Raw genomic sequence first — 56,758 nt, forward strand, 5'->3', positions numbered from 1 at the left:
CACTGTCGTCGACAGCAACCCCGATCTGGTCCGCCGCGCCACAGACACGCTGGACGTGCAGGGCATTGCGGGCTTTGCCTCTTACCCGGACGTGCTGGACCGCGCAGGCGCGCGCGATGCCGACATGATCATCGCTGCGACCTTCTCGGACGAGGTGAACATGGTCACCTGCCAGGTGGCGCATTCGATCTTTTCCGTGCCGCGCAAGATCGCGCGGCTGCGCTCGCGCAGCTATCTGGACGCGATCTATTCCGACCTCTACCGCCGCGATCATCTGCCCATCGACGTGGTGATCAGCCCCGAGCTGGAGGTGGCCGAGGCCGCGCTGCAGCGCCTGTCGGCCCCCGCCGCCTTCGACGTGGAACAGTTCCTGGACGGCAAGGCGCAGCTGCTGGGCATCCAGATCGACGAGGACTGCCCCGTCATCAACACGCCCCTGCGCCAGCTGACGGACCTGTTTTCCACCCTGCGCGCCATCGTGGTGGGCATCCGCCGCGACGGGCGCCTGTTTGCCCCGGAACCGGGCGACCAGATCTTTCCCAAGGATGACTGCTACATCTGCGTGCATGTGGACGACGTGCCCCGCACGATGGAGATCTTCGGCAAGTCGAACCGCCAGCAGGAACGCGTGGTGCTGGTGGGCGGCGGCAACGTCGGCCTGACTGTCGCCCGCGCGCTGGAGGAAAAGGGCCGCCGGGTCCGCGCCAAGGTGATCGAGAAGAACCGCGCCGTGGCCGAACGTGCCGCCGACGGGCTGGAACGGACCATCGTGCTGCATGGCGACGGCCTGGATTCCGCGCTGCTGGCCGAAGCAGGCATCAGCCGCGCCGATGCGATCCTGTGCGTCACCGATGACGACAAGACCAACATGCTGACCGCCGTGCGCGCCAAGAACCTGGGCTGCCCGATGGCGATCGCGCTGATCAACGACCCCACGCTGACCTCGCTGATGGCGCCCTTGGGGATCGATGCCTACATCAACCCGCGCGCCACCACCGTCAGCTCGATCCTGCGGCACATCCGCCATGGCAGGGTGCGCGGCGTCTATTCCATCGGCGATGCCGAGGCCGAGGTGATCGAGGCCGAGGTCCTGTCGACCTCGCCCATGTCGGGCCGTCCGATCCGCGACATCGACTTTCCCGAAGGCGTGCTGGTCGGCGCCGTGATGAAGAACGGCGAGGTCACCAAGCCCACCGCCGACATGATCGTCGACGAGGGCGACACCGTCGTCATCTTCGCCCTGACCCCCGACGTCCACGAAGTGGAGCGCCTGCTGCAGGTCTCCATCGACTACTTCTAGGGCCGGACCCGGACCATGGGCCATCATTCCCAGACCCGCCCCAAGACGATGCGCGACCGCATCGAAAGCCAGCCCCTGTTCCTGGGCGTCACGCTGTCGCTGTGCCTGTCGATGCTGGTGCCGGCCATGGTCGCGCTGGTGCAGGACAACTACCTGGTCGCGCGCAACTTCTTCTATGTTGCCTTCCTGGGATCGACGGCGTCGTTCCTGATCGCGCTGGCGCGCGGCACGCGGCCCTTGATCAACACCGGCCGGGGCGACCTGCACGCCCTCTTGTCGCTGTTCGCGGCCTTCCTGCTGCTGCCGCTGCTGCTGGCGCTGCCGTTTTCCGAAAGCCTGCCCGACACCCGCTTCGTCAATGCCTATGCCGAGATGGTCTCCAGCTTCACCACCACCGGCATGACCTTCTTCGACGACCCCAGGCGGCTGTCGGAACCGCTGCACCTGTGGCGCGCGCAGGTCGCCTGGATGGGTGGTTTCCTGATCTGGATTTCGGCGGCGGCGGTGATGGCGCCGCTGTCGCTGGGCGGTTTCGAGGTCACCACCGCCGGCCGCGACCAGACCGAGATGCGCCTTGACCGGTTCCAGCGTGCCACGGTGATCCGCCGGATGATCCGCGGCGCCCTGCAGCTGCTGCCGATCTACATGGGCCTGACCGGTATCCTGTGGGTGCTGCTGCTGATCGCCGGAGACGACCCGATGGTCGGGCTGATCCATGCGATGTCGACGCTCTCGACCTCGGGGATTTCCTCGATCGGGGGGGTGCAGAATGCCCATTCCGGCTTTGCCGGGGAATTCGTCATCGCGGTCTTCATGCTGTTCGCGCTGTCGCGCATCACATTCACCTCGGACACGGTGACCTCGCGCATCGGGCTGCACCGCGACCCGGAAATGCGGGTGGGGCTGGCGCTGGTGGTGATCGTGCCGCTGCTGCTGTTCCTGCGCCACTGGCTGGGTGCCATCGACGTCAAGGCGAACCAGGACGTCCTGAGTGCTGTCCGCGCCTTCTGGGGGTCGCTGTTCACGGTGCTGTCGTTCCTGACCACCACGGGCTGGGAAAGCGCCGACTGGGACACGGCGCAGAACTGGTCGGGCCTGTCGACGCCGGGCATGATCCTGATGGGGCTGGCGATGATCGGCGGCGGCGTCGCCACCACGGCGGGCGGCGTCAAGCTGCTGCGGGTCTACGCGCTTTACCTCAATGGCCGGCGGGAACTGGACCGGCTGGTGCACCCCTCCTCGATCTCGGGGCATGGGGTGGCGGGACGACGCATCCGCCGCCAGGGCGCCTTCCACGCCTGGGTCTTCTTCATGCTCTTCGCGATCTGCCTCGCCGCCTCGATGGCGCTGCTGTCGCTCTTCGGCATCGGCTTCGAGAACGCCACGGCGCTGTCGGTTGCCGCCCTGTCCAATACCGGCCCGCTGACGGTCTATGGCGGCGCCGAACCGGTGCAGCTGAACCTGCTGTCCCCGGGGGCCAAGGTGGTGCTGTGCGGGATCATGGTGCTGGGCCGGCTGGAGCTGCTGGCGATCATCGCGCTGTTCAACCCGGACTTGTGGCGCGATTAAGGCGCAAAGGCCGCCCACCGGCGCAAAAACCCAACGTCGGGGCTGGAAGTTTCCGAAACCGCCCCTCATAGTTCCGCCAGAATTCGAAAAGCCGCACCAGGCAATAAGAAACAAAAAGGCACAACGAGAATGGCTTCCGACCGACAAAACCTCCAGGACGCATTCCTGAACCACGTCCGCAAGACCAAGGTCCCGGTCACGATCTTCCTCATCAACGGGGTCAAGCTGCAGGGCGTGATCACCTGGTTCGACAACTTCTGCGTCCTGCTGCGCCGCGACGGCCAGGCCCAGCTGGTCTACAAGCACGCGATTTCGACGATCATGCCGTCGCAACCGATCACCCTTTATGAAGGCGACGAGACCAATTGATCGGCCATGAGGCAGCGGACACGCGCGCCTTCGTGATCCACCCTGACATGCGGCGCGACGAAACGCGCCACGCGCCCCGTTTCGCGCTGGCCGAGGCTGTAAGCCTCGCCCATGCGCTGCCGGGGCTCGATGTCGTGGGATCGCAGGTGGTGCGCGTGGCGACCCCGCAACCAAAGACCCTGTTCGGCTCCGGCAAGGTGCAGGAGCTGAAGGAGATGTTCCGCGAGGCCGAGACCGAGCTGGTGCTGATCGACGGCCGCGTCACCCCGGTGCAGCAGCGCAACCTGGAAAAGGAATGGAAGGTCAAGATCCTCGACCGGACCGGCCTGATCCTGGAGATCTTCTCGGACCGCGCCCGCACCCGCGAAGGCGTGCTGCAGGTCGAGATGGCGGCCCTGGCCTACCAGCGCACCCGCCTGGTCCGCGCCTGGACCCACCTGGAACGCCAGCGTGGCGGCCTGGGCTTCGTGGGCGGTCCCGGGGAAACCCAGATCGAGGCCGACCGCCGGGCGATCGACGAACAGCTTGTCCGGCTGCGCCGGCAGCTGGAACAGGTGGTCCGCACCCGCGAGCTGCACCGCGCCGCCCGCGCCAAGACCCCCTTCCCGATCGTCGCGCTGGTGGGCTACACCAACGCCGGGAAATCGACGCTCTTCAACCACCTGACCGGCGCCGACGTGCTGGCCAAGGACATGCTCTTCGCCACCCTCGACCCGACGATGCGCCGCATCGAGCTGGAAAGCGGGACCGAGATCATCATGTCCGACACGGTGGGCTTCATCTCGAACCTGCCAACCCAGCTGGTCGCCGCCTTCCGCGCGACGCTGGAAGAGGTGCTGGAAGCGGACCTGGTCCTGCATGTCCGCGACATCTCGCACCCCGAGAGCGAAGAACAGAAACACGACGTCGAGGACATCCTGACGGATCTGGGCCTGCCCGAGGACGTGCCGCGCCTCGAAGTCTGGAACAAGATCGACCTGCTCCCGGAAGAAGAAGCACCGATCCTGATCCAGCGTGCGCTGCGCGAGGAAAACGTGCTGCCGATCTCGGCAGTCACGGGTCAGGGCCTACCCGAGCTTCTGGCCGAGATCACCCGTGCCCTCGACCCGGCCCGCCACGCGGAAACGGTCACGCTGTCCTGGTCCGACGGCAAGCGCCGCGCCTGGGCCTTCAAGGAAGGCATCGTCCAGGCCGAGCGCCAGACCGAGACGGGTTTCGAGCTCGACGTCCTCTGGACTGCACGCCAGGCCGCGAAGTTCCGCGACCTCTGACCCATTTTCTTGTCCCAAATACCTCCGCCGGAGGCCTGGCGCGGCACCGCCGCGCCAGATCCTGGGGGCGGCCTTAAAAATAGCGCTGCGCGCTATCGCTTCGCGGAAGGTATTTAAGAACAAGAAAATGGAACAAGTGGTCTATTGCCCACCACTCTGCGCCTTCTTTTCCCAGCGGCCGGCTTCCTCGGACCAGTAGATGGCGGCGCAGCCGGCGCCGGTCAGGGCCTTCCATTGCGTGCGGGCATGGGCAGTTGCCGCCTCGTCGCGGCCATCGAAAAGGATGCAGGCACGTTTCAGGGCCGCGATTTCAGGTGCGGTCAGATCGGCGCCGTCGATGGCCATCAGGCAGTCGGGCGAATTGGCAGGCACCCCTTGGGTCAGCAGGATCGGTTGCAGCTCGGCATGGGGACTGCTGTCAAGGCCGTGCGGCAGAAAGGTCTCGTCCGGGCCCAGCCAGAGCTTCTGGTCGAGCCAGTCCAGACGTTCGGCCTCGCGGCCCCGGACCGCCACACGCCAGCCGGCCTGCAACGCGCGGGGGAGCAACGCCTGCAAGGCGCCGTCGACCGAAGAGCGCGTCAGGTGGTAGAAATAGACCTCTCCCATCAGGCTTCGAACCCGTCCTGCACCAGGCGGTTCAGCGCCAGGACGCCCCAGCCTGTTGCACCTGCCGGGGCAAGGCCGGTCTCGGACTTGACCGAGGCGACGCCCGCGATGTCGAGGTGGATCCAGGGGGTTTCGGGGCGCACGAAGCGTTGCAGGTACTGTGCCGCGACACTGGCGCCCGCGGGGCGGCCGCCGACGTTCTTCATGTCGGCCACCCGGCTTTTCAGCGTATCGTCATAGGCCTGGCAAAGCGGCAGGCGCCAGGCGCCCTCGGATTCCGTTGCCGCCGCCTTGAGGAAGGCGTTGCAGAAGCTGTCGGCATTCGAGAAGACGCCGGCGTTTTCATGGCCAAGCGCCACGATGCAGGCGCCGGTCAGCGTTGCCAGATCGATCATGCCTTTCGGGCGGAAGCGTTCCTGCGTGTACCACATCACGTCGCACAGCACGAGGCGGCCTTCGGCATCGGTGTTGATCACCTCGACCGTGTCGCCCTTCATCGTCGTCACCACGTCGCCGGGGCGCACCGCAGTACCCGAGGGCATGTTCTCGACCAGGCCCACCAGGCCCACGACATTGGCGGGCGCCCGACGCAGCGCCAGCGCCTTGAGCGTGCCCGCCACGGTCGCGGCGCCGCCCATGTCCATCGTCATCTCTTCCATTCCCGCTGCGGGCTTGAGGGAAATGCCGCCGGTGTCGAACACCACGCCCTTGCCGACCAGCGCCAGCGGCGCCTCGCCTGCGGGGCCGCCCTTCCACTGCAGCACCACGACCTTGGACGGGCTGGCCGAGCCCTGCCCGACGCACAGCAGCGCCCCCATGCCCAGTTCGGCCAGGCGGGCCTCGTCCAGCACCTCGACCTCAAGGCCAAGGTCCTGCAGCGCCAGAAGCTCTTCGGCGAAGCGGGTGGTGGTCAGCACGTTGGCGGGCGCATTCACCAGGTCGCGGGTCAGGAAGATGCCCTGGGCCAGGGCGAGGATCGTCGCCGGATCGGCCCCCGCATCGCTGGTCATCACCGAAACCACGCCTCGCGGCCGGGCCTTTTCCGTCTTCTGCGCGTCGTAATCATAGGCCCGCAGCAGCAGGCCAAGCGCCAGTTCGGTCACGCCCTGCAGGTTGCCCGCCAGCACCAGCATCCCCGGCGTCCCCAGCAGTTTCGCCAGTGCCCCGCCGGTGCGGCGCAGCAGCGCCGTGTCGGGGCGGCGCGGCAGGATCACGACATCAAGCGCCTCGGCCGCGAGACCGGGGGGGAAGGCCAGGGTGACGATCTCTCCGGGTTTGCGGGCGGCAAAGCCCTCGCTGTCGATCAGGCGTTGCAGGCTCCCCCGCGTCAGCTTGTTGACCCGGCGGGCAACCGCCGACAGGCCGCGTTCGGGATCCAGCACCAGCGCGACGCGGCCCGGGGCATCGGCAATCGCATCGGGATCGGTTTCAGTGAAGGCTAGCTGGATCGGCTGGGTCAAAACGGGGGGGTCCTTGGATGGTCGGCCCGGGCGCGATGCCGGGCAGTGTCGCGACGGAGGCTAGCGCGCCACCGCCACTTTGGCCAGAATGCAGTTTTACCCGCCCGTCAAACCCGCTATCGTGCCCTGACCTGCCCGAGTGCAGGCGGACGGATGCATTCGGGGGCGAAGATTGGCGCGTTTCGACAGATACCTGCTGTCGCAGCTGATGATGCTGTTTGGTTTCTTCACGCTTGTCCTGGTGGCCATCTACTGGATCAACGCCGCGGTGCAGCTGTTCGACCGGCTGCTGGGCGATGGCCAGACGGCCATGGTCTTTCTGGAATATTCCGCGCTGACGCTGCCTGCGGTGATCCGTACGGTGCTGCCGATTTCGGTTTTCGCGGCGGCGGTCTATGTCACCAACCGGCTGTCGTCAGACAGCGAGCTGGTGGTGATGCGCGCCACCGGTTTCTCGCCCTGGCGGCTGGCGCGTCCGGCGCTGGTCTTCGGGCTGATCGCGGCGGCGATGATGTCGCTGCTGACCCATGTTCTGGTGCCGCTCAGCCAGCAGGAAATGCAACGCCGCGACAGCGAGATCGCCCGCAACATCACAGCGCGGATGCTGACCGAGGGGTCCTTCCTGCATCCGACGACCGGCGTCACCTTCTACATCCGCGACATTGCCGATGACGGCACGCTGCACGATGTCTTCCTGTCGGATCGCCGCAACCCCGAGCAGCCGCAGACCTTTACCGCCTCGCGCGCCTATATCGTCAACACCGCCAAGGGCGATGCCACGCCGGCGCCCAAGCTGGTGATGATCGACGGGCTGACGCAATCGCTGGAAAAGGAAACGGGTCGGCTGTTCACCACGCATTTCCAGGACCTGACCTATGACATCGGCAGCTTTATCGGCGATGGCAGCGCGGCCAAGCCGACGATGCGCGGCCTGTCGACCCTGTCGATGCTGAAGGACCCGGACGCCGCCGCGACGCTCAGCGGCAACACCCGCGCCCGCATCCTGCAAGAGGCCCATGGCCGCATCACCCAGGCCCTGCTGTGCATCGGCGCGGCCCTGATCGGCTTTGCGGCGCTGCAGATCGGCGGCTTCAGCCGCTTCGGCGTCTGGAAGCAGATCGGCTTTGCGGTGCTGCTGCTGGTCGTCGTCAAGGGGATCGAGGGCGGCGTCACCGGCCCCGTGCGCAAGGACGGCGACCTGTGGCCGCTTTTGTACCTGCCGTCGCTGCTGTCCTACGTGATCGGCGCGGTGCTGCTGTGGTGGGCCGGACGGCCCGCGCGCATCCGCAACCGCGGCACCGGAGTGCCCGCATGATCCTGCACATCTACTTTGCCCGCCGCTTCCTGCGTTCGTTCCTGCTGATCTTCGGCGTCTTCTTCCTGCTGACCGCCTTCATCGACCTGGTGGAAGAGCTGCGCAAGTTCTCGGATGCGGGCGTCAGCTTTCAGCGCATCCTGGGGCTGACGCTGCTGGCCACGCCGGGGGCGCTTTATGAAATCCTGCCGCTGGTGATGATCCTGTCGACGGTGACGCTGTTTCTGTCACTGGCGCGCTCGTCCGAATTGGTGGTGGTGCGCGCGGCCGGGCGTTCGGCGCTGCGCACGCTGGTTTCGCCGCTGATCGTGGCCTTCCTGCTGGGGGTGGTGATCGTGGGGGTGCTGAACCCGCTGGTGGCCTCGACCTCGCGCGCCTATTCCGAGATCTCGGAGCGTTACCGCGCCGGCGGCAGCGACGTGATGTCGGTATCCTCGGACGGGCTGTGGCTGCGCCAGGGCGATGCCGCCGGACAGACGGTGATCCGCGCCAGCCGCGCCAATGCCCAGGCGACCGAGCTTTACGACGTCACCTTCCTGACCTTCGCGGGCGGCGCCGACGGCCAGGCCCCCAGCCGCCGCATCGAGGCCGAGACCGCCAGCCTGACGAATGGCGCCTGGCAGCTGCGTGGCGTCAAGATCTGGCCGCTGGATGCCGGGTCGAACCCCGAGGCGGGCGCCATGACGCTGCCGCAGTACACGCTGGCCTCGCCGCTGACGGAACAGCGCATCCGCGACAGCTTTGCCGCGCCCTCCTCGATCTCGATCTGGCAGCTGCCCGCCTATATCAAAGAGCTGCATTCGGCCGGCTTCGCGGCGCGGCGCCACCTGGTCTGGTTCCAGATGGAGCTTGCCCGGCCGCTGTTCCTGGTGGCGCTGGTGATGGTCTCCTCTGCCTTCACGATGCGCCCGGCGCGCTTCGGGCGCACCGGGATCGCGGTGCTGGCGACGATCATGCTGGGCTTCTCGCTTTACTACGTTCGGAATTTCGCGCAGGTGCTGGGGGAATCCGGTCAGATCCCGGTGCTTCTGGCCGCCTGGGCGCCCCCGTTCGCCTCATTGCTGCTGGCGACGGGTCTCTTGTTGCAGATGGAGGACGGCTGATGCCGCCAGTACGGGCCGCCGCACGCCGTGGCGCCATTCGCCCCCCCCGCAAGTTCCGCAAGCCGCTGGCCCTGGGCCTGGGGCTGGCCATGGCGCTGGTGTCGGGCGCCCATGCCCAGGACACCGACGGCCCCGCCATGCTGGTGGCCGACAAGATCTACCTGACCGGCAAGAACACCCTGGTCGCCGAAGGCCATGTCGAGGCGCTGAAGGGCGACACCCGCCTGCGCGCCAGCAAGGTGACCTTCGACAAGACCACCGGCAAGCTGACGCTGGTGGGCCCGCTGACGCTGACCCAGGCCGACGGCCAGACCGTCATCGTGGCCGATGGCGGCGCGCTGGACCGCGACATGCAGAACGGGCTGATGAACGGCGCCAAGGTCATGCTGAACCAGCAGGTCGAGCTGGCCGCCGCCCAGGTCGCCCGCGTCGAGGGGCGCTATACCCAGCTTTACCGCACCACCGTGACCTCGTGCCAGGTCTGCGGATCGACCAAGCCGCCGCTGTGGCAGATCCGGGCGGAAAGCGTGGTGCATGACGAAGAGGCGGGGCTGCTGTATTTCGACCACGCCCGGTTCGAGCTGATGGGCGTGCCGCTGCTGTACCTGCCGAAGCTGCGGATGCCCGATCCGACGCAGAAACGCGCCAGCGGCTTCCTGATCCCCGAATTCCGCCGCTCTTCGACGCTGGGGACCGGGTTCTCGTTGCCGTATTTCTACAAGATCAGCGACCAGAGCGACCTGACGCTGACGCCGCTGCTGACCACCAAGACCCGCACGATGCAGTTCAATTACCGCAAGGCCTACCGCACGGGGGCGCTGTCGGTGATCGGGGCGGCCTCGGAGGACGATCTGGGGCGGACCAATTCCGGGCGCGGCTATATCGAGGCGCAGGGCCTGTTCTACATGCCGCGCGACTTCACCCTGTCCTTCGACATCAAGTCGGTGTCGGATTCCTCTTACCTGTCGGACTACGGCTATTCCGACGAGGATCGCCTGCGCAGCGAGATCGCGCTGGACCGCGCCCGGCGTGACGAATGGATCGGCTTTTCGATCGTGCAGTACCGCTCGCTGCGCGAGGACGAGGATTTCAGCACCATCCCGACGCTGATCGGCGATGCGAGCTATGAAAAACGCTATTTCCCGGCCTCGGGGCTGGGCGGAGAGCTGCGCTATGGCGCGGAACTGCACGGGCATTACCGGATCTCCTCCAGCAGCACCCCCGATGCCGAGGGCATCGTCGAGGGCCGTGACGTGATGCGCCTGTCGGTCTATTCCGACTGGCGGCGCAGCTATACCCTGGCCCATGGCCTGCGGATGGAGACGCTGGGCGGCATGGTCGCCGACAGCTTCCGCACCTATGACGACAGCACCCTGCCGACCTCGCAATCGGGGCTGACGCCCTACAGCGCGGTGACGCTGCGCCTGCCGATGGCGCGCGCCAATGCCAACGGCAGCCGCGACGTGATCGAACCGGTGGCGCAGCTGGCCTGGTCGGGCGGCCACAACCTGAACGTCGCCAACGAGGAAAGCACCCGTTCGGAATTCGACGAGGGCAACCTGCTGGGCCTGACCCGCTATGCCGCCCCCGACCGGCGCGAACGCGGCTGGCGCGCCGCCTATGGCATGAGCTGGACGCACGAGACCGCCTCGGACTGGACGCTGCGCGGCGTGGTGGGCCAGGTCTACCAGCAGGAGGTGACGGATTTCACCCGTTCCTCGGGGCTCGATTCCCGCTATTCCGACCTGCTGATCGCCGGTCAGGTGGCGGCACCGCAGGGCTGGACGATCAGTGCCCGCGGGCTTTACGATGCCTCCAAGGACATGCAGGTCGACAAGGCCGAGGCCCTGGCCAGCTGGATGGACACCCGCAACACCCTGACCGCCAGCTATGTCTGGCTGCCGAAGGACGAGGCCGAGGACCGCTATACCGTGCTGTCGCAATGGGGCCTGGACGGCAGCCGCCAGCTGAACGACACTTGGGGTGTTTCGGCCAAGGCGCGCTATGATATCGCGGCCTCGCGGCCGGTGAAGACGGGGCTGGGGGTGACCTGGCGCAACGAATGCGTGCAGGTGGGCGTCGGCATCGAACGCAGCTACGGATCCTCCGACGTGGTGACGCCCTCGACCGACTTCACCTTTACCTTGGGACTGCGCGGTTTCGCCTTCAATGACGCAGGCGGAAGCACGCGCAAGTCTTGCAGTAACTGATTGAGACACGACACCAAAGGGCTATACATGAGCCCGAGCAAGACAGGCCGGGGCCGCCGTCCCGGCGCAGGATAACAAGGGCAGGCAGACATGAGCATCACCGCGACGACGCGCTTCCGTGGCAGATCCCGCGCGGGGTTCCGTGGGCTTTCGCCCCTGGCCCTGGCCGCCGTGCTGGCCCTGGCGCCGCTCGCGCCCCTGCCCGCCGCGGCACAAAGCTTTGGCCCGGCGATCCGTGTCAACGACAAGGTCATCACCCAGTACGAGATCGACCAGCGCGCCCGCCTGCTGACCGTCCTCGGCGCCCCGGGCAATGCCGAAAAGCTGGCCCGTGACGCGCTGATCGACGAAAAGCTGGAACTGGGCGCGGCCGAGAGCTTTAACTTTTCGCTCAGCGATGACCAGCTGAAGCAGGCGATGGCGAATTACGCCGGCCGCACCAAGCTGTCGCTGGATGAATTCCTGAGCCGCCTGAACCAGGCCGGGGTCGACAGCGCCACCTTCCGCGATTTCGTCCGCGCCGGCGCCACCTGGCAGGAACTGGTGCGCGCCCGCTTCCAGTCCAAGATCGACGTGACCGAGGAAGAAGTCGACAATGCCATCGCCGCCCAGGCCAGCCAGGGTGGCGTCAGCGTCGCGATCTCCGAGATCTTCATCCCCACCGGTTCGGATCCGCAGGGCGCCGAAAAACTGGCCGAGCAGATTTCCCAGATCGACTCGGTCGATGCCTTTGCCCAGGCGGCCCGGCAGTATTCGGCCGGCCAGAGCGCCCAGAATGGCGGCAAGGTCGACTGGATGCCGGTGTCGAACCTGCCGCCGGTGCTGCAAGGCCAGATCATGGCGCTGAAACCCGGCGAGGTGACGCCGCCGCTGCAGACCCAGGGCGCCGTGGCGCTGTTCCAGCTGCGCGGCCTGCGCGAAACCGCAGCCCCCAAGCGCAGCTATTCCGAGATCGACTTTGCCCGCTATTACATCCCCGGCGGCCATTCCCCCGAGGCCATGGCCCGGGCTGCGGCCGTAAAGGCCAAGGTCGACACCTGCGACGATCTTTACGGCATCAACAAGGGCCAGCCCGACAAGCTGCTGGACCGCGTCCAGCTGGCGCCCGACAAGATCCCCACGGACGAGGCCGTGGCGCTGGCCAAGCTTGACGACAACGAGATCTCGACCGAGATCACCCGCGACAACGGCCAGACGCTGGAGCTGCTGATGCTGTGCGGTCGCACCCCGGCCGGTGCCAATGGCGAGGTCGACCGCGCCCAGGTGATGAGCCAGCTGAAGGACCGCCAGCTGTCGTCCTATGCTGATGGCTACCTTTCGGAACTGCGCGCGGATGCGCGGATCGTCGAATAACATGGCGGCGATCGACGGGCTGCCGCCCCTGCGCGAGGTCATCTCGACCCATGGCCTCGCGGCGAAGAAATCCCTTGGCCAGAACTTCCTGCTGGACCTGAACCTGACGGCGAAGATCGCCCGCCAGGCCGGTAACCTGTCGGGCTGCGACGTGCTGGAGGTCGGCCCCGGCCCCGGCGGGCTGACCCGCGGGCTGCTGTCGGAAGGCGCGCGCAAGGTTCTGGCCATCGAAAAGGACAGCCGCTGCCTGCCCGCCCTGGCCGAGATCGCCGCGCATTATCCCGGCCGGCTGGAGGTGATCGAGGGCGACGCGCTGGAGATCGACCCGCTGGCGCATCTGACGCCGCCGATCCGCATCGCCGCCAACCTGCCCTATAACGTCGGCACCGAGCTGCTGGTGCGTTGGCTGACGCCGAAGGACTGGCCGCCGTTCTGGGAAAGCCTGACGCTGATGTTCCAGCGCGAGGTTGCCGAACGCATCGTCGCCGCACCCGGATCCAAGGCCTATGGCCGCCTGGCGATCCTATGTGCCTGGCGCGCCGAGGCGCATATCGCGATCTCGCTGCCGCCGGAGGCGTTCACGCCCGCGCCCAAGGTGTCGTCGGCCGTGGTGCATCTGACCGCCCTGCCCGCACCGCGATACCCGGCCGACCCGAAGGTGCTGGAGCGCGTCGTGGCCCAGGCCTTCAACCAGCGGCGCAAGATGCTGCGGGCCGCGCTGAAGGGGCTGGCGCCCGATATCGAGGACCGGCTGCTGGCCTCGGGCATCCAGCCCACCGACCGCGCCGAGACCATCGGCCTGGAGCAGTTCTGCGCCCTTGCGCGCAACGTTTCCGCAAGTTGAAGGCGTGGCGGGGGCGCTGCCCCCATCGGCCTGCGGCCGATCCCCCCGGAGTATTTCCGGCCAGATGATGAAGAACCCCCGAAATGCAGACGGGCGGCCCCCAAGGGACCGCCCGTTTTCATCTCTGCCGAGGCCGGATTATTCGGCGGCTTCGGAGGACGGCTTGTCGCCACCGGGCGCCGCGTCGGTCGCTGCGGGCTTTTTCGCCCGGCTGGAGCTGCTGCGCTTGCGCGGTGCGGGCTTGCTGGCCTTGTCCTCGGGGGTTTCGACCAGCATTGAGCCGTCTTCGTCCGAGCCAGTGTCGATCACGTCATCGGCTGCGGGCTTTGCACGGCTGCGGCGCGGCTTGGGCGCGCCCTTGGGGGCCTCGGGCTTGTCCGCTTCGGTCTTCTCACCCTCGGGCTTGCGAACGCGCAGGCGGGGGCGCGCGGCCTCTTCCTGGGCCGGGGCGACGGCCTCGGGGGCGGGCTGGGCGGGCACGACGGGCTCGGGCTGCGGCTGCGGCGCTTCGGCTGCGGGCTGAGGCTCGGGCTGGTGGGACGGCACAGGGACCGCGGCCTGCGGGCCGCTGCTGTCACGCTCGGGGCGCTGGCCCCGCTCGCGATCGCGATCCGCCTGGCGATTGCGGTTCTCGGATTCCTGCTGTTCGCGACGGGTGTCCTGTTCGCGCTGCGCCTCGCCCAGCATCCGCAGGTAATGTTCCGCGTGCTGGTAGAAGTTTTCCGTGGCAACCCGGTCACCGGACAGCGTGGCGTCACGCGCCAGCTGCAGGTATTTGTCGATGATCTGTTGCGGCGTGCCGCGCACCTTGCCTTCGGGGCCCGAGGAGTCGAACACCCGATTGACAATATTGCCGACAGACCGGTTGCGGGACTTGTTCCGCGAACGTGATTTCGAAGATCTCATAAGGTCAGCTGTCTAGCCTTGAGTTTGTCATGCGTCGCCGCCTCATCCCCGCGGCGCTGGCTTGGCACCGTAAGCTGGAGAGCGGCTCCTGTCTGGCTTGGTTCCGGGGGGCTTGCCTGACTTGGGCGAGCGTCCACATCCCGGTCTCAACTGGAATAAGCATGCCTTGTTGAAGATGACAAGGGGGAAGTGAGAGTTTTAGCCAGATTTGGCGAGATTGCCGCTGCGCTGCGGCCTGCTTGTCCCGTTTGCCGGAACCCGGGGACCGCCGCGTCTATCCGCAGGCGCAGACGACGCGGTCCCTTCCGTCCATGTCGGGGCGGATGCGGATGTTTTCAAGACCTTCCGCCGCCAGAAGCGCGGAAACGGCAGCGCCCTGCCGCCAGCCGATTTCCAGTAGCAGGCGGCCACCGGGGGTCAGGTGGCGGCGCGCGGCCGCGGCGATGCGGCGATAGGGGCCAAGGCCGTCGCCGCCCGGCGTCAGGGCCATATGCGGCTCGTGCAGGACCTCGGGTGAAAGATCGGCCATTTCGGCCTCGGCGATATAGGGCGGGTTCGAGACGATCAGGTCAAAGCGCCCCTCGACGGCCGCGAACCAGTCCGAGGGCAGCAGTTGCGCGCGGGGCGCAACGCCCAGGGCGCGGGCATTGGCCTGTGCGACCTGCAGGGCCTCGGGCGACAGATCGACGCCGGTGCCCCGGGCCTCGGGGCGTTCGGCCAACAGGCTGAGCAGGATGCAGCCCGAGCCCGTCCCCAGGTCGAGAACCGAGCCGAAGGGGGCGGAAAGCGCCTCGGCCACCAGTTCCTCGGTCTCGGGGCGGGGATCGAGGACGGCGGGCGTGACGGCAAAGCGGCGCCCGTAGAACAGGCGCTCTCCGGTGATGTGCGACAGCGGCATGCGGGCGGCGCGGCGGCTCAGCGCGGCATCAAAAGCGGCAAGCTGCGGCGCCGAGAGCTGCGCGGGCATGTCGATCGCCAGACGGTCCGCGGCAATCCCCAGGACATGGGCCAGCAGCCGACGCGCATCGCGCATCGGATCGGGGATGCCGGCCTCGGACAGGCGGGTGGCGGCGGCCTTCAGGGCCAGCGAGGGGCGGCTCATCCCTCAGCCTCGGCCAGAAGCTGGGCCTGATGATCGGCGATCAGCGCGTTGATTACCTCGTCCAGGTCGCCCTGCATCACCTGATCCAGCTTGTAGAGCGTCAGGTTGATGCGGTGATCCGTCATCCTGCCCTGCGGAAAGTTGTACGTGCGGATGCGTTCCGAGCGGTCGCCCGAGCCCACCTGCGCCTTGCGGTCGGCGGCGCGTGCATCGGCGGCCTTCTGGCGCTCCATGTCGAACAGACGGTTGCGCAGCACCTGCATGGCGATCGCGCGGTTCTGGTGCTGGGATTTCTCGGACGAGGTCACGACGATGCCGGTCGGCAGGTGGGTGATCCGCACCGCCGAATCGGTGGTGTTGACATGCTGCCCCCCCGCCCCTGAACTGCGCATGGTGTCGATGCGCAGATCGTTCAGGTCGATCTGGATATCGACCTCCTGCGCTTCGGGCAGGACCGCCACGGTGGCAGCCGAGGTATGGATGCGCCCTCCGCTCTCGGTCTGGGGGACGCGCTGGACGCGGTGCACGCCGCTTTCGAATTTCAGCCGGGCAAAGACCCCCTCGCCCTTGATGGCGGCGGTGACCTCCTTGATGCCGCCCAGTTCGGTCAGCTGCTGCTCGACGATCGCGAAAGACCAACCGTGGCCCTCGGCATAGCGTTGGTACATGCGCAGAAGATCGCCTGCGAAAAGCGCCGCCTCGTCCCCGCCTGTGCCCGGGCGGATCTCGATCATGGCGGGGCGGGCATCGGCAGCATCGCGGGGCAGCAGCGCCAGCTGAAGCTCATGCTCCAGCCCGGGAAGGCGCGCGCGCAGACGCGGCAGCTCCTCCTCGGCCAGGGCCTTCATTTCGGGGTCGCGCAGCATGTCCTCGGCCTCGCGCAGCTCGGCCAGCAGCGTCTGGTAGGCGCGCACGGCCTCGACCACGGGCTTCAGCTCCGCGTATTCGCGGGCAAGGGCTGCGAAATCGCCGCCGCCCCCGGCCATCCGGGCCTCGATGAATTCGTATCGGTCCGTCAGCCGGACCAGCCTGTCTTCGGAAATCATGTCTTGCTGTTTCTCAATCCCGCGCGCGGGTCAAGGGGCGGGCGTGGCAGGGGGCTCTGCCCCCGCCTCCTGCGGAGGCTCCCCCGGAGTATTTCCGGCCAGATGATGAAGAACCCGTTCCCTGTCATCTGGCCATAAATACTCCCGCCGGAGGCAGCAACCGTGCCACCGGGAGGGACCTCAGGCCTTGCGGCGCGCCCAGCACCAAAGGGCGATGATCTCGGTCGCGACATGGGCGCCGGCGATGGCGGTGGCGCCCGTCGTGTCGAAGGGCGGAGAGACCTCGACCACGTCGCCGCCCTTGAGATCAATGCCCGCGATGCCGCGCAGGATCGCCGCCGCCTGGGCAGAACTGAGGCCGCCCCAGACCGGTGTACCGGTGCCGGGGGCGAAGGCCGGGTCCAGGCAGTCGATGTCGAAGGTCAGGTAGCAGGGCCGGTCGCCGACAATCTGGCGGATTTTCGCCGCCGTGGCGCGGGCGCCGATCTCGTGCACCTCGGGGGCGTCGATGATGTTCATCCCCCAGGCGCTGTCGTTCACCGTGCGGATGCCCACCTGCACCGAGGTCGCCGGGTCGATGAGGCCGAGCTTGATCGCCTTGTAGAACATCGTCCCGTGGTCGATCCGGGACATGTCGTCATCCTGCCAGGTGTCGCTGTGGGCGTCGAAATGCACCAGCGACAGGGGGCCGAATTTCTCGGCATAGGCCTTGAGGATCGGGAAGGAGATGTAGTGATCCCCCCCCAGCACCACCGAGGCCGCGCCCTGGTCGAGGATCGAGCGGATATGCGCGGTCAGCGTGTCGGGGAAATCGGCCACCCTGGCATAGTCGAAGGCCAGGTCGCCGTAATCCGCGATCGCGAATTCGCCCAGCGGATCGAATCCCCAGCCATAGGGCGGATCATAGGGTTGCAGCGTCGAGGCCTCGCGGATGGCGCGGGGACCAAGGCGGGTACCGGTGCGGTTCGTCACCGCCTGGTCGAAGGGCACGCCGGTCACCGCCAGGTCGAACCCGGCGAGGTCCTTGGTGTAGCGCCGCCGCAGGAAGCTCGGGGCGCCGCCGAAGGCGTTCTCGTAGGAGAGGCCCCGCGGATCGGTGCGGGTGAAAGCCTGGTCTACCTGGGTCTTTGCATCTTCGAGCGCCATCGGCTCAGGCCTCCTCAAGGGGCAGTGCGGTTTCGACCAGCCGGGCGAAGAAGCTCGCTCCGACGGGGGCGATCCGGTCGTTGAAATCGTATTTCGGATGGTGCACGGCGGCGGTATCGCCCTGGCCGATGAACAGAAAGGCGCCGGGACGGGCCTTCAGCATGAACGAGAAATCCTCGGCGCCCATTTCCTTGCCCTGATCCCACAGCACCCGGCGTTCGCCAGCGATGCTGCGGGCGATGTCGGCGGCGAAGGCGGCGCAGCGGGCATCGTTGACCGTGGCCGGGTACCAGCGTTCGTAGATCAGATCGGCCTCGACGCCATAGGCTGCGGCCTGACCGGCAACGATCTGGTTCAGGCGGGCCTCGACCATGTCCTGCACGGCCTCGTCATAGGTGCGCACCGTGCCGTTGATATAGGCCGTTTCGGGGATGATGTTCTCGGCGCTGCCGGTGTGGATCTGGGTGATCGAGATCACCAGATCCTGCTGGGCATTGTGATTGCGCGAGGGGATCGTCTGGATGGCCGAGACCATGCCGATGACGGCGGGGATCGGATCGCGGGTCTCGTGCGGGGTGGCGGCATGGCCGCCCTTGCCGCGGATGTGGATATGGATCGTGTCGACCGCGGCCATCTGGGGGCCGGGATTGGTCATGAAACTGCCCTCGGGCAGGCCGGGGGCGTTGTGCAGCGCATAGACCTCGGCGATGGAGAAAGTGTCCATGATCCCGGCCTCGACCATGCGGCCGCCGCCGCCGCCGTCCTCTTCGGCGGGCTGGAAGATCAGGGCGACGCGCCCGGCAAAGCTGCGCGTCTCGCAAAGGTATTTGGCGGCCCCCAGCAGCATGGTGGTATGGCCGTCATGGCCGCAGGCATGCATGCGCCCCGGCACCGTCGAGGCATGGGGAAGGCCGGTCTGCTCTTGTAAAGGTAATGCATCCATGTCGGCCCGCAGGCCAATGGTTTTGCCGGGTTTTCTTCCATTGATGATGGCCACGATTCCGGTGCGGGCAATGCCCTCGTGGATCTCGTCCACACCGAAGTCGCGCAGTTTACAGGCCACGAAGGCGGCGGTTTCCTGACAGTCGAATCCAAGCTCGGGGTGGGCATGCAGATGGCGTCGCCAGTCCGTCATCTCTTCCGCGAGGCCGGCAAGACGATTGATCACGGGCATGGTCTGGACTCCTTCCGACACTGAGGTCAGGTTGCAGGAAAGCTGAAACCGCGAGGCACCGCAATGGCCGAAACCGACCGAGATCCGATCCATGATGTTCCGCCGGGCCTGCCGCAGCTGCTGGTGATCCTGCAACGGCTGCGCGATCCCGAGACGGGCTGCCCCTGGGACATCGAGCAGGATTTCGCCTCGATCGCGCCCTATACAATCGAGGAGGCCCATGAGGTCGCCGATGCCATCGAGCGCGAGGCCTGGGACGAGCTGGAAAGCGAGCTGGGCGACCTGCTGCTGCAGGTGGTGTTCCACGCCCAGATGGCGCAGGAGCGCGGGCTGTTCGGGTTCGACGACGTGGCGCGGCGGGTGGCCGAGAAGATGATCCACCGCCATCCGCATGTCTTTGGCGACGAAAGCCGCGACAAGAGTGCCGATCAGCAGACCGTCGACTGGGAAAGGATCAAGGCGGCCGAGCGCGCCGGCAAGGCCGAGACGCGGACGCTGGACGGGGTGGCCAAGGCGCTGCCGGCGCTGATGCGGGCGGTGAAGCTGCAAAAGCGCGCGGCACGGGTGGGCTTTGACTGGCCCACGACCACCGAGGTTCTGGACAAGATCCGCGAGGAAGCCGCCGAGCTGGTCGAGGCACGGGACGAGCTGACCCAGGCCGAGGTCGAGGAGGAATTCGGCGACCTTTTGTTCGTGATGGCGAATCTGGGGCGACACCTGCAGGTGGATCCCGAGGTGGCCCTGCGCGCGGCGAATGCGAAATTTACGCGCCGTTTCAATGCGGTGGAGGATGCTTTGCAAGTGATGGGTAAACGTCCTGCCGACAGTGACCTGGCCGAGATGGACGCGCTGTGGGACGAGGCCAAGCGGGTCGAGAAGGCGGCGAAGGCCGCCGAGTGAGGCAGACCCGGAGGGGGAGCTGCCCCCGTCGCGGCAAAGCCGCGCCTCCCCCGGAGTATTTTTGGCCAGATGACTGCGGAAGCCACACCTGCCGTTGCGGCAAGTGTGGACAGGGGCGCGGGGCGGCGGCAGGCTTTTGACCAACTGGTCAGAGCGAAGGAGACCGCTGCCGTGGCGCGCAAGATCATCATCGACACCGATCCCGGGCAGGACGACGCGATTGCCATCCTGCTGGCGCTGGCCTGCCCCGCCGAACTGGAGGTGCTGGGGATCACTGCCGTTGCCGGCAACGTCCCGCTGGATCTGACCCGGCGCAACGTGCGCGTGGTCTGCGAGCTGGCCAGGCGCACCGATGTGCCGGTCTTTGCCGGTTGCGACGCGCCGATGCGTCGGCCGCTGGTGACGGCGGAACATGTGCACGGGGCCACGGGGCTGGACGGGGCGGAGCTGCCAGAGCCCGAAATGCCGCTGCAGGCGCAACATGCCGTCGACTTTATTATCGAGACGTTGCGGGCAGAGCCCGAGGGATCGGTGACGCTCTGCCCGCTGGGACCGTTGACCAATATCGGGACGGCCTTCGAAAGGGCGCCGGACATCATTTCCAGGGTCCGGGAAATCGTGCTGATGGGGGGCGCCTATTTCGAGGTGGGCAATATCACTCCGGCAGCCGAATTCAACATCTATGTTGATCCCGAGGCCGCCGACATCGTCTTCCGATCCGGCGCGAAGATCACTGTGATGCCGCTGGACGTGACCCATAAGGTGCTGACGAAAAAGGCCCGCGTGCAGGGCTTTGCCGAGATGGGCACGAAGGTGGGCGATGCCGTGACGGGGTGGCTGGAGTTCTTCGAGCGCTTTGACGTGGCGAAATACGGATCCGACGGCGGGCCGCTGCATGACCCTTGCGTGATCGCCTGGCTGCTTGAGCCCGAGCTGTTCTCGGGGCGGTTCATCAATGTCTGCATCGAGACGCAGTCCGAGCTGACGCTGGGCATGACCGTGGCGGACTGGTGGGGCGTGTCGGGGCGCGCGCCCAATGCGATGTTCATCGGCGATGTCGATGCGGAGGGCTTCTTTGAGTTGCTGCGCAGGCGTATCGCAACGCTCTGAGCCTCTGGTCATCGGCCCCGGGGCGGCATAGCTTCGGGGCATGAGCATCCGGTTCGACAATTCCTTCGCCGCCCTTCCCGAAGGGTTCTTCTCTCGCCAGGCGCCGCGCCGGGCGGGCAATCCTTCGGTGCTGGCGGTGAACGACGCGCTGGCGCGGCAGCTGGGCCTGTCCCTGCCCGCAGAGACCGACGCGCTGGCGGCACTGTTTTCCGGCAATGCCCTGCCCGAGGGCGCCGATCCGATGGCGCTGGCCTATGCCGGGCACCAGTTCGGCGGTTTCTCGCCGCAGCTGGGGGACGGACGGGCGCTGCTGATCGGCGAGGTCGTGGCGCCAGATGGCCAGCGGTGGGACCTGCAGCTGAAGGGATCGGGACGCACGGCCTTTTCACGCGGCGGCGACGGGCTGGCGGCGATGGGGCCGGTGTTGCGCGAATATCTGGTGTCCGAGGCCATGGCGGCGCTTGGCGTGCCGACCTCGCGGGCGTTGGCGGCGGTGGCGACGGGCGATCCGGTGATGAGAGAGACGGTGCTGCCCGGTGCGGTGCTGACGCGGGTGGCGCGGTCGCACATCCGGGTGGGGACCTTCGAATATTTCGCCGCCCGGCAGGACAGGGTGCGGCTGCGGCTGCTGCTGGACCATGCCATCGCACGCCATGATCCGCAGGCCGAAGGGCCGCAGGCCTTCCTGCGTGGGGTCATCGCCCGGCAGGCCGGGCTGGTGGCGCAATGGATGTCGCTGGGCTTTATCCACGGGGTGATGAACACCGACAACTGCACCGTTTCCGGCGACACGATCGACTATGGGCCCTGTGCCTTCATGGATCGCTATCACCCGACGACGGTCTATTCCTCGATCGACCGGCAGGGGCGCTATGCCTATGACAACCAGCGCCATGTGATCGTGTGGAACATGGCGCAGCTGGCCTCGGCGCTGCTGGCGCTGGAGGACGACCCCGAGGCCATGGTGCCCGCCTATACTGCCGATGTCCATGCCATGCCCGCCCTGGTTGACACCGCCCTGCGGCAGCGGTTCGGGCAGAAGATCGGCCTTGCTACGGCGGGCCCCGATGACCAACCGATGATCGATGCGCTGCTGCGGCTGATGCAGGATCAGGGCGTGGATTTCACCAATCTTTTCCGGGCGCTCTGCCACGGTGTGAAAGTAGCATCCGAACAGTTCACCGACCCCGCGCCGTTCCTCGACTGGGCCGCAGCCTGGCAGCAACGGCTGCAGGGCGAGCCCGACCCCGAGGCCCTGATGGCGCAGGTGAACCCGGTGATCATCCCGCGCAACCACCGCGTCGAAGAGGCGCTGGCCGCCGCCCAGACCGGCGACATGGGGCCGTTCCGCGCCCTGCATCAGGCGCTTGCGACCCCCTTCGATCCGGGGCATGAGGGCGGCCCTTTCACCCGGCCGCCACTGCCCGACGAGGTTGTCCGCGCCACGTTTTGCGGCACCTGAGGATCACGCCTCAAGACATTGTGATCACTTGCGGAAACGCTCTTTCAGGCGAGTGTCCTTCAGCCGCCTGAACAGCTGTGGGTTGCGTTCGACGAATTGCCGGATCAGGCCTGAAAGGCCGCCGCGCTCCTGTCCCTTCAGATAGGCATAGCCGACCGAGGCCCCGAGGATCGCGCCGACATGATCGACGATCAGGTCCCCCATCGTGTCGATCAGCCCGGATTTCTGCATGTTGGTGCCGAAAAGCTGGTCCATGGCGAATTCGAAGACCTCCCAGGTGGCGCCGATTGAGACGGCAAAGCAATAGGCGAAGAAGGCCATCGCCAGGGGCGTTGTTGCAGAACTCAGCCGGTGAAGGATTCACATCGGGAATCCATGCGGTTAGACGCGCTGCATGAGCAAGCCCAAGCCCGCCCGCTACCACACGACAAACTGGTCTACCTACAACGATGCGCTCAGGAAGCGCGGGTCACTGCTGATTTGGCTGAACAAGGAGATGGCCTGGCACGCGCCGCATGAGGGACGCCCAGGGCGCCCGCCAGTTTTCTTGGATGCCGCGATCCAGTTCTGCCTGTCGATCAAGGTGCTGTTCAAACTGCCGCTCAGACAGACAGCCGGGATGGTCGCGAGCCTCCTGCGGCTCGCAGGACTGGACTGGCCCATTCCCGACTACTCGACGCTGTGCCGTAGGCAGAAGACCCTCAAGGTGCAGATCCCCTATCGTCGTGCCGACGGGCCGCTGAATCTGCTGGTGGACAGCACCGGCATCAAGTTTCTTGGCGACGGCGAATGGCAGGCCCGCAAGCATGGTGTTCAGGGTCGTCGCCAATGGCGCAAGGTGCATCTGGCAATGGACACTACCACTTCGGATATCCGGGCCGTTGAGTTCACCCCCAGCCGGGAAGGCGACAGCCCCATCCTGCCAGACCTGTTGGGCCAGATCCCCGAGGACGAGGACATCGGCACCGTGACTGCGGATGGCGCCTACGATACCCGCCGATGTCACAGCGCCATCATCGCACGCGGCGGCTCGGCAATCATACCGATCCGAAGGAACGGTCGGGCTTGGAAAGAGGACTGCCCGGCTGCCAAGGCGCGCAACGAAACCCTGCGCGCCACACGTCACTACGGCCGGGCGTTCTGGAAACGGTGGACCGGATACCACGCTCGCAGCCGCGTGGAGGCCAAGATGCGCTGCATCAAGTCCTTCGGCGAGCGCATCGCTGCAAGGGACCCCGATCGCCAAACCGCCGAAATCCACATCCGCGTCGCTCTTATCAATCGCTTCAACGCGCTCGGCACCGCCGAGGTTGTTCGCGTGGCCTGAGCCTGAACGGGAAAGGGGCACTCACGTCTCAGGCCGCCTTTCTGCAACAACGCCATCGCCAGGGGCGGCGCGGCGTAGCGGTCGCCCTGGAACATCATCAGGATCAGCACCGCCCCCACCATGCCAAAGCCCACCGCCGAGCCGCCGTGCATCACGATGTCCCACCACCAGTAGCGGTTATAGAAATCGAACACTTCCCCGAGGAAGATCGTGCCCCATATGAAGATCACGATCGCCGTGAAAAAGCCCGGAGGGATCCGGATCGCGATGCGGCGCGCCACCAGGAGGGGCGCCATGGACAGCACCAGCGTCGCCAGCGCGACAAAGGCCAGGGGCCAGCGGCCCAGCACCAGGGACTCGGCCATGGAAAACAGCAGTGACAGCCAGATCAGGCGTGTCACAAGGGTTTGCTCCCGGAACATGTGGCGGATCTCTCGTTCTCGTGTCAGGCCTGTCAGATGACTTCAGCTATTCTTCGGATCGCAACTTACAACCTGCAAAAATGCGTGGGGCTGGACCTGCGGCGCAATCCGCGCCGCTGCCTTGAGGTGCTGGAGGCCACGGGGGCCGCCATCGCCGTCCTGCAGGAGGCCGACAAGCGCCTGCCGCCCCGCCCCGCCGCCATGCCCCATGACATGATCCAGCGCGAGGGCTGGCAGGTGCTGCCCTTCGGCCAGCCGGGCGGATCTTTGGGCTGGCACGGCAATGCCATGCTGGTGCGTCCCGGCATCCACTGCACCGGCACGCACCGGCTGGACCTGCCGGGGCTGGAGCCGCGCGGCGCCATCATTGCCGATCTTGAGACGCCCATCGGACCGCTGCGCATCATCGGCGTGCACCTGGGGCTGGTCGGACGCTCGCGCCGCAAGCAATGCGCCGCCCTGCGCCGCGCGGTCGAGCCCTTGGCGCCAAGGCCGCTGCTGATCGCGGGGGATTTCAACGAATGGGGCTCGGGCACCGATCTGGATGCGGAACTGGGCTTTATCGACCTGCTGCCCTCGCCGCCCAGCTATCCGGCGGTGCGGCCGGTGGGGGCGCTGGACCGGTTCGGGATCTCGGCCGGGCTGAAGGCGGGGCCGGTGCGCCCGCATCGGGTGCAGCCTGCGCGCATCGCCTCGGACCATTTGCCGCTGACGGTGGACCTTTCGGCGACGGGGGCGCATTAATCCGGGGACTGCCGGCATTTCCGGCCCCCGAAACTGATCCTCCGGTTCCATGTCGATTATCCAGATCGCCTCGCTCGTGATCGTGCTGGCCGCCGCCTTCGGCACGATCAATTATTTCCTCTTCCGTCTGCCGGCCTCGATCGGGATCCTGCTGGGGGCGCTGCTGACCTCGGTCGGGATGATGCTGTTCGATCTGGTCTTCCCGGGCTACGGCCTGGCCGCCCGGATGCGCAACCTTGTCACCGGCTTCGATTTCTCGCAGGCCCTGCTGGAGGGGATGCTGGGGCTGCTGCTGTTTGCCGGGGCGCTGCATGTCAAGGTGGCAGAGCTGCGCAGCCAGTGGAAGATGGTGCTGCTGATGGCGACGCTGGGCGTCGGGCTGTCGACGGCGGTGGTGGGCTACGGCTTTTCCTGGATGACGGGGCTGCCGCTGGCGACGGCGCTGGTCTTCGGGGCGCTGATCTCGCCCACCGATCCGGTGGCGGTGCTGGGGGTGCTGCGGGCCGCGCATCTGCGCCCCTCGCTCGAGGTCCGCATCGCCGGAGAGAGCCTGTTCAACGACGGCGTGGGCTATGTCGTCTACCTGCTGCTGGTTGCGATCGCCTTCCCCGGCACCGGGACCGAGGCCCATGCCGGCCTGGGCGGCGCGCTCATGCTTTTCGCGCGCGAGGCGGGCGGCGGGATCATTGCCGGGCTGGTGCTGGGCTATCTGGTGTTCCGCATCATGCGCCGCATTGACGAGCCCGCGCTGGAGCTGATGATCACCCTGGCGCTGGCCTTCGGCGGCTATGCCCTGGCCGATGCCCTGGGCCTGTCGGCGCCGATCATGGCGGTCAGCGCGGGCCTGCTGATCGGCGACATCGGCGCCCGCCGCGCCATGTCCGAGCGCACCTGGAAATATGTCGAGGCCTTCTGGACCATGATCGACGAGATCCTGAACGCCGTCCTCTTCATGCTGATCGGCTTCGAGGTCTTCGCCGTGGCCTTCAAGGCGAGCTACCTGCTGGCGGCGGCGCTGGCGATCGGGCTGTCGCTGCTGGCGCGTCTGGTGTCGGTGGCGGTGCCGATCCTGCTGCTGCGGGCGCGGGGCGATTTCGGCAACGGCACCATCCCGATCATGACCTGGGGCGGGCTCAAGGGGGGCATTTCGGTGGCGCTGGCACTGTCGCTGCCCGACTCCGAAGCCAAGCCCCTGATCCTGGCGGCGACCTACTGCGTGGTGATCTTCTCGATCCTGGTGCAGGGGCTGACGGTGGGACGGCTGGCACAGAAGGTGGGCCAGTGACCCGCTGGCTGGTGCTGCTGCGCGGCATCAACGTGGGCGGTGCGGGCAGGCTGGCGATGGCCGATCTGCGCGCCGCCCTGCAAGGGGCCGGCGCCCGGGACGTCCGCACCCTGATCCAGAGCGGCAATGTCGCCCTCACCCTGCCCGATCCGCTGCCGGATCTGTCGCGTGACGCCCTGCCCTGCGACGCCCCGCAGCGCCGGATGCTGCCCGGCCCCGCCCACAAGGATCCGGCACGCCCCGAGATCACCACTCGCCCCGTCGCACCACCCGAAACCTGCGGCCCCACCGTCGGGCCGCGCGGCAGTGCAGATCCCGGCAGCAGCCAGGGCGGCACCCCAGGCCAAACCTTCAATCAGGATGCCCCAGCGGTTCCCGCCGTCGGCCCGGGAGGCACCTCTGATCCTACCACCCGCCAGGATGCCCCGGCGGTTCTCGTCGCCAGCCCGGGTGGTACTTCTGACCCTCGCCAAGGGGCCCCAGCGGTTCCCGTCGCCAGCCCGGACGGTACCTCTGATCAGACCACCCGACAGGGGGCCCCAGCGGTTCCCACCGCCAACCCCGACAGCGGCGCGGGTCCTTCTGCGACCCCGGCCAAGGTTGCCGCCTTCGTCCAGCGGGTGATCGCCACTCACTTCGGCCTGCACCCCGCGATCCGCGCCCTGTCACCGGCCCAGCTGCAGGACCTGCTGGACCACCTGCCTTTCGAGGGCGACCCGGCGCAGTTGCACCTGGCATTGCTGACAGATCCCGAGGCCGCTTTCGATCTGACCCCTTTGCAAAGTCATGCAACACAGTTTGAAAAGATCGCTGCCGGTCCCGGCTGCCTTTACCTGCATCTGCCGCAGGGGCTGGGCCGGTCGAAACTGGCTGCCCGGATCGAGCCCATCCTGGGCCAGCCGGTGACCATGCGCAATGTGAACACGCTTCGGCGCTTTATCGCACAGGGCTGAGCCTTGCACCCCGCGCCGCACCCCGTCACACAGGCTGTCGGAAGCAGGAGGACCCCCGGTGACGCAACAGACCCAAGGCAAGGACGTGCTGCGCGCCGTCCTGTGGATGAGCGGCGCAATCGTATCATTCCTGGCCATGGCCGTTCTGGGCCGCAGCCTGGGCGCCACCTACGACACTTTCGAAATCATGACTTGGCGCAGTCTGACCGGCCTTGTGATCATGATCGCCGTGATCACCCTGCGCGGCCGCTGGCCCGAGGTCTCGGCCCGGCATTTCGGCCTGCACATCGGCCGCAATCTGGCGCATTTCACCGCCCAGAACCTGTGGTTCTTCGCCATCACCGTGATCCCGCTGGCCCAGGTCTTCGCGCTGGAGTTCACCTCTCCGCTCTGGGTGCTTCTGCTGTCGCCGCTGCTGCTGGGGGAACGAATCACGCGGATCCGGGCGACCTCGGCCGTGATCGGTTTCATCGGCATCCTGGTGGTGACGCGGCCCGGATCGCAGCCGCTGTCGCCCGGGGTGATCGCCGCCGGGATCGCCGCCGTGGGCTTTGCCCTGACCTTCCTGACCACGAAGCGGCTGACGCGCACCACCCCGACACTTTGCATATTGTTCTGGATGACCGCTTTGCAAAGCGTCTTCGGCCTGATCTGTGCCGGATACGACGGCCATGTCACCCTGCCAGACGCCGATACCCTGCCGCTTCTGGTGCTGGTCGGCGTTGCCGGGCTGACCGCGCATTTCTGCGTCACCTCGGCGCTGCGCTGTGCCCCTGCCACGGTCGTCGTGCCCATCGACTTTACCCGCCTGCCGCTGGCGGCGATCGTCGGCACGGCTGTGCTGGGCGATCCGTTCGACCCGCTGGTGCTGCTGGGGGCGGCGGTGATCTTTGCCGGAAATTACCTCAATATCTGGGCAGAAACCCGGCCCAAAGGCCACGCCCCGACCCCGCTGGCCCGCCAGCCGTGATGGCCGCCGGGCGGGGGTTTGACGCCCCCGCCCGCATCGCCTAGGCAGGGCGCGACACAACCGCCCCGACCGGGGCATCTTAAGGGTCCTGGACGAATGCTCTACCAGACGGCGCAGCAATGGCACGACGCGGCCGAGAAGAAGGTGCTGCTTTTCGGCATGTCGGGGCTGGGCAAGACCTACCTGTCCAATCTGCTGCGCGACAGCGGCGACTGGTTCCACTACTCGGTCGATTACCGCATCGGCACCCGCTACATGGGCGAGCATATCGCCGACAATGCCAAGCGCCACGCCATGCAGGTGCCCTTCCTGCGCGAACTGCTGATGTCGGATTCGATCTACATCGGCTCGAACATCACCTTCAACAACCTGGCGCCGCTGTCGACCTACCTGGGCAAACCGGGCGATGCGGCGAAAGGTGGCCTGCCCTTCGAGGATTACATGATCCGGCAGGACCAGCACCGCCGCGCCGAGATCGCCTCGCTGATGGACACCGCGCCCTTCGTCGACCGCTCGCGCAGCCTTTACGGCTATCCGCATTTCGTCTGCGACAGCGGCGGCTCGATCTGCGAGGTGGTGGACCCCGAGGACCCGCAGGATCCGATCCTGACTGCCCTGGCCGAAACCGCCCTGCTGATCTGGATCAAGGGCAGCGAAGCCCATACGGAAGAATTGATCCGACGCTTTGACCGGGCGCCGAAACCGATGTATTACGAGCCCTCCTTCCTGCGGAAGGCCTGGGCCGAATATCTGGAGGCGTTCGCACGCAGCCCCGATACCGTCGACCCGGACGCCTTCGTCCGCTGGACCTATGCCCGCGCCCTGGCCCACCGCCAGCCGCGCTATGCGGCGATGGCACGTCGCGGGGTAACGGTTCTTGCAGACGAAGTCGCTACCGTGCGAAGCGCCGAGGATTTCAGTGCCCTGGTGGCCAAGGCCATCGACCGGCAGGGCACCGCAGCCGCATAGGTCCGGGGGTGGTCCCCCGGAGCCCCAGTTAAGGTTCAGACATGCCGATCAAGATCCCCTCCGACCTGCCCGCCTATGATGTCCTGACCCGCGAAGGCGTCATGGTCATGTCCGAGGACCAGGCAGCGCGCCAGGACATCCGCCCGCTGCGCATCGGCCTGCTGAACCTGATGCCGAAGAAGATCCAGACCGAGAACCAGTTCGCCCGGCTGATCGGCGCCACCCCCCTGCAGATCGAGCTGTCGCTGATCCGCATGAGCGAGCATCAGACCCGCAACACCGCGGCCGAGCACATGGAATCCTTCTACCGCCCGTTCCAGGAGGTGAAGGCCAGCGGCGAGAAATTCGATGGGCTGATCATCACCGGCGCCCCGATCGAGCACCTCTCCTTCGAGGACGTCACCTATTGGGACGAGCTGTGCGAGGTCTTCGACTGGACCCAGGGGCATGTGTTCTCGACCTTCGGGGTGTGCTGGGGCGGCATGGCGATGATCAACTATTTCCATGGCGTGCCAAAACACCTGCTGCCGGCCAAATCCTTCGGCTGCTATCCGCAGGTGAACCTGGCGCCGACCTCGCCCTTCCTGCGCGGCTTCTCGGATGCCTGCACCGTGCCGGTGTCGCGCTGGACCGAGGTCCGCCAGCCCGACATTGACGCCGCTCCGGGGCTGCGCACGCTTTTGGGCAATGCCGACACCGGCCCCTGCCTGGTCGAGGATCCGCGCCACAATGCGCTCTATGTCTTCAACCATTTCGAATACGACAGCGACACGCTGAAGCAGGAATATGATCGCGACGTCGCCGGGGGCACGCCGATCAGCGTGCCGGTCAACTACTATCCCGACGACGACCCGTCGAAAGTGCCGCTGAACCGCTGGCGCAGCCATGCGCATCTGCTCTACGGCAACTGGGTCAACTACATCTACCAGGAAACCCCCTACGATCTTATGGCCATTGGCCACAAGGAAGCTGCCCTTGGCTGACGGCCTGCTGGCGCTGGCCCTGCTGATCGCGGCGCTGGTGGGGGCGACCGTGCTGCGCGGCGCCCGTCGCGACGCGGCCGCGCGCACCGAGACGCCGCCGGAAGGGCGGCTGATCCTGGTCGGCGGGCACCGGCTGCATGTCGTGCAAAAGGGCCAGGGGCCGGATGTGGTTCTGATCCACGGGGCCTCTGGCAACAGCCGCGATTTCACCTTCCGACTGACGGCTGAGCTGGCAAAGCGCTACCGCGTCACGGTTTTCGACCGGCCCGGGCTGGGCTACAGCGCGCCGCTGGGCCATGGCGCGGCCTCGATCACCCGACAGGCCGACCTGCTGGCTACGGCGGCGCGGCAGTTGGGGCTGGTCCGGCCGGTGGTGCTGGGGCACAGCTACGGAGGTGCGGTGGCACTGGCCTGGGCGCTTCTGGCCGATGGTGGTGCGGGGGCGGTGGTTTCCGTCGCGGGGGCCAGCCATCCCTGGGGCGGACGGCTGGATGCCTTCCATGCGCGGCTGTCGATCCCGCTGCTGGGGCCGGTGCTGGCGCAACTGATCCGCGCCTGGGTACCCGAGCGCCATCTTCGCCGCCAGATCCGGGGCGTCTTTGCACCGCAGCCCGCCCCGGACGGCTATGCCGATCACATCGGCCTGGGCCTGATCCTGCGCCCGCCCGCCTTCGTCGAAAACGCCCGCCAGCGCACCCGTCTGCGCGCAGAACTGGCCGTTCAGGCCGAACGCTATCCGCAGCTGGCGCTGCCGCTGGAGGTGGTCCATGGCACGGCCGACACCACCGTGGGCCTGCAGATCCACTCCGCCCGCCTGGTGGCACAGGTCCCCGGCGCCCGGCTGACCACCCTGCCCGGCATCGGTCACATGCCCCACCATGTTGCCCGGGGCCAGGTCATTGCAGCCATCGACCGCGCTGTGGCCCGCCGCTAGACGCGGCACCCGATGTGTCCCATGTGACGCGCTGCCCCTGCGCGCCGCATGATCCGCCGGCACGGCGTCCCTCGGATCCGGGCTCCGCACCGACCAGCACTGCATTGCGCAAGAAGGCCCCTGCCGTCATGCCGCATGTTGCGGCATCCCGCCCGGGGGGCGGATCGCCTGCGCCATCGGATTGACCGGCACGGCGCCCCAGCCCCCAAAGCGCAAGGATCACAGCCGACAGCCTGTCGCAGCCCCCCGTCGGAGGACGCGGGGCCATGGTCATCGGCGCGGCAATGGCACCGTTGCGCCCGAACCGGCGGGCCTCATGCGGAACGGCGCCCGGCGTCCTTCCGGTTCGGACCGGCGCAGGGCCGTCATCAGGATCGCCGCCTTGGAACGCCCGCCAGGGACGGCGCTACGGCATCTGGCGCCTTATCGACATGTCGGCGGCTTGTCGCAACCGCTTCGCCATCAAACCCAAAGCGCCCGGTCGGATTTCTGTGGAACTTCATTGCCATGGAGTGTGCGGTGGCGACCAAGGCCAAGAGCAAGCCGGGGGTCCGCAACTTGACCGGGGGCAGAGACGGCAGATTTCATTCAGGACGTTGATCATGGTCAGGGGCCTATGCCCGGATCGGCCGGACGGCTGGATCGGTAGGGGCCTCTCCCGATCGCGGACCTCTGGGTCAGAGCACGCTTTGTAGCGTCCTGACTTCTCCCACGCGTCCGCTGCACGAACGGGCGGACCGGCCACGTCTGCTCAAGCTGTTCATCTGAGGCGATCTGAACCCCATCCCGCCAAGCCGTACCGCCGGATCGGCAGGCGGAAGGGACATTGCTTGATCCTCGACGGCCCGCGATGTTCGAAACGGTGAACCAGCGTGGCCAGAATTGACCAAAGGCAAGATCGCCTGCCGATCCTGAGGCTGATCCTGATCGCCCCGATTTCGGGATGGTCCGCATCGCTCGGCAGCAGGACGACAGAATAGGGCGCATCTCGCGCGGCGCTCTGGCCGCATCCGGCACAGACTTGGGGAACGCCGCCGCCGATGGCCCAATGTCCCGACCCGCCCCAGATGCCCGGGCGCTTCAGCGCAAAGGGATGGGCGGCGCCCACAGTCCATCGCCCCGCATGAAGCCGTTGATCAGGGTTTTGGCCGCGGCCAGTTCAATCCGTTGGCCATCGCGGCCGGTGGTCGCGACCACTGCGCCACAGCCGCCTGCATTGGTCATTGCGGCCAGGGGACGGTTTGCAAAGGCGGACGCCAGCCATGCCGGCCGCGGGGCGAAGACCGGACCTGTCGCCACACGAGCTGGGAATGCGGCATCCCGATCCGGCTATACTGGATCACCTGGTTCAGAGACGGCCTGCCTGGGCACGATTGTACGGCGGGCAACCCCATCGAATGTCACCCTGAACCACAGCGGAACTGGTCGATGATTTGGATAGCCCTTCGGGAGAAAACCCAAAGGACATCCCGCCGCCACTGAACAGTCGGGCCCGGTTCGAAACGATCGGGGCGGGAATGGGCAACCCCCATATCCTGACGTACAGACTGAAGTCCGCAGAGACATGGCGCGGAACGTACAGGCCTGCATCAGAGATTTAATAAGCGCGCGTGCCGGGGATCAGGGTCGCCCGGGCAGGTGCGGCGGATCGCAATCGCCCTCGGCTGCGACCCGCTGAACGGAATCCGCCCCCCTCTCAGAAGCGCAACGAATGCGATTTACCCTTCTCTTGGTTGTGGTCGCCCGAAGGGTTCTGACCGCCACGCCCCCTGACGTCGGCACCGCGTTTCCACGCGGCCTTGCCCCGAAAGCGCCAGACCAATTCGCCCGTCAGAGCAGGCTCAGACCCGCCCCTTCGAGCCCGGCGCCCGCAGTCCCATCCGCCGCTCCGGGCCTCAGCCCGAAGGCGTCTCCCCACATGCCTCCTGAAGCCCTGCCTGGGACCCGGGCGGACTGCCCCTCCGATGAGGCCCGTGCGGTTCCATGGGAATCTCGCCCCAAGCCATCCAGCCGGGCCATCCGCGCCCGCCTCGACGCAGGGTCCCAATGCCCGTCACCCCAGACCCACGGATCGGCTTCGTCCGGACAACGCGCCCTCACCCGCCCCGGTCCGACCGCCTCAGGCGCGGCGGCGTTCGGGGGCATTCTCGCGGCCCAGGCGCTTGTTGGCGATCCGCCGGTCGTTCAGATCCACCCCGCCAGAGATGCGGAACTCGCCCACCCTGGACGCCAGCGTGTTGGCGGTTTCCGACAGTACCGCATTGGCCGACAGCGTTTCCTCGAAGATCGCGGCATTGGACTGGGTAAAGGCCTCCAGCTCGGTGATCGCGGTGTTGACTTCGCGCAGGCCGCGCGACTGGTCGGCCGTCGCTTCCGAGACAGCCTGCATCCGCTCCACCGTGCGCTCGACCGCGGTGCGGATGCCTGACAGCGCCGCCCCCGTGGTCTTGACCAGCTCGACCCCGCGGTTCACGTTCGAGGCCGAGGCATTGATCAGTGCGTCGATCTCCTTGGCGGCGTTCGAGCTGCGCTGCGCCAGTGCCCGCACCTCGTTCGCCACAACGGCAAAGCCTCGTCCCGCCTCGCCCGCCCGCGCCGCCTCGACGCCGGCGTTCAGCGCCAGCAGATTGGTCTGGAAGGCAATGTCGTCGATCACCGTGATGATCTTGCGGATCTCCGAAGACGAGCCCTCGATCTGATCCATCGCCGACACCGTGGTGCCCATCAGGGACGTGCCCTGGCTGGCCTCGTTGCGGGTGGCCTCCGTCGCGGTGCGGGCAGCGCCGGTGTCGCGGGCGATCTCCTCGATCAGGTCGGTCAGCTGCTGCAGCATGCTGGCCGCAGCCGACAGCGTCGCAACCTGCTTTTCGGTGCGCTGGCCCAGGTCCTCGGCCGCATCGGCGATCTCGCGCGACTGGTTGCGGATCGAGACGACCTCGGCCTGGACCACGGTCATTGCCTCTTCCAACCGCGCCACCCCGGCGTTGAAACTGTCCGAAAGCCCGGCAAAATCCTCGGGCAGCGGCTGGTCGATCCGCGTCGTCAGATCCCCCGCCGCCAGCGCCGCCAGCTTGTCGCGCAGCAGGCCAATGACCTTCTCGATCTCGCGGCGATGTCGGGCCTGGGTCTCGGCCACCTCGGCCTCGGCCCGTCGGGTGGCAGCGGCGTTTTCCTCGGCCCGGGCCAGGAGCTCTTCGGCATCGCGGCGGGCACGGGTGGCGGCGGTCGAGGCCTCTTCCGCCAGTTCCACCGCCTCGATCGCCTGACGCTCGCGGTCATCGACCTGATCCAGCGCGGTGCGGGCCTCGGCCATGGCGGCCTCCAGCTGGGTATGGCGGTGTTCGGAATAGAGGGCCTGCAGCAGGCGCACCCGGGTGATCCCCGCCAGGCACAGCGCGGCAGCACAAAGGGCACCGGTCAGATAGACCGTCCGCAGCAGATCCAGCCCGGTATCGGTCGTCAGATAGGCCAGCCGGGGGAAGAACAGGCTGGCCAGCACCAGGTACAGCGCGACCAGCCCCACGGCCGCCGCCAACCCGCGCAGGGTACTGAGCGTGGCAATCCCGGCCAGCGCAAGAAAATAGAACATGTGGCTGTCAGGCTGCAACCCCGTCCCCATCGAGGCGACGTTCAGCACGATGCACTGCCCGGTCAGCACCAGCGACAGGCCCGTGCGCGCGGGCTCGCCCTCAAGCCGTTGCAGCAGCAGGGCCGCCAGCCCCAGCAGCCCGCCCATCCCCAGGGCCACCGGCCAGGTGCCATTGCCCGCCCAGAGCGCCGTGGCCAGCGCCAGCAGGGCCAGCCCGAGGCACCCCATGGCCAGGTGGCGGGCGCTTTGACGTCGGCTGCGTTCGAACCGCGGTCCAAGGGCCCCCGGCTTCATGGCATCGGAGATCGAGGCACCACGGGCCGTGGCCTGCGGCGCGGGTTCGGCGGTGAGCGTGTTCAAATCGGACCCCGGTGCGAATGACAGTTCCCCCCGGTGGTGCCAGATTCGCCTTTCCCGAGCCTTAACCCCTAAAGGTCCGGCGCGATCAGCCCCAGCCCGCGCAGGTAAATGCCAACGCCGCTTTCCAGCAGTTCCTCGGGGTTGAAGGGGCTTTGGGTGCCGGGGGAATTGCGCGCGAACAGCTCGACCACGCCGTGGCACATCGCCCAGACATGGGCCGAGACCATCGAGGGCGGCGGGCGTTTCTCGACCGGAATATGCCCCGAGAGGTCACGCGCGGCGCGTTCCAGAACGGCGCGGGCGCGTTGCGCCTCATGCGCCAGCTCAGTCGTGCGGTTGACCGAGATGCCGCTTTCGAACATCGCGATGTAATGACCCGGATAGCGGCGGGCAAAGGCCAGATAGGCGCGGCCCGTCGCCTCGAAGGCCGCCAGCGCCGAGGGCTGCCCGGTCTGGTAGGCGTATTCGATCACATCGGCAAAGATCACGTAGCCCTGCCGCGCGGCCTCGGCGATCAGGTCCTCGCGGCCCTCGAAATGGCGGTAGACGGCAGCGGGGGTGACCCCGGCCTGCTTGGCGGCCTCGGACAGGGTAAAGCCGGTGGGGCCCTTTTCCTCGATCAGGGCAAGGGCGGCCTCGACCAGGGCCTGGCGCAGGTTGCCATGGTGATATCCGCGCTTTTTAGGCATCCCAGATCCCGGGGCCGCCGCAGATCAGCGCATCGGGGCGGCCGACCACGCGCTCATCCTTGCCGGTATAATCGAGCGCGTTCAGCACCATGCGTATCGCCGCCAGACGGGCCCGGCGCTTGTCGTCGCTGCGCACCACCGTCCAGGGGGCATCGTCGGAATGGGTATGGTCGAGGGTCTCGTGGATGGCACGGGAATAGCTGTCCCAGCGTGGCAGACCCTGGACGTCAATCTCGCTCAGCTTCCATTGCTTCAGCGGGTCACGCTCGCGGTCGAGGAAACGTTGCAGCTGCTCGGCCCGGCCGACGTTCAGCCAGAACTTGAACAGGTGGATGCCGTCGCTGGTCAACATCCGCTCGAAGCCCGGAACCTGGGCGAAGAAATGCCGGCGCTGCTCGGGGGTGCAGAAGCCGAAGACATGTTCGACCACGGCGCGGTTGTACCAGGAGCGGTCGAAGAAGGTGATCTCTCCGGCGGTGGGCAGATGCTTGATGTAGCGCTGGAAATACCACTGGCCGCGCTCGCGCTCATGGGGGGCGGGCAGCGCCACCACATGGATGCCGCGCGGGTTCATGAATTCGCTGAAGCGCTTGATCGTGCCGCCCTTGCCGGCCGCGTCGCGGCCCTCGAAGAGGCAGACCACCCGCGCGCCCGAAGCCTGCACCCAGGCCTGCATCTTGACCAGTTCGATCTGCAGCGCCTGCAGCTCGGCCTCGTAGGCCTTGCGCGACAGGCGCTCGGGATAGGGATAGGACGGGTCCAGGATGTCGCCATGGTCGGCCAGGGCGATGGCCTGCCGGATCGGTTCGGGGGCCTCGGTCTGGTAATAGGCGCTGATGGCGCCGTTGAAGGGCAGGTCCAAGGGGCTTCCTCCGGGTCGTGGGACGGGCGTGCGGAAGATGTAATGTGAAACCTGTTCACTTGAAAGGGGCACGGCAGCGAAGCGCCAGAAAAGCCTTGGGAAAAGGCGGATGGGAGGGAGAGACGGAGGCCCTGGCACGGGACCGTGAGGTTGGGGGGGGCGCTGCCCCCACCCGCGCCCGGGCGCGGGTTCCCCCGGAGTATTTCCGGCCAGATGACAGGGAAGCCGGGGGGCGGGCCGGATAGGCGGTGCGCAAAGGAAAAGGGCCCGCCGAAGCGGGCCCTTTCCGAAATCGAAACGCCGGAAATCAGCGCTTGGAGAACTGGAAGCTGCGGCGTGCTTTGCGCTTGCCGTATTTTTTCCGTTCCACGACGCGGCTGTCGCGGGTCAGGAAGCCAGCGGCCTTCAGAGCGGCGCGCAGCGACGGATCGAAGAGCTGCAGGGCTTTCGAGATGCCGTGCTTGACCGCACCGGCCTGGCCGGACAGACCGCCGCCCTTGACGGTGGCGACGACGTCGAACTGGCCGTCAACGCCTGCGATGCCGAAGGGCTGGCAGACGATCAGCTGCAGAACGGGACGAGCGAAGTACTTGCTCATTTCCTTGCCGTTCACGACGATCTTGCCCGAGCCGGGCTTGACCCAGACGCGGGCAACCGCATCCTTGCGCTTGCCGGTCGCGTAGGAACGGCCGAGCGCGTCACGGACGGGCGCGCGGGGTGCATCCAGAGCAGCAACGGTGCCGGCTTCTGCGACGACGCCCTTCAGCTCTTCCAGGGAGTTCACTTGATCGGCCATCTGACTCAGCTCCGGGTGTTCTTGGAGTTCAGGGATTTGACATCCAGCACTTCGGGCGCTTGCGCCTCGTGCGGGTGCTCGGAGCCTGCGTAGACGCGCAGGTTGGTCATCTGCTGGCGGGACAGGCGGTTGCCCGGCAGCATACGCTTGACCGCCAGGGTCACGACGCGCTCGGGGTACTTGCCTTCCAGGATCTGGCCCGCGGTGCGGTCCTTGATCCCACCCGGGAAGCCGGTGTGCCAGTAGTATTTCTTGTCACCACGCTTCTTGCCGGTCAGCTGGACCTTGTCGGCGTTGATGATGATGACGTTGTCGCCCATATCCATGTGGGGGGTGAACGACGGCTTGTGCTTGCCACGCAGGCGCATGGCAACGATCGATGCAAGACGGCCCAGCACGACGCCTTCGGCGTCGATGATGATCCACTTCTTGTCGATGTCTGCAGGCGTTGCAGAGAAGGTTTTCATGACGGTGCCCTTTGAAATTTGGCAGCCCGCGCGATCCGAAGACCCGCGGGCGACGTGATGGGCGGGTTATACCGTCAAATCCGGGCCAGTCAATTGGCTGATAGGCAAATTATTCCTTTATGATCAATTGGTTGAAAAATAGGTATTATAGCACCCCATGAAATTACCCCTGCCCCGCGCCCGTCCGGGGCGGAATCGAGTAGGTCAGCGCAGCCCGCGCCACCGGATCCGCCAACCCTTCGGAATAAAGCCGCACCTCGCCCACCGCCAGCACGCGCCCCAGCTTCAGGATCTCGGGGCGGGCGATCACATCGACGCCGGCCGCGGGCTTGCGCATGAAGTCGATCTGCCCCGAGGTCGTCACCGCCAGCGCCTGCGGTCCGATCCGCGCCAGCAGCGCCAGGTAAAAAGCCACATCCGCCAGTCCGAACAGCGCCGGTCCTGACACAGTGCCCCCGGGGCGCAGGTGCCGCTCTGCTACCCGCAGCCGCAGCAGCAGCCCATGCGCATCGGCCCCGGGGAGGTAATCCCCGGCCACCTGCGGGAATTCGGCGGCCAGAAAGGCGCGCATCGCGTCAAGATCCATGGCGGTCTCCTCCTGCCGGCATCCTGCCCGATCGGGCGCTGCGGAAAACAGCCCTTTTCGCGCCGGACCCCGCGCAGCCCCTTTGCAATCGCCCCGCCTTCGCCTACATGCCGCCCATGACCCAGACATTGCATATCATCGGCGGCGGCATGGCGGGCTCTGAAGCCGCCTGGCAGGCCGCCCAGGCCGGGGTGCCCGTGGTGATCCACGAGATGCGCCCCCAGGTTGGCACCTTCGCGCACAAGACCGGCCACCTGGCCGAGATGGTGTGCTCCAACTCCTTCCGCTCCGACGATGACGAACAGAACGCCGTCGGCCTTCTTCATTGGGAGATGCGCGCGGCCGGCGGCCTGATCATGGAGATGGCCGACCAGCACCGCCTGCCCGCCGGCGGCGCCCTGGCCGTGGACCGAGACCCCTTCGCCGAAGCCGTCACCGACCGGCTGCTGTCGCATCCGCTGATCAGTGTCGAGCCGGGAGAGATCACCGAGCTGCCGAAGGACGGCCAGTGGATCATCGCCACCGGGCCGCTGACCTCGGCCGCGCTTGGCCAGGCGATCCAGGCGGAAACCGGTGCCGATGCGCTGGCCTTCTTCGATGCCATCGCCCCGATCGTCTATGCCGACAGCGTCGACATGGGCGTGGCCTGGCTGCAATCGCGCTACGACAAGGGCGAGACCGAGGAAGAGCAGAAGGCCTATCTGAACTGCCCGATGACGAAGGACCAGTACGAGGCCTTCATCGACGCCCTGCTGGCCGCCGACAAGACCGAATTCCACGCGGGCGAGACCGCCGGTTACTTCGACGGCTGCCTGCCGATCGAGGTGATGGCCGAACGCGGCCGCGAGACCCTGCGCCACGGGCCGATGAAGCCCGTCGGCCTGACCAATAGCCACAAGCCCGAGGAAAAGGCCTATGCCGTGGTGCAGCTGCGCCGCGACAATGCGCTTGGCACGCTTTACAACATCGTGGGCTTCCAGACCAAGATGAAGTACGGCGCCCAGACCGAGGTGCTGCGGATGATCCCGGGGCTGGAAAATGCCCGCTTTGCCCGGCTGGGCGGCATCCACCGCAACACCTTCCTGAACTCTCCCACCCTGCTGGATGACCAGATGCGGCTGAAATCGCGTCCCAACATCCGCTTCGCCGGTCAGGTGACCGGGGTCGAGGGCTATGTGGAAAGCGCCGCCATGGGCCTGCTTGCGGGCCGCTATGCCGCGGCCGAGATCCTGGGCCGGCCGCTGCCGCCGCTGCCGCAGGAAACCGCCATGGGCGCGCTGATCCACCACATCACCGGCGGCGCCGAGGCCAAGACCTTCCAGCCGATGAACGTGAACTTCGGCCTCTTCCCGCCGCTCGACGGCGTGCGCGGTGGCCGCCGCGGCCGCAAGGACCGCTACAAGGGCTATACCGACCGCGCCAAGGAACTCTGGTCAGCCTGGCTCTCGCCGCAGGAGGTCACGCAATGAACTATGTCCTGGCGCTGTTCCTGCCGCCGCTGTCGATCCTCTTCGCCGGGCGGCCCTTCGTGGCGATCGTGGTCTTCCTGATCTGGGTCCCGGCGATCCTGTTCTCGGGCGGGCTGACCCATCCGATGTTCATCCTGCTGGCCTGGATCCTGATCTACCAGCGGCGCGAAGACCGCCGCTGGCAGGACTGGCACCGCGACTAGGCCCTTGCGCACCCGCTTCGCCCCCTCGCCCACGGGTCCGCTGCACCTCGGTCACGCCTTCTCGGCGCTGATCGCGCATGACCTGGCGCGGGCGGCGGGCGGCACCTTCCTGCTGCGCATGGAAGACATCGACCAAAGCCGCGCCCGCCCGCAATGGGAGGCACAGATCCTCGATGACCTGCACTGGCTGGGCCTCTCCTGGCCGGATCCGGTGATGCGCCAGTCCGACCGCCTGCCCGCCTACCGCACGGCCTTGCAGCAGCTCTGGGACATGGGGCTGCTCTATCCCTGCCTCTGCAGCCGCCGCGACATCGCCGAGGCCGCCTCGGCCCCTCAGGAAGGCGCCCCGATGCACGGGCCCGACGGGCTGGTCTATCCCGGCACCTGCCGCCCCGCGACGCCGCCCGCAGGGCCCCTGCCCGAAGGCATCACGCTGCGGCTCGACATGGCGCGCGCCACCGCCCGCACCCGGCCGCTGGCCTTCGTCGAATGCGGCGCCGGCCCCGATGGCGCAACCGGCCTGATCCCGGTCCCGGCCGATCAGCTGATCCACCAGGTCGGCGACGTCGTGCTCTCCCGCCCCGCCATGGCCACCTCCTACCACCTCTCGGTGGTGGTGGACGACGCCGCCCAGGACATCACCGAGGTCATCCGCGGCCAGGACCTTTTCGAGGCCACCGCGATCCACGTCCTGCTGCAGGCGCTTCTCGACCTGCCGACGCCGCTCTACCGCCACCACCGCCTGATCCGCGACGCACACGGCAAGCGGCTGGCGAAACGCGATGATGCCCGCGCCCTCTCGCTCTACCGCGCCCAGGGCATCACCCCCGCAGGCATCCGCGAGATGGTCGGCCTCTGATCCGGCCCGAAGCGCCCGCCGGGCCCCGGCTTCCCTGTCATCTGGCCCCAAATACTCCGGGGGAATCGCGCAAGGCGCGATGGGGGCAGCGCCCCCCCACCACGGCCCCTCAGACCATCGGCTTCATCAGCTCGACTTCCTCGCCCTCCCGCACCGCGGTGTAAAAGCACGAGCGCCGGTTGGTATGGCAGGCCGGCCCCTGCTGCCGCACGGTGACCAGCAGGCAGTCGCGGTCGCAATCGACGCGGAAATCCACCAGCTCCTGCACATGCCCCGAGGTCTCGCCCTTGACCCAGAACCCCTGGCGCGAGCGCGACCAGTAGGTCACCCGTCCGCTCTCCAGCGTGCGGGCCACGGCCTCGGCATTCATCCAGGCCATCATCAGCACCTCGCCGGTCTCGGCATCCTGGGCGATGGCGGGGATCAGCCCCTTGTCGTCGTATTTCAGCGTCTGCGGATCAAAGCTCATCCGGAAGGGCCCTTTGCATTGCGGTGTCCGGGGCCTATCTAAGACAGCAACCCGGCCAATGCCACAGCCCCCGGAGCCCCCATGAGCGACACCGACCTGATCAAGCTCTATTCCAACCGCATCCTGGCGCTTGCGGCCGACATTCCCCACCAGGACCGGCTGGAGGCGCCCGACGCCACGGTCAGGAAGCGCGCGCCGCTCTGCGGCTCGACCATCACCGTCGATGTCACGCTCAAGGATGGCCGCGTCGCCGCCTATGGCCAGGAGGTGCGCGCCTGTGCCCTGGGCCAGGCCGCAGCCTCGGTGGTGGGCGCACAGGTCATCGGCTGCACCAAGGATCAGCTGATCACCGCCCGTGACGCGCTGAAGGCCATGCTGAAGGACGCAGGCCCCGTCCCCGCCGCCCCCTTCGACGGGCTAGAGGTGCTGCTGCCCGCGCGCGACTACAAGAACCGCCATGCCTCGATCATGCTCTCGCTCGACGCGCTCTGCGAGGCGATGGAACAGGCCGAACAAAGCCACTGTGCTTAACCGCATCTTGGCAATTCGGGCCTAATCCGAAACGGGCAGTCTTCTCAACGGCCCGGCATGGAACACGACATCTCCTTTCCCGATCCCCGCCCTGCGGACCTCTCGCTCGACCGGCTGGCGGGCACGGCCTCGGACATCGGACGCGAAATCGTCGATGTCAGCGGCTTTCTTGAGGAAATGACCGACCGGACCGAGGCGCTGCTGGCCCAGCTGAAGTCCATGCGCAAGGACTCGGGCCATGTGCTGCAGATGAATGCCGCCGTCATGGCGACCATCGGCAAGGCCTATGACCAGCTCGAAACGACCGAAACCGCCTTCCGCGAGGCGCTGGAGATGTCGCGCCAGTCCGGTCATCTGGGGGCGCAGGTACTGGGCTGGGTGGGCAAGCTCGATACCCGAACCACCGATGTCGAGGACGTGCTGCAGGATGTGCAGGCCAGCAACGACCAGATCGCCGCCATCGCCACCCAGGTCAACATGCTGGCCATCAACGCCAAGATCGAGGCCGCCCGGGCAGGCGAGATGGGCCGCGGCTTTTCCGTCGTCGCCGATGCGATCAACGCGCTGTCGCAGCAGACCGGCACCGCAGCCGAACAGATCCGCGACAATATCGAACGCATGGCCGACTGGATCCACACGCTGAAATCGGAAACCACCACCGTCGCCCGCACCTCGCAGGAACTTTCGGCGCTGTCGCAGACCGCCCAGGCCCGCAACACCGAGGTCGAGAAAAGCTTTGCCGAAACGGTGCACCGCATGAAACTGGTGCGCGACGATGCCGCCGAGGCCGAGGACGCCCTGCGCCGCTTCGCCCCCCAGGTCGAGCAGAGCTTTGACGTGATGCAATCCAGCGCCGACACCCTGGGCGAGGCCTGCGAGCGCGTCTCCGGCCTGATCGACATGTCCGAAAGCATGGTGCAGAACAGCGTCATGGCGGGCGGAGGCTCGGACGACCTGCGGCTGATCAAGGATGTGCAGGCGCGGGCGGCGCAGATTTCGGCCCTGTTCGACGAGGCGGTCGAGATCGGGCGTACCAGCATGGCGGATCTCTTCGACAGCGACTACCGACCAGTGCCCAATTCCGATCCGCAGCAGGTGACGACCCGCTTCACCAAGCTGACCGACAGCCTGATCGCCGATCTGCAGGAAGACGCCCTGGATCTTGATCGCCGGGTGGTGTTCTGCGCTGCCGTCGACCGCAACGGCTACCTGCCGACGCACAACAGCGCCTTCTCCGAAGAGCCCAGCGACGATCCGGTCTGGAACATGGCCCATTGCCGCAACCGCCGCATTTTCGACGATCGCGTCGGGCTGAAGGCCGGGCGCAACCGCCATCCCTTCCTGTTGCAGGTCTATCGTCGCGACATGGGGGGCGGTGACTTTGTCCTGATGAAGGATCTCTCGGCACCGATCATGGTCAAGGGCCGGCACTGGGGCGGGCTGCGGCTGGCCTACCGGTTCTAGGCCAAGGGCCGGCCGCCACGATCCAGCGGACCCTGGTGCGAAACGCCATCGCACGGCCCATCAGGTTGCAGGGGCCCCCGGCCTGTCGGCACTGATCGCCGACATACCGGGCTGCAGCAGCTTGCCCTGCCCAAAGCCCTGCGGGACATTGCCTGGACGGGACCGCTACGGATGTGCCAACGCCACCGACATCTGATCGCGGCTGGAAAAGCGAAGGTGGTCGTCACCACGGCCACCACGCGAGAGAGGCTTGGCTGCGTCTGGACCATCGCCAGAGCCTTAAGCCCGCCCCATGACAACGGCAGCCCGCCCATAGCCGAGAAAGGCCCCTGATCACGCTGATGTGCAAGGTTGCGGAGGGGACGCGATGGGGGCCCGTCATGGGCCGACCCGGTCGATGCTGGTCTTTTGGACCGAGGCTGCCTCAAGATGAAACCACGGGTCATGCAGTCCCCGACCCGCGCCTGAGAGCTTGCTCAACCGTCGTCTCAGTTCCGTCTCCTGCCTTACGCATCCAGACTATGCCGCGCCCGGACGCGGTGGAATATATTGCGCGAAACAAAGGGGTGTCAGAGATCATGAGGGCAGGACGCCGAAAAACTGCAAAGGCAGCCGGTTCGACGCAGAACGGCGTCTTTTTCGGGCCCCTCGTCGAGGTGAGGAAAATGCGGCCCATCGGGGGCTGAGGAACGAGGCCAGAGGCGCACGCCTCAGACCTTTTCAGCGGCCTGCCAGACAGGGCCGCTCTGCACATCCTTCGAAAAGACCGCTTGCAATACAGTCAAAAAGGGCCGCTCCGCTCAGGCAAGCGAAGCGGCCAGGAATGCAAGTGCTCGGGGGAATGGCGCCGCCGGGGTATGAGGCGAACCCGACGCTCCGGGATAGGCAGACCAGAGAACCACGTGGGGGTGCGGCGCGCCGCGTCGCGACTTGCAGCAACGGACCGGGACGGGGCCGTTGATCCCTGGGATCCCGGACCTGCCGCCCGGAATTCCCGTTTTGTTCCATTCAGATGAATGACGGCAGATACAGCGATCCCACCAGCAGGACGCCAAGTGCCGCCACTCCTATGACATCGACCACCAGTGTGGCCGGAGACTGGCGGAAGACGTGGATGATTTGTTTCAGCATCTGTCTGTTCCCTGCGGTGACTCTTGTTGCTGATTTGTTCCCATATTCCGCCGCCGCAGTAAAGAACTTTTTAAGAACTATAGGGAACAAATCAGGGGTAAATGTCGAGACTCGGCCTAACCCACTGAAATCAGGCGGATCGCCTCGTCCTGGCCCATCAGCCACAGCAACACCCGCGCCGCCCTGCCCCGGTCCGAGGTCAGATCCGGATCGCGGGCCAGCAGTGCGCGGGCATCGCTCTGAGCAATGGCCATCAGCTGCGGCTGGGTCTCCAGATCGGCGACGCGGAACCGCGGCAGGCCGCTTTGCGCGGTGCCGATCAGATCGCCGGCGCCGCGCATGTGCAGATCGGCCTCGGCGATGCGAAAGCCGTCCTCGGTCTCGCGCATCAGGCCCAGGCGCTTCGTCGCGGTTTCCGACAGGGGCGGCTGGTACATCAGCAGGCAGGTCGATTTGGCCGCGCCGCGCCCGACACGCCCCCGCAACTGGTGCAGCTGCGCCAGGCCGAAGGCCTCGGCGCGCTCGATCACCATGATCGAGGCATTGGGCACGTCGACGCCGACCTCGATCACCGTGGTGGCCACCAGCACGTCCAGCTCGCCCGCCTGGAAGGCCGCCATGGTGGCGTCCTTTTCCTCGGCGGGCATCTGGCCATGGACCAGCCCCACCCGCCCCTCGCCCAGGGCGGCGCGAAGGTATTTGAACCGCAGCTCGGCCGAGGCCAGGTCCGTGACCTCGCTTTCCTCGACCAGCGGGCAGACCCAATAGGCCTGCTGCCCCTCGCCGGTGGCGCGGTCCAGATGGGCCACGACCTCGTCCAGCCGGTCGGTCCCGGCCAGCGAGGTGCGGATCGGCTGGCGCCCGGGGGGTTTCTCGTCCAGCACCGAAATGTCCAGATCGCCGTATTGCGCCAGCGAAAGGCTGCGGGGAATGGGCGTGGCGGTCATCACCAGCATGTCCGCCGCCTGCCCCTTGCGCCCGATCTGCATCCGCTGCCGCACGCCAAAGCGGTGCTGCTCATCGACGATGGCCAGGCGCAGATCGTGATAGGCGACCTCGTCCTGAAAGACCGCATGAGTGCCGGTCAGGATGTCGATGGCACCGCTGGCCAGGTCCTCCAGCTTGCGGCGACGCTCAGCGCCCTTGTCGCGGCCCGTCAGGATCTCGACCCGGACACCGGCGGCAGCGGCCAACGGTTGCAACCCCGCAAGGTGCTGGCGAGCCAGGATTTCCGTCGGCGCCATCAGCACGCCCTGCCCCCCCGATTCGACCGCCACCAGCAGCGCCAGCAGCGCCACCAGCGTCTTGCCCGCCCCCACGTCGCCCTGCAGCAGGCGCATCATCTTCTCGGGCGCGGCCATATCGGCGGCGATTTCGCGCACCGCGCGCAGTTGCGCCCCGGTGGGCTGATAGGGCAGCGCCGCCAGCACCTTGTCGCGCAGCCGCCCGTCGCCATGGCTTTCCCGCCCGCGCAAAGCCCGGCTGCGGTTGCGCGCCAGCGCCAGCGTCAGCTGATGCGCCAGCAGTTCGTCATAGGCCAGCCGTTCGCGAGACGGATCCTTGGGATCAGGCGGGCCACCGCGCGAGGGCGTGTGGGCAAAGGTCAGCGCGCGCTTCCAGTCGGGCCATTCGGCCTGTGCCTTCTGCGCCGTGTCGATCCATTCCGGCAGCTCGGGCGCGCGCTGCAGGGCGGCCGCCACCGCCTTGGCCATCACCTTCTGGGTGACGCCCGCGGTCAGCGGATAGACGGGTTCAAATTCGGGGATCTCGGACGTATCCCCGGGCTCCAGCACGTAATCGGGATGGGCCATCTGGGCACGGCCATCGTAAAGCTCCAGCCGGCCCGAGACCAGGCGGTCTTCGCCGACCGGCAGGATGCGTTCCAGATAGGCGGCGCGGGCATGGAAGAAGATCAGGTCGAACTGGGTTTCCGCATCTGCCACCTGCACCCGGTAGGCGCCCCGGCCGCGCGGCGGGACATGGCGCAGCACCCGCACCGCGACTGTCGCGGTGGCGGGCAGCACCAGACCGTTGATCATGTCGCGCCGCCGCCGGTCGATGGCCGAATGCGGCAACACGAACAGCAGATCCCGCGGCAGCGCGACATGCAGCCCCTCCAGCGCCTTCGCGGTCTTCGGCCCCACCCCCTGCAGCGACGACAGCTGCGCGAACAGCGGGAAAAGCGCCTCGGGACGGCCGCTCATGCGTCGCCGATGAGGGCGAGCCAGCCGTCCTCGTCAATCGTTTCCACGCCCAGTTCCGCCGCCTTCTTGGCCTTGGAGCCCGCCCCCGGCCCCGCCACCAGCAGGTCGGTCTTGGCCGAAACGGACCCCGAAACCTTGGCACCAAGCGCCTCGGCGCGGGCCTTGGCCTCGGCCCGGGTCATCTTTTCCAGCGTGCCGGTGAAAACCACGGTCTTGCCCGCGACGGGGCTGTCCGAGGTCTGCGGCGCCTCGACCGCCTGGATCTGCAGCTGCGCCACCAGCCGGTCGATCGAGGCGCGCTCGGCCTCCTGGGCAAAGGCGGCGGTCAGGGCGGCGGCGACCTTGGCGCCGATGCCCTCGATGCCCACCAGCTCTTCCCAGGCGGCTTTCGAGGCGCGCGGCACCTCGGGCGCCTCGGCCCAGACGGCATCGCGCGCGGTCTTCAGCGAGGCGCGACGGCCTTGCCTTTTCGCCTCGGCCCGTTCCGCGATTTCAGCGGCCTCGGCGGCCAGATGGCGTTCCTGCGCAGCACGGGCCTGGTCCAGCACCTCGACCAGCCGATCCCAGGTGCCGAAATGCTTTGCAATGTCGCCGGCGACGACCTCGCCCACATGGCGGATGCCGAGGGCGAAGAGGACGCGGTTCAGGTCGATCACCCGGCGGGTGTCGATGGCGGCAAAGAGGTTCTCGGCCGATTTCGAGCCCCAGCCCTTGACCTGTGCCAAGGGCGTCTGCGCCAGGTGGCGGATGGCCGAGACGATGTGATCGGCGTCGGTCTCGTCCACGGGGACGCCCGCGCCGCGCAGCATCTCGGCCATGCGGACCATCGCCTCGCCGCGCTGGTCCTCGGCGGCTTCCAGCGCCGCGAGGGTCTTTTTCGGGTCGCGGACCAGGCGTTCGCCGTCCGCATCGCGGGCCGGCAGGGTAAAGATGTCGGCCGGTTCCGCGATCCAGCCCATGGCATGAAAGAATTCGGCCTGCTTGGCGCCCAGCCCCTCGATGTCGAAGGCGTTGCGAGACACGAAATGGCGCAGCTTTTCAAAAGCCTGAGCCGAGCAGATCAGGCCACCGGTGCAACGGCGGACCGAATCGCCCTCCTCGCGGATCGCTTCCGATCCGCAGACCGGGCAGACCTGCGGAAAGGCATAGGGCTGCGCGCCTTCAGGGCGCTTCGACAGGTCCACATCGGCGATCTTGGGGATCACGTCCCCGGCGCGATAGACCTGCACCCAGTCGCCGACGCGGATATCCTTGCCGTCGCGGATCTCCTCTCCGGTGTTGTTGCGGCCCAGGATGTAATCCTCGTTGTGCAGCGTCGCGTTCGAGACCACGACGCCGCCCACCGTCACCGGCTGCAACCGCGCGACCGGCGACAGGGCACCGGTGCGGCCGACCTGGATGTCGATGCCCTCCAGCCGGGTCCAGGCCAGTTCGGCGGGGAATTTGTGCGCAATCGCCCAGCGCGGCGTGGTCGAACGGAACCCCAGCCGCGCCTGCAGCCCCAGGTCGTTGACCTTGTAGACCACCCCGTCGATATCATAGCCAAGCGTCGCGCGCTGCGCCTCGATATCATGGTAATGCGCCAGCATCTGCTGTGGCGTCTCGCACAGGCGGGTCAGGGGATTGGTCTGGAATCCCAGCGCCTTGAGGCGTTCGATGGCGCCCATCTGGGTCTCTGCCAGCGGTTCCGACAGCACGCCCCAAGCATAGGCAAAGAATTTCAGCGGACGGGCGCGCGTGATCTCGGCATCCAGCTGGCGCAGGGATCCGGCGGCGGCGTTGCGCGGGTTGGCAAAGGTCTTGGCCCCCTTCGCCTCCTGCCGTTCGTTCAGCGCCCGAAAGTCGGCATGGCCCATGTAGACCTCGCCGCGCACTTCCAGCCGGGCAGGCGCGCCCTGCAACTGGTGCGGAATGTCGGGGATGGTCAGGGCATTGGCAGTGACGTTCTCGCCCTCTTCGCCGTCGCCGCGGGTGGCGGCGCGGATCAGCTGACCGTCTTCGTAAAGCAGCGACAGGCTGAGCCCGTCGATCTTGGGTTCCGCCGTGCAGGCCAGCGGCGCATCGGGCACAAGGTTCAGGTAACGGCGCAGGAAGCTTGCGAATTCCTCGACATCGCTGTCCTCGAAGGCATTCGACAGCGACATCATCCGCTGTTCGTGACGCACCTTGCCGAACCCATCGGCCGGCGCTGCCCCCACCTGCTCTGACGGGCTGTCGGCGCGTTTCAGATCCGGGAAGGCGGCCTCGATCTCGGCATTGCGGCGCTTCAGCCGGTCATATTCGGCATCGCTGATCTCGGGCGCATCGGCCTGGTGATAGGCGACATTGGCCTGCCCCAGCACCTGCGCCAGACGCGCCAGTTCGCCCGAGGCCTGTTCGGCGGTCAGCTGCGCCACCTCCAGCCCGGCCGTCCCGGCCGGAGCATCGGTCTTGTCACCGGCACCGTTTGTTTCGCTGACCATGGCAAACGCCCCCTTCACTTCGGCACTCGGGCCCATCCGAGCCCTTCAAGCCGAGTGATAGGGGGCGTCTTCCACAAGGTCCAGTCCGTCGGTGATCTGCCCCGGGGGCGTTCAGCCGGCGCCCAGCGCCATGCGCTTTTCGTCGATCCGCGCAGGCTCGGGATCGCGCAGCACATAGCCGCGGCCCCAGACGGTCTCGATGTAATTGTCGCCTTCGGTGGCGGTCGACAGCTTCTTGCGCAGCTTGCAGATGAAGACGTCGATGATCTTCAGCTCGGGCTCGTCCATGCCGCCATAGAGATGGTTCAGGAACATCTCCTTGGTCAGGGTCGTGCCCTTGCGCAGGCTCAGCAGCTCCAGCATCTGGTATTCCTTGCCGGTCAGGTGCACCGACTTGCCATCGGCCTCGACCGTCTTGGCATCCAGGTTGACCTCGATCCGGCCGGTGCGGATGATCGACTGCGAATGCCCCTTCGAACGGCGGATGATGGCATGGATCCGTGCCACCAGCTCCTCGCGGTGGAAGGGCTTGGTCAGATAGTCGTCGGCGCCAAACCCGAAGCCGCGCAGCTTGCTTTCGGTATCATCGGCCCCCGACAGGATCAGGATCGGTGTCTCGATCCGGGCCAGCCGCAACTGGCGCAGCACCTCGTGCCCGTTCATGTCGGGCAGCCCCAGATCCAGCAGGATCAGATCGTAGTCATAGAGCTTTGCAAGGTCGATGCCCTCCTCCCCGAGATCCGTCGTATAGACGTTCAGGTTGGCATGGGTCAGCATCAACTCGATACTTTTCGACGTGGTCGGGTCGTCTTCCACCAATAGCACACGCATGCCAGCATTTCTCCGTTAATCCCCAGACAGGAGGATGGTGACGCCAATTGGTTAACCCAACGTTACCGGGTGTTCTTGAATTTTGCAACAACTCAGGGTTGTCTAAACTTCTGCAGGGCCGTTGCCTTCAACGCCTCTTCGCCATGATTGGCCACGGCACTCACCCATTCAAGGAATTCCTCGGGAGAGATGGCATATCTCTCCTGCGCCTCTTCCTGGGACAACAGCCCGTGCACCACCGCTTTTACCACAGCTGCCTTGCGGGATGCCACCCACCGTCGCGTTTCCGGCGGCGGCAGATCCGCACGCGTCATCACGCGACCGTCCGGCAGCGTGACCGCCCTTGGCCCCTGGACCTTCTTGAGATACATCACTCCGACCCTCCGTGGAACGCACCCATCCTTGGGCCGGCGATTTAACGGCGGGTGAAACGCGGGGTTGAGAGTGTCTCGCATTTTCCTATATTCTCTCGGTCTTTTCGCCCCGACCCATCCACCCCGGGGCAGTCAGGAGCCGCCATGGGACTGGACACCGCCACCGGACTGAATTCTCTGGGCTTTCCCAAGCCCCCTCAGCAGACGCGCGTCGTCGTCGCCATGTCCGGCGGCGTCGACAGCTCGGTCGTGGCCGCCAAGCTCAAGTCCGAGGGCTATGACGTCATCGGCGTGACGCTGCAGCTCTACGATCATGGCGCGGCGCTTGCCAAGAAGGGTGCCTGCTGCGCGGGCATCGACATCCACGATGCGCGCCGCGTCGCCGAAGAAATGGGCTTCCCCCACTATGTCCTTGATTACGAAAACATCTTCCAGGATGCCGTGATCGACGAATTCGCCGACAGCTACCTCGCGGGCGCCACCCCCGTGCCCTGCATCCGCTGCAACGAACGGGTGAAATTCAAGGACCTGCTGGAAACGGCAAAGGACCTCGACGCGGACTGCATGGCGACCGGCCACTACATCCAGCGCAAGATCGGTGCAAACGGCCCCGAGCTGCACTGCGCCGCCGATGCCAACCGCGATCAAAGCTACTTCCTGTTCTCGACCACCCCCGAGCAGCTGTCGTTCCTGCGCTTCCCGCTGGGCCATCTGGCCTCCAAGGCGGAGACCCGGGCGCTGGCGGCGGAATATGGCCTTGCGGTGGCCGACAAGCCCGACAGCCAGGACATCTGCTTCGTGCCGAACGGCGATTACGCTTCCGTGATCGAGAAACTGCGCCCCGGCGCCGCCGAACCGGGCCAGATCGTCCATGTCGACGGCCGCATCCTCGGCAGCCATACGGGCGTCATCCACTACACGATCGGCCAGCGCCGCGGTCTCGGCATCGGCGGCCTTGCCGAACCGCTCTACGTGGTCAAGCTCGATGTCGATGCCAAGCAGGTGATCGTCGGCCCGAAGGACATGCTCGCCACCCGCACCGTACCGATTCGCGAAATCAACTGGCTGGGCCAGGGCAAGTTCACCGACCGCGACAGTTACGAGATCTCGGTCAAGGTCCGTTCCACCCGCCCGCCGCGCGAAGCGATCCTTCGCCCGATCTCCGAAACCGAGGCCGAGGTCGAGCTTCTCACCCCCGAGGAAGGCATCTCCCCCGGCCAGGCCTGCGTCTTCTACGAAACCGTCGGCAGCCGCATCCTGGGCGGCGGCTGGATCTGGCGCGGCCACTAGGTAACCTTACCAGCCCCCCGCAATTCCTACCGGTGCCTTAACAGGCGCCGGTCCCCGCCCGGTTCCCTGTCATCTGGCCGGAAATACTCCGGGGGGTGAATTGGGCCGCAGGCTCAAGAGGGGGGCAGCGCCCCCCTACCCCTGGCCCGGCAACCGCTCCAGGATCGCCCGTGCCGCGCGCATCCCCGGCGGCTCACCGCCCCGTCCCAGCCGCTCCATCGTCAGCCGCATGGCCGCTTCCTGCGCCCCCGGGGACGCCAGAACCTGCTGCAGCGCCGGCACGATCAGATCGGCCCGGCATTTCTCGGCGATGAATTCGGGGATCGTGCGGCTCTCGGCCACCAGGTTGACCAGCGTCACCGTGTCGATCAGCAACTTGCGGCGGATGATCTCCTGGGTCAGCCAGTGCATCCGGTAGGCGATGACCATCGGCGTGTCAGAGGCCGCCAGCTCCAGCGATACCGTCCCCGAGGCCGCCAGCGCCAGATCGGCCGCCGCAAAGGCCGCGCGTTTCGTCGCCGCGAACGCCGCCACATCCTGACCGCGCGGATCCAGCACCACGGGCTTGACTGCCCAGCCCGCCACCTGCGCCTCGACCAGCCCCGCAACATGGCCCGCCGCGGGCAGCACCGCCCGCAGCCCCTGCACCTCGCGCGACAGCTGCTCCAGCACCGGCCCAAAGACCGGCCCCAGCCGCGAAACCTCGCCCCGCCGGGACCCCGGCAGCAGCAGCAGCAGCGGCGCCGCGCCGATCCCATGCGCCGCCCGGAAGGCCGCCACCTCGGCCGCATCGGCCACCGGCTGGGTCACCACCGGATGGCCGACGAAATCGCACTCCATCCCCGCCGCCTGCATCAGCGGCGGCTCGAACGGCAGCAGCGCCAGCACCTGGTCGATCACCTCGGCCATCTTCGCGGCGCGCCCAGGCCGCCATGCCCAGACCGTCGGCGCCACGTAATGCACTGTCCGAACCGAAGATTTCGCCTTCACCAGCCGCGCCACCCGCAGGCAGAAATCGGGGCTGTCGATGGTCAGCAACAGATCCGGCGGATCTCGGACCACAGCCTCGGCGCATTCCGCGATCCGCCGTTTCAGGTGAAAATACTTGGGCAGGATCTCGGCCAGGCCCATCAGCGACAGCTCTTCCATCGGGAAGCGGCTGGCCAGCCCCTCGGCCGCCATCAGCGGGCCGCCGACGCCCTCGAACCGGATCCCCGGCACGAGGGCCTTCAGACCCGCCATCACCGCGCCCCCCAGGGCATCGCCCGAGGGTTCGCCGGCGATGACGAAAACCCTCATGCCGCGTCCTGCGCGATCAGGGTCACGCCCAGCTCTTCGGCCAGCGCCGGCAGAGTGTCGGCCTCCAGCAGCAGCACCCTGCGGGCCGCGATGACGATGCAGCCGATCCCCGCCGCCGCGGCCGAGCGCAGCGTTCCGGGACCCACCGCCGGCATGTCGACGCGCAGGTCCTGGCCCTCTTTCGGGAACTTGACGAAAACCCCGCCGCCCCGGCGCAGCGCCGGTGCCGTCGCCGCCACGTAGGACAGCAGCGCATCCGTGCCCTGCATGGTCTCGATGCCCAGGCAGTTGCCATGCTCCACCACGCAGCCCTGCCCGACGTCGAGCGGCGCCAGCGCCGACAGGATCGCCCGGCCACGCGCGGCATCGGCCAGCACCGCATCCGACGGCGCAGGCCCGCCCACCAGCCCCGCAGGCGCGGTCAGCTGCGGCAGCAGGTCATGGGCGCCCACCACCTTGAAACCCGCTTCCTCGAACAGCAGGATCACGAAGCGCAGCAGCGCGTCGTCACCGCCGCCCTGCATCACCGCCATCAGGCGCGGCGCCGCCGCCATGAAGGTCGCATCCGCCTGTGCCGGATCCAGCTTGGGCCGGTCGATGGCGCCCGCCATCACCAGCCGCGTGACGCCCCCCGCCCGCAGGCTGTCGAACAGCGCCCCCAGCTTTTCAAAGCGGAACCGCTGCAGCGCCGCTTCTGGCAGGGCACAGGACGTCCCCTCCATCGCCAGGCACATGGCCCCCGGTTCCACCTGTGCCAGCATCACCGGCAACGCCCCTGCCCCGGCAATGATGCCGAGCCGTCCCTGTTCACTCATGGCGGTCTCCTCAGGCCTTGCCCGGCGTCAGGAACGAACGGTCGCTCTCGCCGGTGATGAAAGCGACGATCTCGCGGACGTAGTCGCTTTCGGTTTCATCGCCCAGACGGCGGGCGCGATCCTGGAACGGGCCTTCGCCCTGGGCCAGCATCTGGAAGGCGGCGCGCAGTGCGGTGATGTCGGCCCGCGCCACGCCGCGGCGCTTCAGCCCCACCAGGTTCAGACCGTCCAGCTTGCCGCGCGGCGCCTGCACCAGGCCATGGGGGATCACGTCGGCGGTCACCATGGTGACGGCACCGATGATCGCGCCACGCCCGATGCGCACCCATTGGTGCACGCCCGACAGGCCCCCGATGATCACCTCGTCCTCGATGATGCAATGGCCCGCCAGGGCCGAGTTGTTCACCAGGATGACGTTGTTGCCGACATGGCAGTCATGCGCCACGTGGCAGCCCGCCATGAACAGCCCGTCATCGCCCACCGAGGTCAGCCCGCCGCCGCCGGCGGTGCCGGTGCTCATGGTGACATGCTCGCGGATGCGGTTGCGCTTGCCGATGGTCAGCTGCGTCTTCTCGCCCTTGAACTTCAGGTCCTGCGGAATGCCGCCCAGAACCGCGAAGGGATGCACCAGCGTTTCCTCGCCGACCGAGGTCACGCCCTGCACCACGACATGGCTCATCAGCTCGACCTTCGGGCCGATCACCGCCTCGGGGCCGATGTGGCAGAAGGGACCGATGCGGGCGCCCGGCCCGATCACCGCACCGTCCTCGACGAGCGCCTGCGGATGGATGAAGGCTTCGTGGCTGATGGCCATGTCCTCAGGCCTCCTTCGGCATGTCGATCATCGCCATGAACTCGGCCTCGCAGGCCATTTCACCGTCGACCGTCGCCACGCCCTTGAATTTCCAGACCTTGCCGCCGGGCTTGCCGCGCAGCGTGGTGACCTGCATCTCCAGCACGTCGCCGGGCACCACCATGCGGCGGAACTTGCACTCGTCGATGCCCATGAAATAGACCAGCGCGCCCTTGTCCTCGAATTCCATCGCCACGCCCACCAGCACGGCCGAGGTCTGCGCCATCGCCTCGATGATGGTGACGCCCGGCATGATCGGCTTGTTCGGGAAGTGGCCAGTGAAATGCGGCTCGTTCACGGTGACGTTCTTGATCCCGCGGGCCGAGCTGTGCCCGTCGATATCGACCACCTTGTCCACCAGCAGGAAGGGATAGCGGTGCGGGATGATGCGCTGGATGCGCGCGATATCGGCGGTCTGAAGCTCTTGGCTCATCGGGGGTCTGTCCTCGTTCTGCGCGCGGCCGGGCCACGCCTGTCCTTTGACAAACCCCTAGCAAGCCCGCCGCGATGCGGCAAGCATGCGGCGGGGTCAGGGTTGCTGCGGCACCTTTGTCACGGGGGCGCCCAGCAGCGGTTCCTGGCCGGTGTCGGCGGGCGGCGCGGCCGGGGCCCCGGCTGCGGCATCGGGATTGACCTTGCCGAACTGCCCGGGATCGGCATCGGCCGAGGGCGCCGCCCCTGCGGCATCCGCCAGCCGCGCATCGATCAGGGTGATCGCAGCATCGGTCACGTCGACGGATTCGCGCCCCAGGAAGACGTCGCGCCGGTCCAGCATGACCGCTGCCCCAGACTGGCGCATGATGTCATTCAGCACCGGTTGCGCGGCCTGCAGGAACTTCTTGCGCGCCGCATCGGTGTCCTGGCCCAGGTCCTTGGCCTTCTGTTCACGCTCGTGCCGGATGCGGGTGACCTTCTTGTCGAAGGCCGCCGCCAGGGCACGAAACTTGACCGGATCCATGGTGGGACGTTCGTCGGTCAGCTTTTGTTCTTCGGCGGCCAGCTCGGCCTCCAGCTTGCGGTTCTCGGCCGCCAGGGCATTGGCCTGGGTCTCGACCTTGTCGGCAAGCTCCTTGCCAAAGCGGCTTTCGTTGAACAGCCGCTCGGTGTCGATCAGCAACACCGGAGAGCGCGGCAGCTGCACCGCGGGGGACGCGGCCTCGCCCTGCCCCAGCTCCTGCGCGGGCACTGCCCCACCCGAGAGGGCCAGCGCCAGACCGGCGGCCAGCATCAGCCGGCCGCCGGATCCTGCAAGACGCCCCGTCCGATCAGAAGTTGGTGCGGACCGACAGGTCGAAGGCTTGCGTCTGGTCATACTTCTCTTTCTTCAGCGCATGGGCGAAGTTGAAGCGCAGCGGACCGATCGGCGTGTTCCAGAAGATCGACACACCGGCCGACACCCGGATCGGACCATCGGCGTAAAGCACGTCCGACGCGGTCTTATCCAGCCCCCAGGCCGAGCCCACATCCATGAAGGCGCCGCCGGTGATGCCCAGCTCTTCGGGCAGGCCCAGCGGGAATTCGGCGTCAAAGCTGGCGACCGCATAGGCGGTACCGCCGATCATGTCGTCATAGCTGCCGTCCGAGGCGCGCTGGCGCGGGCCGATGCCGTCGGACTGGAAGCCGCGCATGATCGAACTGCCGATCCGGTAACGGTCGGTCACCAGCGTGCTGGAGCCGTTGAACGAATTGATCGTGCCGCCGCGCAGGGTGGCGCGCAGGGTCAGTTCCTCGTTCAGCAGCTTGGTCTGCGCGATCGCCTTCAGCGAGGTCTTCACATAGTCCTCGTCGCCGCCGACGCCGGCAAAGTCCTGATCGAACTGGAACAGCACGCCCGCGTTCGGGTTCAGCCCGCTGGTGCGGCTGTCATAGGTGAAGCCATAGCCGATGGCCGAGGCCAGCTGCGGATCGCGCCCGGCCTCGTCGGTGATCAGCGACCCCACGGTCGAACCGTTCAGCGACACGTCCGACAGCGTCGCCGAATAGCGCAGCGTGTAGGACGTCAGCTCGCCCGCCGGGAAGGTCAGCCCCGTGGTGAACGAGGTCACATCGGTGTCGTAGGAGGCATAATCGCTGTCGGTGGCTTCGTAGTTCGCCCCGATCGACAGCTTGACGTCGCGACCGAACAGGTTGGGCTCGACGAATTTCGCGCCATACACCTGGTCCGAGGACGCGCCCGACAGCGTCACGCTGGCGGTCTGGCCACGGCCGAGGAAGTTGTTTTCCGACAACGAGATCGCCAGGCCGAAGCCATCCGAGGTCGAATAGGTGCCACCCAGGCTGAGCGAGCCGGTGGGCTGTTCCTCGACGTTGACGTCAACGATC

The 56,758-nt window shown here is 67.1% G+C and carries 52 protein-coding genes and 1 pseudogene (2 of these 53 running past the window's edge); 26 read left to right on the top strand and 27 right to left on the bottom strand.

What is annotated here, in order from left to right:
- The 4 genes from trkA to hflX all read left to right on the top strand — a co-directional run.
- Nucleotides 1–1,300, top strand: partial view of a Trk system potassium transporter TrkA gene (trkA, locus tag AC2ITM_RS10490; protein ID WP_486466595.1) — the 3' portion only. It extends 77 nt beyond the left edge of the window; 1,300 of the gene's 1,377 nt are visible here — the last part of the coding sequence; the start codon falls outside the window, past its left edge; its stop codon occupies nt 1,298–1,300.
- 15 nt (nt 1,301–1,315) lie between these two features.
- Complete coding sequence (locus AC2ITM_RS10495; RefSeq protein ID WP_486466596.1) at nt 1,316–2,869, top strand: TrkH family potassium uptake protein; 1,554 nt, start codon at nt 1,316–1,318, stop codon at nt 2,867–2,869.
- A gap of 129 nt (nt 2,870–2,998) precedes the next feature.
- Nucleotides 2,999–3,238, top strand: coding sequence for an RNA chaperone Hfq (hfq, locus tag AC2ITM_RS10500; RefSeq protein WP_486466597.1), 240 nt, complete (start codon nt 2,999–3,001; stop codon nt 3,236–3,238).
- Nucleotides 3,238–4,509 carry a GTPase HflX gene (gene hflX / locus AC2ITM_RS10505; RefSeq protein WP_486469418.1) on the top strand — a complete coding sequence of 424 codons (1,272 nt, stop codon included), beginning with the start codon at nt 3,238–3,240 and terminating at the stop codon, nt 4,507–4,509. Before hfq ends, hflX begins: the two co-directional genes overlap by 1 nt.
- Before the next feature lie 141 nt (nt 4,510–4,650).
- On the opposite strand, the gene AC2ITM_RS10510 is transcribed toward hflX, so the two are convergent.
- A complete protein-coding gene (locus AC2ITM_RS10510; protein ID WP_486466598.1) occupies nt 4,651–5,115 on the bottom strand; it encodes a DNA polymerase III subunit chi in 465 nt (154 codons plus the stop codon).
- On the bottom strand, nt 5,115–6,575 hold the full coding sequence (locus tag AC2ITM_RS10515) for a leucyl aminopeptidase (RefSeq protein ID WP_486466599.1): 1,461 nt from the start codon (nt 6,573–6,575) through the stop codon (nt 5,115–5,117). Before AC2ITM_RS10515 ends, AC2ITM_RS10510 begins: the two co-directional genes overlap by 1 nt.
- Nucleotides 6,576–6,747: 172 nt before the next feature.
- Between AC2ITM_RS10515 and lptF the strand changes: the two genes are divergently transcribed.
- The 5 genes from lptF (at nt 6,748) to rsmA (ending at nt 13,400) form a co-directional block, all read left to right on the top strand.
- Nucleotides 6,748–7,890 carry an LPS export ABC transporter permease LptF gene (lptF, locus tag AC2ITM_RS10520; protein ID WP_486466600.1) on the top strand — a complete coding sequence of 381 codons (1,143 nt, stop codon included), beginning with the start codon at nt 6,748–6,750 and terminating at the stop codon, nt 7,888–7,890.
- Nucleotides 7,887–8,993 carry an LPS export ABC transporter permease LptG gene (gene lptG / locus AC2ITM_RS10525; RefSeq protein ID WP_486466601.1) on the top strand — a complete coding sequence of 369 codons (1,107 nt, stop codon included), beginning with the start codon at nt 7,887–7,889 and terminating at the stop codon, nt 8,991–8,993. Before lptF ends, lptG begins: the two co-directional genes overlap by 4 nt.
- Nucleotides 8,993–11,203: an LPS-assembly protein LptD gene (locus AC2ITM_RS10530; RefSeq protein WP_486466602.1), complete on the top strand. Its 2,211-nt coding sequence runs from the start codon at nt 8,993–8,995 to the stop codon at nt 11,201–11,203. The genes lptG and AC2ITM_RS10530 overlap by 1 nt, the downstream gene beginning before the upstream one ends.
- Nucleotides 11,204–11,293: 90 nt before the next feature.
- Nucleotides 11,294–12,556, top strand: coding sequence for a peptidylprolyl isomerase (locus AC2ITM_RS10535; protein WP_486466603.1), 1,263 nt, complete (start codon nt 11,294–11,296; stop codon nt 12,554–12,556).
- A 1-nt stretch (nt 12,557) separates the two neighbouring features.
- On the top strand, nt 12,558–13,400 hold the full coding sequence (gene rsmA, locus AC2ITM_RS10540; protein ID WP_486466604.1) for a 16S rRNA (adenine(1518)-N(6)/adenine(1519)-N(6))-dimethyltransferase RsmA: 843 nt from the start codon (nt 12,558–12,560) through the stop codon (nt 13,398–13,400).
- Between the two features lie 138 nt (nt 13,401–13,538).
- Here the strand turns inward: rsmA and AC2ITM_RS10545 are convergent, their stop codons facing one another.
- The 5 genes from AC2ITM_RS10545 to AC2ITM_RS10565 all read right to left on the bottom strand — a co-directional run bounded on the left by AC2ITM_RS10545 (nt 13,539) and on the right by AC2ITM_RS10565 (nt 18,774).
- Nucleotides 13,539–14,306: a DUF4167 domain-containing protein gene (locus AC2ITM_RS10545; RefSeq protein ID WP_486466605.1), complete on the bottom strand. Its 768-nt coding sequence runs from the start codon at nt 14,304–14,306 to the stop codon at nt 13,539–13,541.
- Nucleotides 14,307–14,580: 274 nt separating this feature from the next.
- Entirely contained in the window at nt 14,581–15,408 is an 828-nt protein-coding gene (prmC, locus tag AC2ITM_RS10550) for a peptide chain release factor N(5)-glutamine methyltransferase (protein ID WP_486466606.1), read from the bottom strand.
- Nucleotides 15,405–16,454 carry a peptide chain release factor 1 gene (prfA, locus tag AC2ITM_RS10555; protein WP_486466607.1) on the bottom strand — a complete coding sequence of 350 codons (1,050 nt, stop codon included), beginning with the start codon at nt 16,452–16,454 and terminating at the stop codon, nt 15,405–15,407. Before prfA ends, prmC begins: the two co-directional genes overlap by 4 nt.
- Before the next feature lie 180 nt (nt 16,455–16,634).
- Nucleotides 16,635–17,600: an agmatinase gene (gene speB / locus AC2ITM_RS10560; RefSeq protein WP_486466608.1), complete on the bottom strand. Its 966-nt coding sequence runs from the start codon at nt 17,598–17,600 to the stop codon at nt 16,635–16,637.
- Nucleotides 17,601–17,604: 4 nt separating this feature from the next.
- On the bottom strand, nt 17,605–18,774 hold the full coding sequence (locus AC2ITM_RS10565; protein WP_486466609.1) for a M20 aminoacylase family protein: 1,170 nt from the start codon (nt 18,772–18,774) through the stop codon (nt 17,605–17,607).
- A 63-nt stretch (nt 18,775–18,837) separates the two neighbouring features.
- Between AC2ITM_RS10565 and mazG the strand changes: the two genes are divergently transcribed.
- The 3 genes from mazG to AC2ITM_RS10580 all read left to right on the top strand — a co-directional run bounded on the left by mazG (nt 18,838) and on the right by AC2ITM_RS10580 (nt 22,246).
- The gene (mazG, locus tag AC2ITM_RS10570; protein WP_486466610.1) at nt 18,838–19,674 is read left to right on the top strand and encodes a nucleoside triphosphate pyrophosphohydrolase; all 837 of its coding nucleotides are present in this window, start codon (nt 18,838–18,840) and stop codon (nt 19,672–19,674) included.
- Between the two features lie 171 nt (nt 19,675–19,845).
- On the top strand, nt 19,846–20,784 hold the full coding sequence (locus AC2ITM_RS10575; protein WP_486466611.1) for a nucleoside hydrolase: 939 nt from the start codon (nt 19,846–19,848) through the stop codon (nt 20,782–20,784).
- A gap of 40 nt (nt 20,785–20,824) precedes the next feature.
- Nucleotides 20,825–22,246 carry a protein adenylyltransferase SelO gene (locus AC2ITM_RS10580; RefSeq protein WP_486466612.1) on the top strand — a complete coding sequence of 474 codons (1,422 nt, stop codon included), beginning with the start codon at nt 20,825–20,827 and terminating at the stop codon, nt 22,244–22,246.
- 24 nt (nt 22,247–22,270) lie between these two features.
- On the opposite strand, the gene AC2ITM_RS10585 is transcribed toward AC2ITM_RS10580, so the two are convergent.
- The gene (locus AC2ITM_RS10585) at nt 22,271–22,606 is read right to left on the bottom strand and encodes a DUF2238 domain-containing protein (protein ID WP_486469419.1); all 336 of its coding nucleotides are present in this window, start codon (nt 22,604–22,606) and stop codon (nt 22,271–22,273) included.
- A gap of 34 nt (nt 22,607–22,640) precedes the next feature.
- Between AC2ITM_RS10585 and AC2ITM_RS10590 the strand changes: the two genes are divergently transcribed.
- A complete protein-coding gene (locus AC2ITM_RS10590; RefSeq protein ID WP_486466613.1) occupies nt 22,641–23,573 on the top strand; it encodes an IS5 family transposase in 933 nt (310 codons plus the stop codon).
- 80 nt (nt 23,574–23,653) lie between these two features.
- On the opposite strand, the pseudogene AC2ITM_RS10595 reads toward AC2ITM_RS10590, so the two are convergent.
- A pseudogene (locus AC2ITM_RS10595) lies at nt 23,654–23,995 on the bottom strand (DUF2238 domain-containing protein); the annotation flags it as partial.
- 36 nt (nt 23,996–24,031) lie between these two features.
- On the opposite strand from AC2ITM_RS10595, the gene AC2ITM_RS10600 reads away from it, so the two are divergent.
- The 7 genes from AC2ITM_RS10600 to AC2ITM_RS10630 all read left to right on the top strand — a co-directional run bounded on the left by AC2ITM_RS10600 (nt 24,032) and on the right by AC2ITM_RS10630 (nt 30,833).
- Nucleotides 24,032–24,739 carry an endonuclease/exonuclease/phosphatase family protein gene (locus tag AC2ITM_RS10600; RefSeq protein WP_486466614.1) on the top strand — a complete coding sequence of 236 codons (708 nt, stop codon included), beginning with the start codon at nt 24,032–24,034 and terminating at the stop codon, nt 24,737–24,739.
- A gap of 49 nt (nt 24,740–24,788) precedes the next feature.
- Nucleotides 24,789–26,024, top strand: coding sequence for a cation:proton antiporter (locus AC2ITM_RS10605; protein ID WP_486466615.1), 1,236 nt, complete (start codon nt 24,789–24,791; stop codon nt 26,022–26,024).
- Entirely contained in the window at nt 26,021–26,977 is a 957-nt protein-coding gene (locus AC2ITM_RS10610; RefSeq protein WP_486466616.1) for a DUF1697 domain-containing protein, read from the top strand. The genes AC2ITM_RS10605 and AC2ITM_RS10610 overlap by 4 nt, the downstream gene beginning before the upstream one ends.
- Before the next feature lie 58 nt (nt 26,978–27,035).
- A complete protein-coding gene (locus AC2ITM_RS10615) occupies nt 27,036–27,947 on the top strand; it encodes a DMT family transporter (RefSeq protein WP_486466617.1) in 912 nt (303 codons plus the stop codon).
- Between the two features lie 96 nt (nt 27,948–28,043).
- Complete coding sequence (locus AC2ITM_RS10620; RefSeq protein WP_486466618.1) at nt 28,044–28,916, top strand: ATPase; 873 nt, start codon at nt 28,044–28,046, stop codon at nt 28,914–28,916.
- A 41-nt stretch (nt 28,917–28,957) separates the two neighbouring features.
- A complete protein-coding gene (locus AC2ITM_RS10625) occupies nt 28,958–29,899 on the top strand; it encodes a homoserine O-succinyltransferase (protein WP_486466619.1) in 942 nt (313 codons plus the stop codon).
- Nucleotides 29,892–30,833, top strand: a complete 942-nt coding sequence (locus AC2ITM_RS10630) for an alpha/beta fold hydrolase (protein ID WP_486466620.1) — start codon at nt 29,892–29,894, stop codon at nt 30,831–30,833. The genes AC2ITM_RS10625 and AC2ITM_RS10630 overlap by 8 nt, the downstream gene beginning before the upstream one ends.
- Nucleotides 30,834–32,952: 2,119 nt before the next feature.
- Here the strand turns inward: AC2ITM_RS10630 and AC2ITM_RS10635 are convergent.
- The 6 genes from AC2ITM_RS10635 to AC2ITM_RS10660 form a co-directional block, all read right to left on the bottom strand.
- Entirely contained in the window at nt 32,953–34,782 is a 1,830-nt protein-coding gene (locus tag AC2ITM_RS10635; RefSeq protein WP_486466621.1) for a methyl-accepting chemotaxis protein, read from the bottom strand.
- Nucleotides 34,783–34,850: 68 nt separating this feature from the next.
- Nucleotides 34,851–35,471: a TetR/AcrR family transcriptional regulator gene (locus AC2ITM_RS10640; RefSeq protein ID WP_486466622.1), complete on the bottom strand. Its 621-nt coding sequence runs from the start codon at nt 35,469–35,471 to the stop codon at nt 34,851–34,853.
- Complete coding sequence (gene ppk2, locus AC2ITM_RS10645; RefSeq protein ID WP_486466623.1) at nt 35,464–36,333, bottom strand: polyphosphate kinase 2; 870 nt, start codon at nt 36,331–36,333, stop codon at nt 35,464–35,466. Before ppk2 ends, AC2ITM_RS10640 begins: the two co-directional genes overlap by 8 nt.
- A 307-nt stretch (nt 36,334–36,640) precedes the next feature.
- The gene (gene rpsI, locus AC2ITM_RS10650) at nt 36,641–37,129 is read right to left on the bottom strand and encodes a 30S ribosomal protein S9 (RefSeq protein ID WP_486466624.1); all 489 of its coding nucleotides are present in this window, start codon (nt 37,127–37,129) and stop codon (nt 36,641–36,643) included.
- A gap of 5 nt (nt 37,130–37,134) precedes the next feature.
- Nucleotides 37,135–37,596 carry a 50S ribosomal protein L13 gene (gene rplM, locus AC2ITM_RS10655; protein ID WP_486466625.1) on the bottom strand — a complete coding sequence of 154 codons (462 nt, stop codon included), beginning with the start codon at nt 37,594–37,596 and terminating at the stop codon, nt 37,135–37,137.
- 163 nt (nt 37,597–37,759) lie between these two features.
- On the bottom strand, nt 37,760–38,182 hold the full coding sequence (locus tag AC2ITM_RS10660) for a PaaI family thioesterase (RefSeq protein ID WP_486466626.1): 423 nt from the start codon (nt 38,180–38,182) through the stop codon (nt 37,760–37,762).
- A gap of 116 nt (nt 38,183–38,298) precedes the next feature.
- Here AC2ITM_RS10660 and trmFO point away from each other — a divergent pair, with 116 nt between their 5' ends.
- Genes trmFO through gluQRS form a run of 3 tightly spaced genes read left to right on the top strand, consistent with a single transcriptional unit; the run spans nt 38,299 to nt 40,713 of the window.
- A complete protein-coding gene (trmFO, locus tag AC2ITM_RS10665; protein ID WP_486466627.1) occupies nt 38,299–39,651 on the top strand; it encodes a methylenetetrahydrofolate--tRNA-(uracil(54)-C(5))-methyltransferase (FADH(2)-oxidizing) TrmFO in 1,353 nt (450 codons plus the stop codon).
- Complete coding sequence (locus tag AC2ITM_RS10670) at nt 39,648–39,854, top strand: hypothetical protein (RefSeq protein WP_486466628.1); 207 nt, start codon at nt 39,648–39,650, stop codon at nt 39,852–39,854. Before trmFO ends, AC2ITM_RS10670 begins: the two co-directional genes overlap by 4 nt.
- Before the next feature lie 4 nt (nt 39,855–39,858).
- Nucleotides 39,859–40,713 (top strand): tRNA glutamyl-Q(34) synthetase GluQRS, encoded by an 855-nt coding sequence (gene gluQRS / locus AC2ITM_RS10675; RefSeq protein WP_486466629.1) that lies wholly within the window; start codon nt 39,859–39,861, stop codon nt 40,711–40,713.
- A 109-nt stretch (nt 40,714–40,822) separates the two neighbouring features.
- Here the strand turns inward: gluQRS and hisI are convergent, their stop codons facing one another.
- Entirely contained in the window at nt 40,823–41,182 is a 360-nt protein-coding gene (hisI, locus tag AC2ITM_RS10680; protein WP_486466630.1) for a phosphoribosyl-AMP cyclohydrolase, read from the bottom strand.
- An 81-nt stretch (nt 41,183–41,263) separates the two neighbouring features.
- Here hisI and AC2ITM_RS10685 point away from each other — a divergent pair, with 81 nt between their 5' ends.
- Together AC2ITM_RS10685 and AC2ITM_RS10690 are read left to right on the top strand one after the other, a co-directional pair.
- On the top strand, nt 41,264–41,713 hold the full coding sequence (locus tag AC2ITM_RS10685) for an iron-sulfur cluster assembly scaffold protein (RefSeq protein WP_486466631.1): 450 nt from the start codon (nt 41,264–41,266) through the stop codon (nt 41,711–41,713).
- Nucleotides 41,714–41,770: 57 nt separating this feature from the next.
- Entirely contained in the window at nt 41,771–43,177 is a 1,407-nt protein-coding gene (locus AC2ITM_RS10690) for a methyl-accepting chemotaxis protein (RefSeq protein WP_486466632.1), read from the top strand.
- 1,008 nt (nt 43,178–44,185) lie between these two features.
- Here AC2ITM_RS10690 and AC2ITM_RS10695 read toward each other — a convergent pair.
- The 5 genes from AC2ITM_RS10695 to sciP form a co-directional block, all read right to left on the bottom strand.
- On the bottom strand, nt 44,186–44,308 hold the full coding sequence (locus AC2ITM_RS10695) for a hypothetical protein (RefSeq protein WP_486466633.1): 123 nt from the start codon (nt 44,306–44,308) through the stop codon (nt 44,186–44,188).
- 116 nt (nt 44,309–44,424) lie between these two features.
- Nucleotides 44,425–46,512: an ATP-dependent DNA helicase RecG gene (gene recG, locus AC2ITM_RS10700; RefSeq protein WP_486466634.1), complete on the bottom strand. Its 2,088-nt coding sequence runs from the start codon at nt 46,510–46,512 to the stop codon at nt 44,425–44,427.
- Nucleotides 46,509–48,974, bottom strand: a complete 2,466-nt coding sequence (gene ligA / locus AC2ITM_RS10705) for an NAD-dependent DNA ligase LigA (protein WP_486466635.1) — start codon at nt 48,972–48,974, stop codon at nt 46,509–46,511. The genes recG and ligA overlap by 4 nt, the downstream gene beginning before the upstream one ends.
- Nucleotides 48,975–49,085: 111 nt before the next feature.
- Complete coding sequence (gene ctrA, locus AC2ITM_RS10710) at nt 49,086–49,805, bottom strand: response regulator transcription factor CtrA (protein WP_486466636.1); 720 nt, start codon at nt 49,803–49,805, stop codon at nt 49,086–49,088.
- A gap of 92 nt (nt 49,806–49,897) precedes the next feature.
- On the bottom strand, nt 49,898–50,176 hold the full coding sequence (sciP, locus tag AC2ITM_RS10715; RefSeq protein WP_486466637.1) for a CtrA inhibitor SciP: 279 nt from the start codon (nt 50,174–50,176) through the stop codon (nt 49,898–49,900).
- 147 nt (nt 50,177–50,323) lie between these two features.
- Here sciP and mnmA point away from each other — a divergent pair, with 147 nt between their 5' ends.
- Nucleotides 50,324–51,469 carry a tRNA 2-thiouridine(34) synthase MnmA gene (mnmA, locus tag AC2ITM_RS10720; RefSeq protein WP_486466638.1) on the top strand — a complete coding sequence of 382 codons (1,146 nt, stop codon included), beginning with the start codon at nt 50,324–50,326 and terminating at the stop codon, nt 51,467–51,469.
- 135 nt (nt 51,470–51,604) lie between these two features.
- On the opposite strand, the gene lpxB is transcribed toward mnmA, so the two are convergent.
- The 6 genes from lpxB to bamA form a co-directional block, all read right to left on the bottom strand.
- Entirely contained in the window at nt 51,605–52,768 is a 1,164-nt protein-coding gene (gene lpxB, locus AC2ITM_RS10725; RefSeq protein ID WP_486466639.1) for a lipid-A-disaccharide synthase, read from the bottom strand.
- Entirely contained in the window at nt 52,765–53,583 is an 819-nt protein-coding gene (locus AC2ITM_RS10730) for an LpxI family protein (protein ID WP_486466640.1), read from the bottom strand. The genes lpxB and AC2ITM_RS10730 overlap by 4 nt, the downstream gene beginning before the upstream one ends.
- A gap of 10 nt (nt 53,584–53,593) precedes the next feature.
- Complete coding sequence (gene lpxA, locus AC2ITM_RS10735) at nt 53,594–54,397, bottom strand: acyl-ACP--UDP-N-acetylglucosamine O-acyltransferase (protein ID WP_486466641.1); 804 nt, start codon at nt 54,395–54,397, stop codon at nt 53,594–53,596.
- A gap of 4 nt (nt 54,398–54,401) precedes the next feature.
- A complete protein-coding gene (gene fabZ, locus AC2ITM_RS10740; protein ID WP_486466642.1) occupies nt 54,402–54,869 on the bottom strand; it encodes a 3-hydroxyacyl-ACP dehydratase FabZ in 468 nt (155 codons plus the stop codon).
- A gap of 96 nt (nt 54,870–54,965) precedes the next feature.
- Nucleotides 54,966–55,664, bottom strand: coding sequence for an OmpH/Skp family outer membrane protein (locus AC2ITM_RS10745; protein WP_486466643.1), 699 nt, complete (start codon nt 55,662–55,664; stop codon nt 54,966–54,968).
- 37 nt (nt 55,665–55,701) lie between these two features.
- Nucleotides 55,702–56,758 carry the 3' end of an outer membrane protein assembly factor BamA gene (gene bamA, locus AC2ITM_RS10750; RefSeq protein ID WP_486466644.1) on the bottom strand. The gene runs 1,295 nt beyond the window's last position, so the window shows 1,057 of its 2,352 coding nt (coding positions 1,296–2,352); its start codon lies beyond the right edge, outside the window; it ends in the stop codon at nt 55,702–55,704.

It is taken from the genome of Pseudooceanicola sp. NS-SX9 (genome assembly GCF_057380705.1).

Excerpts from the sequence above, each read along its gene's own strand:
- AC2ITM_RS10495 (WP_486466596.1), top strand. The coding sequence starts at position 1,316 with ATGGGCCATCATTCCCAGACCCGCCCCAAGACGATGCGCGACCGCATC.
- hfq (WP_486466597.1), top strand. The coding sequence starts at position 2,999 with ATGGCTTCCGACCGACAAAACCTCCAGGACGCATTCCTGAACCACGTC.
- AC2ITM_RS10510 (WP_486466598.1), bottom strand. The coding sequence starts at position 5,115 with ATGGGAGAGGTCTATTTCTACCACCTGACGCGCTCTTCGGTCGACGGC.
- lptG (WP_486466601.1), top strand. The coding sequence starts at position 7,887 with ATGATCCTGCACATCTACTTTGCCCGCCGCTTCCTGCGTTCGTTCCTG.
- AC2ITM_RS10530 (WP_486466602.1), top strand. The coding sequence starts at position 8,993 with ATGCCGCCAGTACGGGCCGCCGCACGCCGTGGCGCCATTCGCCCCCCC.
- AC2ITM_RS10535 (WP_486466603.1), top strand. The coding sequence starts at position 11,294 with ATGAGCATCACCGCGACGACGCGCTTCCGTGGCAGATCCCGCGCGGGG.
- rsmA (WP_486466604.1), top strand. The coding sequence starts at position 12,558 with ATGGCGGCGATCGACGGGCTGCCGCCCCTGCGCGAGGTCATCTCGACC.
- AC2ITM_RS10545 (WP_486466605.1), bottom strand. The coding sequence starts at position 14,306 with ATGAGATCTTCGAAATCACGTTCGCGGAACAAGTCCCGCAACCGGTCT.
- prmC (WP_486466606.1), bottom strand. The coding sequence starts at position 15,408 with ATGAGCCGCCCCTCGCTGGCCCTGAAGGCCGCCGCCACCCGCCTGTCC.
- prfA (WP_486466607.1), bottom strand. The coding sequence starts at position 16,454 with ATGATTTCCGAAGACAGGCTGGTCCGGCTGACGGACCGATACGAATTC.
- speB (WP_486466608.1), bottom strand. The coding sequence starts at position 17,600 with ATGGCGCTCGAAGATGCAAAGACCCAGGTAGACCAGGCTTTCACCCGC.
- AC2ITM_RS10565 (WP_486466609.1), bottom strand. The coding sequence starts at position 18,774 with ATGCCCGTGATCAATCGTCTTGCCGGCCTCGCGGAAGAGATGACGGAC.
- mazG (WP_486466610.1), top strand. The coding sequence starts at position 18,838 with ATGGCCGAAACCGACCGAGATCCGATCCATGATGTTCCGCCGGGCCTG.
- AC2ITM_RS10580 (WP_486466612.1), top strand. The coding sequence starts at position 20,825 with ATGAGCATCCGGTTCGACAATTCCTTCGCCGCCCTTCCCGAAGGGTTC.
- AC2ITM_RS10590 (WP_486466613.1), top strand. The coding sequence starts at position 22,641 with ATGAGCAAGCCCAAGCCCGCCCGCTACCACACGACAAACTGGTCTACC.
- AC2ITM_RS10600 (WP_486466614.1), top strand. The coding sequence starts at position 24,032 with ATGACTTCAGCTATTCTTCGGATCGCAACTTACAACCTGCAAAAATGC.
- AC2ITM_RS10605 (WP_486466615.1), top strand. The coding sequence starts at position 24,789 with ATGTCGATTATCCAGATCGCCTCGCTCGTGATCGTGCTGGCCGCCGCC.
- AC2ITM_RS10620 (WP_486466618.1), top strand. The coding sequence starts at position 28,044 with ATGCTCTACCAGACGGCGCAGCAATGGCACGACGCGGCCGAGAAGAAG.
- AC2ITM_RS10625 (WP_486466619.1), top strand. The coding sequence starts at position 28,958 with ATGCCGATCAAGATCCCCTCCGACCTGCCCGCCTATGATGTCCTGACC.
- AC2ITM_RS10640 (WP_486466622.1), bottom strand. The coding sequence starts at position 35,471 with ATGCCTAAAAAGCGCGGATATCACCATGGCAACCTGCGCCAGGCCCTG.
- rpsI (WP_486466624.1), bottom strand. The coding sequence starts at position 37,129 with ATGGCCGATCAAGTGAACTCCCTGGAAGAGCTGAAGGGCGTCGTCGCA.
- rplM (WP_486466625.1), bottom strand. The coding sequence starts at position 37,596 with ATGAAAACCTTCTCTGCAACGCCTGCAGACATCGACAAGAAGTGGATC.
- AC2ITM_RS10660 (WP_486466626.1), bottom strand. The coding sequence starts at position 38,182 with ATGGATCTTGACGCGATGCGCGCCTTTCTGGCCGCCGAATTCCCGCAG.
- trmFO (WP_486466627.1), top strand. The coding sequence starts at position 38,299 with ATGACCCAGACATTGCATATCATCGGCGGCGGCATGGCGGGCTCTGAA.
- AC2ITM_RS10670 (WP_486466628.1), top strand. The coding sequence starts at position 39,648 with ATGAACTATGTCCTGGCGCTGTTCCTGCCGCCGCTGTCGATCCTCTTC.
- hisI (WP_486466630.1), bottom strand. The coding sequence starts at position 41,182 with ATGAGCTTTGATCCGCAGACGCTGAAATACGACGACAAGGGGCTGATC.
- AC2ITM_RS10685 (WP_486466631.1), top strand. The coding sequence starts at position 41,264 with ATGAGCGACACCGACCTGATCAAGCTCTATTCCAACCGCATCCTGGCG.
- AC2ITM_RS10690 (WP_486466632.1), top strand. The coding sequence starts at position 41,771 with ATGGAACACGACATCTCCTTTCCCGATCCCCGCCCTGCGGACCTCTCG.
- AC2ITM_RS10695 (WP_486466633.1), bottom strand. The coding sequence starts at position 44,308 with ATGCTGAAACAAATCATCCACGTCTTCCGCCAGTCTCCGGCCACACTG.
- recG (WP_486466634.1), bottom strand. The coding sequence starts at position 46,512 with ATGAGCGGCCGTCCCGAGGCGCTTTTCCCGCTGTTCGCGCAGCTGTCG.
- ligA (WP_486466635.1), bottom strand. The coding sequence starts at position 48,974 with ATGGTCAGCGAAACAAACGGTGCCGGTGACAAGACCGATGCTCCGGCC.
- ctrA (WP_486466636.1), bottom strand. The coding sequence starts at position 49,805 with ATGCGTGTGCTATTGGTGGAAGACGACCCGACCACGTCGAAAAGTATC.
- sciP (WP_486466637.1), bottom strand. The coding sequence starts at position 50,176 with ATGTATCTCAAGAAGGTCCAGGGGCCAAGGGCGGTCACGCTGCCGGAC.
- mnmA (WP_486466638.1), top strand. The coding sequence starts at position 50,324 with ATGGGACTGGACACCGCCACCGGACTGAATTCTCTGGGCTTTCCCAAG.
- lpxB (WP_486466639.1), bottom strand. The coding sequence starts at position 52,768 with ATGAGGGTTTTCGTCATCGCCGGCGAACCCTCGGGCGATGCCCTGGGG.
- AC2ITM_RS10730 (WP_486466640.1), bottom strand. The coding sequence starts at position 53,583 with ATGAGTGAACAGGGACGGCTCGGCATCATTGCCGGGGCAGGGGCGTTG.
- lpxA (WP_486466641.1), bottom strand. The coding sequence starts at position 54,397 with ATGGCCATCAGCCACGAAGCCTTCATCCATCCGCAGGCGCTCGTCGAG.
- fabZ (WP_486466642.1), bottom strand. The coding sequence starts at position 54,869 with ATGAGCCAAGAGCTTCAGACCGCCGATATCGCGCGCATCCAGCGCATC.
- AC2ITM_RS10745 (WP_486466643.1), bottom strand. The coding sequence starts at position 55,664 with ATGCTGGCCGCCGGTCTGGCGCTGGCCCTCTCGGGTGGGGCAGTGCCC.